This is a genomic window from Pontibacter sp. FD36 (assembly GCF_015686655.1).
Lineage (GTDB): Bacteria > Bacteroidota > Bacteroidia > Cytophagales > Hymenobacteraceae > Pontibacter.
Genome location: NZ_JADPMP010000007.1, coordinates 1 through 57,671, shown reverse-complemented (window position 1 = coordinate 57,671; position 57,671 = coordinate 1). Strand labels below are relative to the sequence as shown.

The 57,671-nt window shown below is 50.9% G+C and carries 45 protein-coding genes (1 of these 45 running past the window's edge); 29 read left to right on the top strand and 16 right to left on the bottom strand.

What is annotated here, in order from left to right; genetic code table 11:
* Positions 1-680: the 5' portion of a glycoside hydrolase family 97 protein gene (locus tag I0P70_RS10915; RefSeq protein WP_196117652.1), read on the bottom strand. The gene continues 1,489 nt to the left of window position 1, outside the view; the window shows 680 of its 2,169 coding nt (coding positions 1-680); the start codon lies at positions 678-680; the stop codon falls past the left edge of the window.
* 172 nt (positions 681-852) lie between these two features.
* Here I0P70_RS10915 and I0P70_RS10910 point away from each other — a divergent pair, with 172 nt between their 5' ends.
* Entirely contained in the window at positions 853-1,131 is a 279-nt protein-coding gene (locus tag I0P70_RS10910; protein ID WP_196117650.1) for a GNAT family N-acetyltransferase, read from the top strand.
* 1 nt (position 1,132) lies between these two features.
* Here the strand turns inward: I0P70_RS10910 and I0P70_RS10905 are convergent, their stop codons facing one another.
* Positions 1,133-1,363: a hypothetical protein gene (locus I0P70_RS10905; RefSeq protein WP_196117648.1), complete on the bottom strand. Its 231-nt coding sequence runs from the start codon at positions 1,361-1,363 to the stop codon at positions 1,133-1,135.
* Positions 1,364-1,505: 142 nt separating this feature from the next.
* On the opposite strand from I0P70_RS10905, the gene I0P70_RS10900 reads away from it, so the two are divergent.
* From I0P70_RS10900 to I0P70_RS10865, 8 genes are all read left to right on the top strand, one after another.
* On the top strand, positions 1,506-3,125 hold the full coding sequence (locus I0P70_RS10900) for an alpha-amylase family glycosyl hydrolase (protein ID WP_196117646.1): 1,620 nt from the start codon (positions 1,506-1,508) through the stop codon (positions 3,123-3,125).
* Positions 3,126-3,191: 66 nt separating this feature from the next.
* Positions 3,192-3,641, top strand: coding sequence for a DinB family protein (locus tag I0P70_RS10895; RefSeq protein WP_196117644.1), 450 nt, complete (start codon positions 3,192-3,194; stop codon positions 3,639-3,641).
* A gap of 114 nt (positions 3,642-3,755) precedes the next feature.
* Positions 3,756-4,217: a GbsR/MarR family transcriptional regulator gene (locus tag I0P70_RS10890; protein ID WP_196117642.1), complete on the top strand. Its 462-nt coding sequence runs from the start codon at positions 3,756-3,758 to the stop codon at positions 4,215-4,217.
* 68 nt (positions 4,218-4,285) lie between these two features.
* Positions 4,286-5,638 (top strand): TolC family protein, encoded by a 1,353-nt coding sequence (locus tag I0P70_RS10885; protein WP_299986719.1) that lies wholly within the window; start codon positions 4,286-4,288, stop codon positions 5,636-5,638.
* A 17-nt stretch (positions 5,639-5,655) separates the two neighbouring features.
* Positions 5,656-6,711, top strand: coding sequence for an efflux RND transporter periplasmic adaptor subunit (locus tag I0P70_RS10880; protein WP_196117640.1), 1,056 nt, complete (start codon positions 5,656-5,658; stop codon positions 6,709-6,711).
* A gap of 144 nt (positions 6,712-6,855) precedes the next feature.
* A complete protein-coding gene (locus I0P70_RS10875) occupies positions 6,856-10,035 on the top strand; it encodes an efflux RND transporter permease subunit (protein WP_196117638.1) in 3,180 nt (1,059 codons plus the stop codon).
* Positions 10,036-10,119: 84 nt separating this feature from the next.
* Complete coding sequence (locus tag I0P70_RS10870; protein WP_007660653.1) at positions 10,120-10,362, top strand: acyl carrier protein; 243 nt, start codon at positions 10,120-10,122, stop codon at positions 10,360-10,362.
* A 545-nt stretch (positions 10,363-10,907) separates the two neighbouring features.
* Positions 10,908-11,378 carry a YbhB/YbcL family Raf kinase inhibitor-like protein gene (locus tag I0P70_RS10865; RefSeq protein WP_196117636.1) on the top strand — a complete coding sequence of 157 codons (471 nt, stop codon included), beginning with the start codon at positions 10,908-10,910 and terminating at the stop codon, positions 11,376-11,378.
* Here the strand turns inward: I0P70_RS10865 and I0P70_RS10860 are convergent.
* Positions 11,365-12,660, bottom strand: a complete 1,296-nt coding sequence (locus I0P70_RS10860) for a hypothetical protein (protein ID WP_196117634.1) — start codon at positions 12,658-12,660, stop codon at positions 11,365-11,367. The genes I0P70_RS10865 and I0P70_RS10860 overlap by 14 nt on opposite strands.
* A gap of 245 nt (positions 12,661-12,905) precedes the next feature.
* Between I0P70_RS10860 and I0P70_RS21595 the strand changes: the two genes are divergently transcribed.
* Both I0P70_RS21595 and I0P70_RS10850 read left to right on the top strand, forming a co-directional pair.
* Positions 12,906-18,029 carry a translocation/assembly module TamB domain-containing protein gene (locus I0P70_RS21595; RefSeq protein WP_370583208.1) on the top strand — a complete coding sequence of 1,708 codons (5,124 nt, stop codon included), beginning with the start codon at positions 12,906-12,908 and terminating at the stop codon, positions 18,027-18,029.
* Positions 18,030-18,042: 13 nt separating this feature from the next.
* Complete coding sequence (locus tag I0P70_RS10850; protein ID WP_196117622.1) at positions 18,043-20,421, top strand: BamA/TamA family outer membrane protein; 2,379 nt, start codon at positions 18,043-18,045, stop codon at positions 20,419-20,421.
* Positions 20,422-20,488: 67 nt separating this feature from the next.
* On the opposite strand, the gene arsC is transcribed toward I0P70_RS10850, so the two are convergent.
* A complete protein-coding gene (gene arsC, locus I0P70_RS10845; protein ID WP_196117621.1) occupies positions 20,489-20,830 on the bottom strand; it encodes an arsenate reductase (glutaredoxin) in 342 nt (113 codons plus the stop codon).
* Between the two features lie 170 nt (positions 20,831-21,000).
* Between arsC and I0P70_RS10840 the strand changes: the two genes are divergently transcribed.
* A complete protein-coding gene (locus tag I0P70_RS10840) occupies positions 21,001-21,642 on the top strand; it encodes a DUF3347 domain-containing protein (RefSeq protein ID WP_196117619.1) in 642 nt (213 codons plus the stop codon).
* A gap of 183 nt (positions 21,643-21,825) precedes the next feature.
* Here I0P70_RS10840 and I0P70_RS10835 read toward each other — a convergent pair whose 3' ends face one another.
* From I0P70_RS10835 to I0P70_RS10825, 3 genes are all read right to left on the bottom strand, one after another.
* Positions 21,826-22,140 (bottom strand): DUF6122 family protein, encoded by a 315-nt coding sequence (locus I0P70_RS10835; RefSeq protein WP_230392126.1) that lies wholly within the window; start codon positions 22,138-22,140, stop codon positions 21,826-21,828.
* 108 nt (positions 22,141-22,248) lie between these two features.
* Positions 22,249-22,518, bottom strand: a complete 270-nt coding sequence (locus I0P70_RS10830; RefSeq protein ID WP_196117617.1) for a hypothetical protein — start codon at positions 22,516-22,518, stop codon at positions 22,249-22,251.
* Positions 22,519-22,727: 209 nt separating this feature from the next.
* Positions 22,728-23,159 carry an STAS/SEC14 domain-containing protein gene (locus tag I0P70_RS10825; RefSeq protein WP_196117615.1) on the bottom strand — a complete coding sequence of 144 codons (432 nt, stop codon included), beginning with the start codon at positions 23,157-23,159 and terminating at the stop codon, positions 22,728-22,730.
* Positions 23,160-23,454: 295 nt separating this feature from the next.
* On the opposite strand from I0P70_RS10825, the gene I0P70_RS10820 reads away from it, so the two are divergent.
* The 4 genes from I0P70_RS10820 to I0P70_RS10805 all read left to right on the top strand — a co-directional run bounded on the left by I0P70_RS10820 (position 23,455) and on the right by I0P70_RS10805 (position 28,620).
* Positions 23,455-23,715: a hypothetical protein gene (locus I0P70_RS10820; protein WP_196117613.1), complete on the top strand. Its 261-nt coding sequence runs from the start codon at positions 23,455-23,457 to the stop codon at positions 23,713-23,715.
* Between the two features lie 336 nt (positions 23,716-24,051).
* Positions 24,052-26,487 (top strand): outer membrane beta-barrel family protein, encoded by a 2,436-nt coding sequence (locus I0P70_RS10815; protein WP_196117611.1) that lies wholly within the window; start codon positions 24,052-24,054, stop codon positions 26,485-26,487.
* 113 nt (positions 26,488-26,600) lie between these two features.
* Complete coding sequence (locus tag I0P70_RS10810; protein WP_196117609.1) at positions 26,601-27,722, top strand: serine hydrolase domain-containing protein; 1,122 nt, start codon at positions 26,601-26,603, stop codon at positions 27,720-27,722.
* A 148-nt stretch (positions 27,723-27,870) separates the two neighbouring features.
* On the top strand, positions 27,871-28,620 hold the full coding sequence (locus I0P70_RS10805) for a metallophosphoesterase (RefSeq protein ID WP_196117607.1): 750 nt from the start codon (positions 27,871-27,873) through the stop codon (positions 28,618-28,620).
* Positions 28,621-28,808: 188 nt separating this feature from the next.
* Here the strand turns inward: I0P70_RS10805 and gap are convergent, their stop codons facing one another.
* On the bottom strand, positions 28,809-29,801 hold the full coding sequence (gene gap / locus I0P70_RS10800) for a type I glyceraldehyde-3-phosphate dehydrogenase (RefSeq protein WP_196117605.1): 993 nt from the start codon (positions 29,799-29,801) through the stop codon (positions 28,809-28,811).
* A gap of 391 nt (positions 29,802-30,192) precedes the next feature.
* Here gap and I0P70_RS10795 point away from each other — a divergent pair, with 391 nt between their 5' ends.
* The 6 genes from I0P70_RS10795 to mscL all read left to right on the top strand — a co-directional run bounded on the left by I0P70_RS10795 (position 30,193) and on the right by mscL (position 36,481).
* Complete coding sequence (locus I0P70_RS10795) at positions 30,193-31,794, top strand: peptide chain release factor 3 (RefSeq protein WP_196117603.1); 1,602 nt, start codon at positions 30,193-30,195, stop codon at positions 31,792-31,794.
* Positions 31,795-31,950: 156 nt separating this feature from the next.
* Positions 31,951-32,496 carry a class I SAM-dependent methyltransferase gene (locus I0P70_RS10790; protein ID WP_196117601.1) on the top strand — a complete coding sequence of 182 codons (546 nt, stop codon included), beginning with the start codon at positions 31,951-31,953 and terminating at the stop codon, positions 32,494-32,496.
* 85 nt (positions 32,497-32,581) lie between these two features.
* Entirely contained in the window at positions 32,582-34,162 is a 1,581-nt protein-coding gene (locus tag I0P70_RS10785) for a SulP family inorganic anion transporter (RefSeq protein ID WP_196117599.1), read from the top strand.
* A 168-nt stretch (positions 34,163-34,330) separates the two neighbouring features.
* Positions 34,331-35,572 (top strand): DUF563 domain-containing protein, encoded by a 1,242-nt coding sequence (locus I0P70_RS10780; protein ID WP_196117598.1) that lies wholly within the window; start codon positions 34,331-34,333, stop codon positions 35,570-35,572.
* A 44-nt stretch (positions 35,573-35,616) separates the two neighbouring features.
* Entirely contained in the window at positions 35,617-35,805 is a 189-nt protein-coding gene (locus I0P70_RS10775) for a hypothetical protein (protein WP_196117596.1), read from the top strand.
* Between the two features lie 241 nt (positions 35,806-36,046).
* Positions 36,047-36,481 carry a large conductance mechanosensitive channel protein MscL gene (gene mscL / locus I0P70_RS10770; RefSeq protein ID WP_230392125.1) on the top strand — a complete coding sequence of 145 codons (435 nt, stop codon included), beginning with the start codon at positions 36,047-36,049 and terminating at the stop codon, positions 36,479-36,481.
* A gap of 122 nt (positions 36,482-36,603) precedes the next feature.
* Here mscL and I0P70_RS10765 read toward each other — a convergent pair whose 3' ends face one another.
* The 3 genes from I0P70_RS10765 to I0P70_RS10755 all read right to left on the bottom strand — a co-directional run bounded on the left by I0P70_RS10765 (position 36,604) and on the right by I0P70_RS10755 (position 38,247).
* Positions 36,604-37,371 carry a creatininase family protein gene (locus I0P70_RS10765; RefSeq protein ID WP_196117592.1) on the bottom strand — a complete coding sequence of 256 codons (768 nt, stop codon included), beginning with the start codon at positions 37,369-37,371 and terminating at the stop codon, positions 36,604-36,606.
* Positions 37,372-37,385: 14 nt separating this feature from the next.
* A complete protein-coding gene (locus I0P70_RS10760) occupies positions 37,386-37,781 on the bottom strand; it encodes a hypothetical protein (RefSeq protein ID WP_196117590.1) in 396 nt (131 codons plus the stop codon).
* A gap of 64 nt (positions 37,782-37,845) precedes the next feature.
* A complete protein-coding gene (locus tag I0P70_RS10755) occupies positions 37,846-38,247 on the bottom strand; it encodes a hypothetical protein (RefSeq protein ID WP_196117588.1) in 402 nt (133 codons plus the stop codon).
* 258 nt (positions 38,248-38,505) lie between these two features.
* On the opposite strand from I0P70_RS10755, the gene I0P70_RS10750 reads away from it, so the two are divergent.
* Entirely contained in the window at positions 38,506-38,913 is a 408-nt protein-coding gene (locus tag I0P70_RS10750; RefSeq protein ID WP_196117587.1) for a hypothetical protein, read from the top strand.
* A gap of 196 nt (positions 38,914-39,109) precedes the next feature.
* Here I0P70_RS10750 and I0P70_RS10745 read toward each other — a convergent pair whose 3' ends face one another.
* Together I0P70_RS10745 and I0P70_RS10740 are read right to left on the bottom strand one after the other, a co-directional pair.
* Positions 39,110-40,345, bottom strand: coding sequence for a HAMP domain-containing sensor histidine kinase (locus tag I0P70_RS10745; protein WP_196117585.1), 1,236 nt, complete (start codon positions 40,343-40,345; stop codon positions 39,110-39,112).
* Positions 40,346-40,446: 101 nt separating this feature from the next.
* A complete protein-coding gene (locus I0P70_RS10740; protein WP_196117583.1) occupies positions 40,447-44,346 on the bottom strand; it encodes a TaqI-like C-terminal specificity domain-containing protein in 3,900 nt (1,299 codons plus the stop codon).
* Positions 44,347-44,819: 473 nt separating this feature from the next.
* Between I0P70_RS10740 and I0P70_RS10735 the strand changes: the two genes are divergently transcribed.
* From I0P70_RS10735 to I0P70_RS10725, 3 genes are all read left to right on the top strand, one after another.
* A complete protein-coding gene (locus tag I0P70_RS10735) occupies positions 44,820-46,346 on the top strand; it encodes a S8 family serine peptidase (RefSeq protein WP_196117581.1) in 1,527 nt (508 codons plus the stop codon).
* Positions 46,347-46,649: 303 nt separating this feature from the next.
* Complete coding sequence (locus tag I0P70_RS10730; protein ID WP_196117579.1) at positions 46,650-48,887, top strand: PAS domain S-box protein; 2,238 nt, start codon at positions 46,650-46,652, stop codon at positions 48,885-48,887.
* Complete coding sequence (locus I0P70_RS10725) at positions 48,862-49,260, top strand: response regulator (protein ID WP_196117578.1); 399 nt, start codon at positions 48,862-48,864, stop codon at positions 49,258-49,260. The genes I0P70_RS10730 and I0P70_RS10725 overlap by 26 nt, the downstream gene beginning before the upstream one ends.
* On the opposite strand, the gene I0P70_RS10720 is transcribed toward I0P70_RS10725, so the two are convergent.
* Entirely contained in the window at positions 49,257-50,336 is a 1,080-nt protein-coding gene (locus I0P70_RS10720) for a PAS domain-containing sensor histidine kinase (protein ID WP_196117576.1), read from the bottom strand. The genes I0P70_RS10725 and I0P70_RS10720 overlap by 4 nt on opposite strands.
* 65 nt (positions 50,337-50,401) lie before the next feature.
* Between I0P70_RS10720 and I0P70_RS10715 the strand changes: the two genes are divergently transcribed.
* Entirely contained in the window at positions 50,402-51,172 is a 771-nt protein-coding gene (locus I0P70_RS10715) for a DUF2490 domain-containing protein (RefSeq protein ID WP_196117574.1), read from the top strand.
* Positions 51,173-51,195: 23 nt separating this feature from the next.
* On the opposite strand, the gene I0P70_RS10710 is transcribed toward I0P70_RS10715, so the two are convergent.
* Together I0P70_RS10710 and I0P70_RS10705 are read right to left on the bottom strand one after the other, a co-directional pair.
* Positions 51,196-51,678: a hypothetical protein gene (locus I0P70_RS10710; RefSeq protein WP_196117572.1), complete on the bottom strand. Its 483-nt coding sequence runs from the start codon at positions 51,676-51,678 to the stop codon at positions 51,196-51,198.
* 423 nt (positions 51,679-52,101) lie between these two features.
* Positions 52,102-54,033, bottom strand: a complete 1,932-nt coding sequence (locus I0P70_RS10705) for an ABC-F family ATP-binding cassette domain-containing protein (protein WP_196117570.1) — start codon at positions 54,031-54,033, stop codon at positions 52,102-52,104.
* Positions 54,034-54,252: 219 nt separating this feature from the next.
* On the opposite strand from I0P70_RS10705, the gene I0P70_RS10700 reads away from it, so the two are divergent.
* Positions 54,253-54,804, top strand: a complete 552-nt coding sequence (locus tag I0P70_RS10700) for a 2'-5' RNA ligase family protein (RefSeq protein WP_007661227.1) — start codon at positions 54,253-54,255, stop codon at positions 54,802-54,804.
* A gap of 253 nt (positions 54,805-55,057) precedes the next feature.
* Positions 55,058-57,253 carry a catalase gene (locus I0P70_RS10695; RefSeq protein ID WP_196117568.1) on the top strand — a complete coding sequence of 732 codons (2,196 nt, stop codon included), beginning with the start codon at positions 55,058-55,060 and terminating at the stop codon, positions 57,251-57,253.
* Positions 57,254-57,671: the final 418 nt, after the last annotated feature.

Below are 57,671 nucleotides of genomic sequence, written 5' to 3'. Positions count from 1 at the left end.
AGTCCGTCCGAAGATTTCATCATCGAAGGAGTCTGTACAGCTAAGGTTTTAATCGGATGCTGCGCATGCACGTCGATGGTAGCTTTCTCCATCAGGCCTGGTATCTGCGAGATCTGAGAAGTGGTATAAGCATACTCGTTCGTGTCGTAGTCGCCTGGTATCCAGAAGATCTTGTGATCGCCGGTTAAGTTGAACTCCGTATGCTCTTCTTTGATGATAAAGTACTTGAGCTCCGGCTGCTGCGGGAATTCGTAGCGGAAGCCCAGCCCGTCGTTGAACAGGCGGAAGCGGATGCGGATGTGGCGGTCCTTGTGCTCTTTCTGGTTGAGTGTCACCAACAACTCATTGTAGTTGTTGCGGATGGTTTTCTGTTCTCCCCATACCGGCTCCCAGGTGTCGTTCACACTATTCTGTTCTGTCTTGGCTACTGCAAAACCGTTCATCATAGAAGGCACGTCTTTCATCTCAAAGCCCATTTTGCTTTGCTTGATGACCGGCTTCTTTTTGTAAGTAAGCTGGTAGGTAGGCACTCCGTTGGCGGCCAGTTCAAAGGTCATGCTCAGGTTCTTGTCCGGAGAGGTGATCGTTTGCGCCTGTACCAGTACGGTGATCAGGAACAGGAAAAGGAAAAGTGACAGCCGCTGTGAGATGCGCCCTATCAGGTTAGCGTTTTGTTGCATAGTGTAGAAAATGAAACATGTTATGTAGAAACCGCTGATTGTACTCCCGCAGCCTCCTACAGGTTATGGATGATGCATGCAAATTACATTAAAAATCGCTTTATCGCGAGGCTGGCTTACTAACACCTTCTCCCACAAGCCGTATACCTGTTCCAAATACTACTATATTCCCATGGAAATCATTCACGACGAAGAAGACACCCGCTTTTATATTATCCTCGAAGGAGGTGAGGCTGAGCTTACTTATTCCATCACCGATCAGGGACATATGGACTTTGACCATACCTATGTGCCCGAAACCCATCGTGGGCAAGGTATAGCCGACAAGCTGGTAAAGGAAGGACTAGAACATGCCAGGGAGTGCAAATGCCAGATTGTACCCTCCTGCCCCGTTGTCGAAGCCTATGTGAAGCGACACAAAGAATACAACGACATTGTGTGTTGGGAGTAACTTATACCTGCTGCTCTTTATTTTGCGGCCGGAGCAACAACCAAACGATCAGCCCTATTGGCCAAACCATGAACAGGACCATCAGGGCCACCAACCAGGGTGATTTCCCTCTTCGGCGGGCATCGTTGTAAGACCAGATCACACTCCACACCACAAACACTAATAGCACGATACTGATCAGTATACCGATCAAACCCAAGCCTGTGAAGAATGATGAAAAACTGTACTCCATAATTGCCTACATCAAATCATTATAACGCAGGCTTTATCCTCTGGTTGAGGTACATCTATATCTCCCGGCGCATTCTCCCGTACATGAATCATTAATATAATATGACCGGCATCAGGCCGAATTGCAGAACAAACCTACAAGAATGAAAGACGAGAATCAGAAATACCTGTGGTGGCAGGAAGGCGTAATATATCAGATCTACCCACGCTCGTACCAGGACAGTGACGGCGATGGCGTAGGCGACTTGCAGGGCATCATCCAGCGACTGGACCACATCAAGTCACTGGGCATGACGGCCATCTGGATTTCTCCCATCTTCTCCTCCCCTATGGCTGACTTTGGCTACGACATTTCTGACTACTGTGGCATACATCCGCTGTTCGGGACCATGGAGGATTTTGACGAGCTGCTGCAGGCCGTACACGACCGGGGTATGAAGTTGATCCTCGACCTGGTGCCCAACCATACTTCCAACGAACACCCCTGGTTCAAGGAGTCCCGCTCCTCCAAAGACAATCCGAAGCGCGACTGGTACATTTGGGAGAACGCCAACGAAGACGGTTCTGAGCCGAACAACTGGCTCAGTGTGTTTGGTGGCAGTGCCTGGGAGTGGGACGAAAAGACGCAACAGTACTACTACCATGCCTTCCTGAAAGAGCAGCCCGACCTGAACTGGCGCAATCCGGAGGTGCAGGAGGCAATGATGGACGTGATGCGCTTCTGGCTCGACAAGGGAGTAGACGGCTTCCGGGTGGACGTAATGTGGCACATGATCAAAGATGACCAGCTACGCGACAACCCCACCAATCCGAACTACAAATCGCACCAGGCTACTTACGAAAAGCTCATTCCGGCCTACTCTACTGACCAGCCGGAAGTACACGACATTGTACACATGATGCGCAAAGTGCTCGACAGCTACGACGAACGCATGATGATCGGCGAAATCTACCTGCCCATCCACAAGCTCATGACCTATTACGGCACTGACAAAAACGGAGCGCACCTGCCCTTCAACTTTCTACTGCTTTCTACTGACTGGGATGCAGGAGAAATCGCCTCTAACATCAACCAGTACGAGGCTGCACTGCCGGAAGGCGGCTGGCCAAACTGGGTACTCGGCAACCACGACCAGTCACGCATCTCCAGCAGGGTTGGTCAGGACCAGGCACGGGTAGCGGCGATGCTCCTGCTCACGCTGCGCGGCACACCTACGATCTACTACGGAGATGAGATCGGCATGCGCGACGTACCTATACCCGAAGAGGAGGTGCAGGACCCACAGGGCCTCAACATGCCCGGGCTCAACCTGAGCCGAGACCCGCAGCGTACGCCCATGCAATGGGACGACAGCGAAAATGCCGGTTTCAGCTCATCTAAGCCTTGGTTGCCATTGCCAGCAAACCACCGTCGGGTGAATGTAAAGGCACAGGCCGACGACCACGACTCCATGTTAGCGCTGCACCAGCGATTGTTGAACCTCCGTCAGAAAGAAGACGCCCTGCGCATCGGACATTACAAGCCGATGGAGGCCCAGAAACCGCTGCTGGCCTATATGCGCTATACCTCCGACACCCGCTTTCTGATACTGCTGAACCTGAGCCACAAAACCTGTCATTTCCACCCGGAGCACTTCCAGTTCGAGGGATCCATCGAAATAGACACGCTGCCAGAAAGGGAAGGAACTGAGGTGAAAGACCGGGTAAGCCTGAGTGGCGACGAAGGGATGGTGATCAGGTTAAAGCATCGAAAAGACCAATAGCATCTGCCACATCTTAATTTGACAACGAGTAGTAACAGAAATACATTAATAGAATCGTTTCCAAAAATGCAGCATCTAGTAAGTGAGTTCAGCGCCGTATTACTGCGCGATCTGGATAAACTCGCAGCAGAGATCCGGTTATTCGAGCAGGAGGAGAACCTTTGGAAAACAAAAGGCCACACATCCAACTCAGCTGGAAATCTCTGTCTGCACCTGGTCGGCAACCTGAATACTTATATCGGAGCTATATTGGGCGGAAGCGGCTATGTGCGGGATAGGGACGCAGAATTCAGTCTACGGAATATACCCAAAGAAAAACTTCTGGAACAGATTGAAGAGGTGAAGCGCACCGTCGCTTCTACGTTGGAACGCCTCTCCGCAGATGATCTGCAAAAGCCATATCCACAGCAGGTGCTTGGCTACGAAATGACCGTCAGCTACTTTCTGATACACCTCTACGGGCATTTAAACTATCATCTCGGCCAGATTAACTACCTGCGACGCATTCTGGAATAGGCATGTACTGGAAGGGATAATAAATTCAGAAATTTTAGTTCTGTAAATTATGAACTAATGAAACTAAGTTATACCTTTGTACCGTTATAGCTAAAGAATAACAAAGGCAAAGATATGACTCTTAGCGAAAAACAGCGCGAACTGATCGAACAAATCGGGATTTATCACGAAAACAATGGCTTTCAACCGGCAGTTGCCCGGGTGGTAGGCCTGCTTTTAGTGTGCGATAAACCTGAACTTACTTTTGAGGAGATCAGCGAAGGGCTCAATATTAGCAAAAGCGCTACCAGCAATGCGCTTAATATGCTCCTGAACACCGGACATATTGAATATACTACTTTTTCAGGTGACCGGAAGCGTTATTTCCGCATCAAATCGTCCAATTGGCGTGAGTTGTTTGCTAAGAAGATGGAAGATCTAAGTCACCTCAACTCTCTTTTAAAACGGGTACTGGAAGTCAGAAAACGTGATAACCCAATTTATGACACGAAACTAAATGACTTCATCAGCTTTTTGGATTATATGAAAGCGCAAATGCCCCGCCTGATCGACGAGTGGGAAAAGAGTAGAGCATAATTTTTTTAGTTTTTAAGTTCATAATTTTCAGAACTAACTACTTATATCTAAACATAATAAACAGAAACGTGAAAATCAAATATTTAGTAGTCGGATTGGCCATGCTTTTCGTGAAGCCGGTTGTGGCGCAGGAGAAGCCTGATGTACAGACGCTGAGTCTGCAGGAGGCCATCACGTATGCGCTGGAGCATAACGAGGATATGCAAAAGGCGTCCTACGACCAGCTGAGCGCCAAATACATGGTGAAAGAGGCGAAGAGTAGTGGCCTGCCACAGTTAAATGCCACAGGTAACTTTAACATGTATCCGGCTATCCCGGTACAGGTAATCCCAAACGTGTTTGAAGGCAAGCCTAATGAAATGATTCCGGTGCAGTTTGGTACCAAATACAATGCATCGGCAGGTATACAGCTGTCGCAACTGCTGTTTAACCAGTCTTACTTTGTAGGACTGAAGGCAGCTAAGAGCAGCGAGGACCTGTACCGTCTGCGCAAGGCCATGACAGAAGAGGAAGTAATGTATAACGTGAGCTCTTCTTACTTCCAGATCCTGCAGACAAAAGAGCAGTTCCAGATCATCAATGCCAACCTGGCCCGACTGGATCAGCTGGGCAAGATCCTGCAGCTACAGTACGAAAACGACCTGGCCCGCAAAGTGGATGTGAACCGCATCAAGGTGAACAAAACCAACCTGGAGACACAGCTGCAAACGCTGACCAGTGCGCTTGACCAGCAAATGAATATCCTGAAGTTCTTCATGGGTATGCCGCTGGAAGAAGGCATCGCTCTGACTGATGCCGCGATTGCACTTGATACCGGAGCCGCGGCCTTCAACAGCAGCAAAGACCTGGTGCAGGGACAGACGCAGCTGCAGTTGCTCAACAAGCAGACCGAACTAACGGAACTTCAAAAGCAGAACATCAGGGCGGGCTACTACCCTACCCTCTCTGCTACAGGTACATTTCAGTACAATGCCATGCGCAAGGAGTTTAACTTCTTCGACTCAAGTCAGCCTTGGTTCAGCACTGGCATTGTTGGCTTGCAGCTCAACATCCCGATCTTCGATGGTATGCGCAAGCACTCCCAGATCAAGCAGACGGAGTATACGCTGAAGTCGCTGGAAGCTGACCGCCAGAAACTGACCAAGAACCTGGAAGTGGCGCTTGAGAACTCTATCAGTCAGTTGCAGAACAGCTCCGCCTCCATCGCGGCACAGGAGCAGAATGTAGCGCTGGCACAGGAGGTATACGACACCACCAATGATCTCTATAAAGAAGGCATCTCCCCGCTGACCGACCTGCTCGAAGCTGAGGTAAGTCTGCGCGAAGCCAAAACAAATCTGAACAACGAAATGCTGAAGTACCAGCTGGCCCAACTTGGCTACCTGAAAGCTACCGGCGACCTAAACACATTAATTAAATAAGCATCACAAAGAACAAAATGAAAAAGCTGATTTATATCGTAGTCGTTATCGTGATTTTGGGCGCCATTGGCTTTAAGCTGATGAGCAACAAAGAGCAAATGGCCGCAAACGCCGCCGTAGCCTCCATCAAAAGCGAAGCCATACCTGTTACCATTACCGAAGTAGCTTCTGCTAAACTAGACAAGTCCTTTACGGCACAGGGTAATTTCGCCCCGATCCAGAGTCTGACATTGCTGTCTGAAACACAAGGCCAGATCAAGAGCGTGCTTAAGCGCAAAGGCGACAAAGTAAAAGCTGGCGAACTGCTGGCACAGGTTGAGAGCAATACCATGGCTGCCGACCTGGCCACTGCCCAGACAAACGCTGAAAAGGCCAAGCGTGACCTGGAGCGTTTCGAAAACCTGGCTGCCGGTGATGCCATCACAAAGCGTCAGTTGGAAGATGCCCGTCTGAATGCCAAGTCAACGGAAGCGCAACTGGTAGCTGCCCGTCAGCGCCTGACCAAGACGCGCATCACCGCCCCCATCGGTGGCGAGATTAACGAGATTCATGTGGAAGTTGGATCATACCTGAACCCAGGTACAAAACTGTACGACATCGTGAATGTGGACAAGCTGAAACTGAAAGTAAAAGCCTCTGAAAGCGAAGTCCTTCTGATCAACAAAGGTGACAAGGTAAAAGTGAAAGCTGATGCCGGTTCAGGCCAGGAATATGAAGGTACTGTGACGGCGATCGCTGCCCAGGCTGATGCAACCTTGAAATTCGACGTGGAAGTGGAAGTGAAAAATGCTGCTAACAACAACCTGCGTGCCGGTATGTATGGTACTGCTTTCTTTGACGTAGCAGACCAGCGCGACGCCATGCTGTTGCCGCGTGAGGCGATCGTAGGTAGCATCCAGAACCCACTGGTGTATGTGGTGAAGGATGGCCAGGCCAGTCAGCGTCCGGTACGTGTAGGCGTGGTAACGCAAGACCAGGTAGAGATCCTGGAAGGTGTGCAGCCTGGCGAGCAGATCGTTCGCAGCGGACAGATCAACCTGCGTGAAGGCATGAAAGTAACGGTGCTGAAGTAATGAAATATGGCGCGGGCGTCTTCGCTCGTGACTAACTATAGTGGGGCCTCTGGCCCAGCCGATAGTTACAAGCGGCCAAAGGCCGCACGATACCAAAAACGAGCGAAGACGCTCGCGCTATTAAAGCATTAAGAACATTTAGAAATGAACATAACCAAAATATCTATACAGCGCTCAACCTTGGTGGTAGTGGTCTTCACGGTCCTCACACTACTGGGTGTTGCGAGTTATAGCGCACTAAACTATGAGCTTCTTCCGAAGTTCAACCCGCCGGTGCTGACCATCTCTACCATCTACCCGGGTGCCTCGCCTAACGAGGTAGAGAACTCAGTGACAAAAGAGATTGAGGAAGCCTTGTCGGCACTTGAGAACGTGAAAACGATGCGTGGCACCTCCCTGGAGAGTTTCTCCATTATTGTGGTGGAGCTGAACCAGGGAACCAATGTGGACCTGGCCCTGCAGGACGCGCAGCGAAAGATCAACACCATCCTGGCCAACCTGCCGGATGATGCGGAGTCGCCAACGCTGAACAAGTTTGACCTCGATGACCTCCCGATCATTAAGATGGGTGCCACGGCCAACATGTCACCGACCGAGTTCTACGACCTGATCGACAAGAAGATCAAGCCGGAGCTGTCGCGCATACCAGGTATGGCTGCCATCAAAATTCTGGGTGGCCAGGAGCGTGAGATCAAAGTAAACATCGACGCGAACAAACTGGAGGCTTATAATCTCTCTATCCTACAGGTACAGCAGAAGATCCGCAACTCCAACCTTGACTTCCCTACAGGTAAGATCAAGCAGGAAAGCGGTCAGACACAGATCCGTTTGGCTGGTAAGTTTGCGTCGCTGGACCAACTGCGCAACCTGATTGTGCGTGAAGATGCAAACGGCATTGTGCGCCTTGCTGACGTAGCCGAAGTACAGGACACGCAGAAAGACATTGAAGTACTGACCCGCGTAAACAGCAGCCCGTCTGTGGGTATCACCATTCAGAAGCAGTCAGATGCGAACGCCGTAGAGGTAAGCCGTCTGACGAAGGAAGCCCTGGCTCAGTTGGAAACGGACTATGCCGACGTTGGATTGAACTTCAACATCGCCAACGACTCCTCTGACTTTACACTGGAGGCAGCCGACTCGGTACTTCATGACTTGATGATTGCCGTAATCCTGGTGGCCGTGGTGATGTTGCTGTTCCTGCACTCGTTCCGAAATGCGGTGATTGTAATGATCTCTATACCTGCCTCTTTGGTGGCAACCTTCATCTTCATGTATCTGTTTGGTTACTCGCTTAACCTGATGTCCCTGCTGGCACTCTCGCTCGTGGTGGGTATTCTGGTGGATGATGCCATCGTGGTAATTGAGAACATTCACCGCCACATGGAGATGGGCAAAAAGCCGGCGCAGGCCGCTTACGACGGTATCCGTGAGATCATGGCGACGGTTACGTCCATCACACTGGTAATTTCGGTGGTGTTTATACCTATCGCCCTTTCATCAGGCCTGGTATCGGACATTCTGCGTCAGTTCGCCGTGGTAGTGGCTGTTTCAACGATGATCTCGCTTTTCGTAGCCTTCACGTTGATTCCACTATTAGCGAGCCGTTTCTCACGCTTGGAGCACATTTCGGATAAGAACATCTTCGGACGCTTCATCCTGGCATTCGAGCGCGTACTGGACCGCATCATCGATGGTTTTACAGCCGCTTTGAAGTGGGCCTTTAACCACAAGCTGATCACGCTGGGCGTGACCATGATCTTGCTGGTAGCCTCTTTTGCACTGGTGCCACTCGGCTTTATCGGTTCAGCATTTATACCTGCCGGTGACCGTGGTGAAGTAAGCTTGCAGCTGGAGTTGCCAAAGAACGCGACGGTAGAGCAGACCAACTTTGCTACACGCCAGGTTGAACAGTACCTGGAGGGCTTCCCGGAGGTATCGAAAGTATTTACCACGGTAGGTACTACTTCTTCGGCACAGCAGGGTCAGAACACGGCCTACAAATCCGAAGTATCGGTAACGCTGGTAGACGTGAAAGAGCGTACCTTCAGCACCGACCAGTTTAGCCGTCAGGCCAAAGCTGACATTGAGAGCAAACTGCCAAACGTGGAGGTGACGCCAGTGCCGGTAGGTCTGGTGGGTAACTCACAGGCCCCTATCCAGCTGATCATCTCAGGATCGAACCTGGACAGCGTGATGGCTTTCTCGCAGCGCGTAATGGGTGTGGTAGAAAGTGTATCTGGTACAGCCGACGTGGAAATGTCAGTGGAAGGCGGTAACCCGGAGATTGAAGTAGTGGTGGACCGCGACAAGATGGCCAACGTAGGCCTGTCGCTGGAGAACGTGGGTGCAAGCATGCAGCTGGCCTTCAGCGGTAACTCTGACGTAACTTTCCGCTCCGGTACTGAAGACTACGACATCAACATCCGCCTCGACGAGTTTGATCGCCGCAGCGTAACCGACATCGCCAACCTGTCATTCGTGAACAACCAGGGACAGCTGGTGCGCCTGGGTCAGTTTGCCGACATCCGCCAGTCTACTGGTCCGTCGCAGTTGGAGCGCTACAACCGCGTGACCTCCGTGAACGTGAACTCGCAGGTAATTGGTCGTCCGTCTGGTTCGATCGGTGCAGAGATTCAGGAGAAACTGGCTGAGGTAGAAGCGCCGAAAGGTGTTAGCTACGAGTTTGGCGGTGACATGAAAAACCAGAGCGAAGGTTTCGGTACGCTGGGCGTAGCCTTGCTGGCCTCGATCATCTTCGTGTACCTGATCATGGTGGCCCTGTACGACTCTTATGTGTACCCGCTAGTAGTACTGTTCTCTATACCTTTGGCGATCATTGGTGCCTTGCTGGCCCTTGCGCTGGCACAACAGGCACTGAGTATCTTCTCGATCCTGGGTATCATTATGATGATTGGTCTGGTAGCCAAGAACGCCATTATGGTAGTCGACTTTACCAACAAGCTGAAAGATGAAGGCGTGGCCGTGAAAGAAGCCCTGATCGAAGCGGTTAGAATCCGTTTCCGTCCGATCCTGATGACGACCCTGGCAATGGTGATTGGTATGTTGCCGATCGCCTTGGCAGGTGGTTCGGTAGCCGCGACCAAAAATGGTCTGGCATGGGCTTTGATCGGTGGTTTGAGTTCTTCCATGTTCCTGACCCTGATTGTGGTGCCGATCATCTACTATGGCTTCGACCGCATCCTGGCTAAGCTTGGTATGGACAAGAAGACGGTAATCCATCTGGAAGAGAAGTCACTGGAAGAGCTGGAGCACGAAACCAAAGAGCTCGAAGAAAGAAAGATGGCGCACGAGTTTGCGCACTAAGATATTCCCCCTCCTCCTGCCCGATATAAGGCAGGAGGAGCCTGGTGGAAAGCGTGAAATAAATTACCCTTTATTTATAAACATATGGCAGATCCTAGAACTACCTTATACAAAGAGGTAATCAATCTGGTAAGCAGATTAAAAGCAATCGCCCCACATAAACTTTCCGGCCCCAAAGGACTTTGGGAAAATGGAATGGATATAGTTGACGTGGTAGATATTATACTGGCAGTAGAGAAAAAGTTTGATGTCGTGATCCCGGATGAAGTACCGGTGTATTCGATTGATGATCTGGTGAACTACCTGCAGCTAAGAAGAGCGAGTTAGTTAAAAGAATTTCCCATTTGATACATGCCAAAAAGGTGCAGGACTTTATCCTGCACCTTTTTTTATGCTGTAACAGTTCCGCACAAAACCCTCAACTGAAAACAAAAACAGTAATTTATTTATAGCTGGTAGCGATCATACTTCCGGGTTTTTCGGTCTTCCTTGCCATACATGTAGTACAACAAATACCCCACTGCATAAATCGCCAGTACTGTTAAGATGATGAATTTCTCCATAACCGCATGCTTTTTTTATCCGAGTTGCCTTATATACGAAAGTTAATAGGTTCTGGCTAATTCTCAATAGTTTAAAGAAAAATCCTGGTAAAATTTATCTAACCACCCTTGTTTAGCCTTATTCAGGTAACAATTATGCCTATTTAAGAAGATTATTAGTAAAACTATACTTTTATTTATTTAAAAACTCAACCTTTATAAAAAAACTAAGTTACAATATAAATATAAATACCGATTATACGCTCCTGCCATGTTCACCCTGCCTCCCGGACAGCAATCTCATTCATACTATACAGTAACTGAAACTTTATGCAGTCGAGAACCCAAGGAAAGCTATACCTCACAAGTCCTGCCTTTTCGCAGGGGGAGCGAATACCGATCCGCTATACCTGCGACGGTGAGAACATCAGTCCGCCGCTCGAGATCAGGAACTTGCCAAAGTACACGGAAAGCCTGGTAATCATCGTGGAGGACCCCGACGCACCACGGGGCATCTGGACACACTGGCTGGTATGGAATGTGCCTCCTACAAACCTGATCGAGGAAGGGGTTGTGCCTGGTATACAGGGGACCAACGATTTTGGGAAGCTGCATTATGGCGGTCCCTGCCCGCCACAGGGACTGCACCACTACTATTACAGAATTTACGCCCTGGATGTGATGCTGAACATCAAAGAAGGCACCGGCAGGCAGGCACTACTCCGTGTGATAGGTCCGCATGTACTCGCTTTGGGCGAACTGATGGGGGTGTATAGCCGCTACAATGTTATGATGGCATAACTGGATGCCACTGCGCCATGTGCCGGGCATGGGTGTGCAGGTAGGCGCCGGGTTGATAGAACTTGTCATAAAAAGCCAGATCCAGGTGATGCGCCTGTAGGTAGGTGCAGATAAACATAGAAGGCACCGTACCCGGAAACTTGCCGAAGGTGTCGAACACATACTGTGCCTGCAGCGCCACGCACTCCCGGAATGACTCATCGTGTACCTGGGCCGCTCCCCTAACCTTAGCACTCTCCCGCCAGGGTCCAGGTGTTGCCGGATCAAAAGGTCCCTCCCTTCCAAATTTTCGCTCACACACGGCCTCCACGGCAGCCCGCATATCCGGATAGTGAGGCGGACAATAGCCTTCCATTATACCTGACAGCCCGGTCGGATTGGGGTATGGCCAGCGTTCATCTGTATCGTAGCGAAAGCCGAGCCCTTCCACACCGGCCACACCGCTTGCCCCCAGCACACTTAAGGGGTCTATGCCATCATACATCCAGCCACCCAGCCCCATAGCTTGCAGCAGCAACGTCCCTGCATAGCAGGAAGTAGCCATTTCCGCGCATACCTCGGCAAGTGATAGCTGCTCTACAAAAGTGATGGGCCACACATTGTTCACATTCACCAGGTTTTTGAATTGCGCTATACCTGGTACTGCCTGCTTGTGGATGTCATCGTAAAGTACGAGTCCGTTTTGCAGCATATAGCAGATTGCTAGCAGCACGTGCTGGGCCAGGTCGGCTACGGGTATCACCAGGAGCGTACCGGGCTTATTGGTGACCCAGGTGTTATGCGCTTCCACAAAAGGCACTTCGGAGGGCAGTTTCAGGCGGCTATTCTGCAGCTTTTTGATGCGACTTCGCAGTGCCTGCACCACTTCATCCAGATCCAGGGATCCGTCCGCCGCCCTGTCTGCTGAGGCCGGCGCATCCCGGTTGTCTACGACATACACACCGGAGTCGTCAGTGAAGAAAGTCATGGAGGTATGGAAGCCGGCAGCTGAGGGAAAAGTACGCCCTCCTGCTGCAGCCGCATAGTTGGAGAGATGCGGCGCATAACGCTGCGCCCGGTAGATCATGTTGTGCCAACCCGTGTTGCCGGCACAGGCCGTCACCACGAGCAGTTTCTCCAGTTCAGAGAGGGGCATCGGCTCCTTTTCCGATTTGTAGGCAAACACGCCATCAGGGATTTCCGCCCCCATAAAAAAACGACGGGAGCGACGGCCCAGTAAAGCCTCTACCAACCCAAAACCCAACATATCCTTAAAACCCGGAGGTATAGCAGACTCATCCATGGCCATACACAAAAAAACCAACGTTTTATTGTACTCAAACCTCATTCAGTTAGTTGATTTTTAACTACTTACATCACACCACTTACTAAATATACCTACCTTCTTCCTGCCAAGGGCCAAAACAATAGCTGCCGCATTCTTGTAACCCTACTATGGCGTACCAAGGCATGTGCCATAGTCATTAGTAAAAAATTCTATCCTTGTTAGCAATCTTTCGTAAAGTCAAACAGTAAAACTAACTCCATATCGCATCAGCTAAACATATCGGAAAAACCATTGCCAAGGTGATACTCTGGTTCCTTGCCATTGTAGTGGGCCTGCTATTGCTCATCATCATCGCTTTGCAAATCCCGAAAGTGCAGAATTTCGCAGCTCAGAAAGGGGCCTCATACCTGGCCGGCATGCTGGACACCCGCGTAGAAATCGGGCGTTTTAAAACAGACTGGCGCAATGCCGTTGTGCTGGAGGATGTATACCTGGAAGACCAGCAGCAGGACACGCTCTGGTACAGCCAGCGCCTTGGGGTGGACATCAAACTTTGGTCACTGCTGAGCGGTGAGCTGAATATCAGCAAAATAGACCTGCAGCAGGCTACCCTCAACCTGCACATCCGGCCCGACTCAACTTCCAATTTCGATTTTCTGGCGGAGGCCTTCGCGACCGACACCACCGCAGCTCAACCCGCCGACACAACTGGAGGAATGCAAATAGACCTGGGTCTGATTAACCTGGAGAATGTATATGTCAATTTCAACGACGAGGCAGGCGGCAATCACATCAGGGCCAGAGTAGGCCAGCTCACCACCACTATGGAAGAGCTCAAGCTGGAAGAGGAGATCTACCGTCTCGATAATATTGAGTTGCGAAACACAGGTATAAATTATGTGCAAACCAAGCTTCCGCCTGACGAACCCTCAGAGCCCATCACCTTTGACTTTGGTCTGAACGGTGTGGAAGTTGAGAACTTTGCGCTGAACTATGCAAGTATACCCGCCGACCAACGCATTGAGCTCAAGCTGGGAAAATCAGAACTGGCAGTAGACAATATTGACCTGCCCAATGCCCGCATTGACCTGCGCAGCTTCGACCTGCACGACTCAAAGGTGCTCTATGTGCAGGAAAAGTTGAAGCCAACTGACTCACTGGCGGTGAACCCGGCAGAAACAGTGCGTAAACTGGACGAGTCGGTAGAGAAAACACAGGGACAGCCCGTGAATTGGGTGGTGAACCTGGGCAAGCTGAACGTAAGCGGCCTGGAGGCAGGTATGGACAATGCCGATGCGCCACGACAGGCCCGTGGTATGGACTACAACCACCTGCGCTTCTCCAACATCGAAATGGATGCGGAGGAGATCAGGTATAGCCTGAACCAGATGGGCATGCAGCTCAACCAGCTCAAGCTTGAAGAACAGAGCGGCTTCCGGGTCAATAATTTCCAATCGGATATCACGCTCGACTCCACTCATGCCCGGCTGGCCAACCTGGACCTGCAGACCGGACACAGCCGCATCAGCAAGGACCTGGCCCTGCGCTATACCTCATGGGACGATCTGACCGATAACCTGGACGCTGTTCGACTGGATTTGGACATCGACAACTCACGCATCGGTATGCAGGATGCCCTGTACTTTGCACCTGACCTTGCCGATAACCCATCGTTCCGCAAAATTGCGAATACTACGATACGCCTTGACGGTCGTGCGCAAGGGCGTCTGGACAACATCAACATACAGCAGCTGCAGGTGGCGGGTCTGCAGGGCACTGCCGTAAATGTGAGCGGCAATGTGCGCAATGCGATGGACCCGGACCGGCTGGCCATGGACCTCGACATCAACCGCATGGCGACTACCCGCACCGACATCCTGGCCCTCGCTCCTCCGGGCACGATTCCGCCTGAGATCAGAATCCCGAACAACCTGAGCATGACGGGCAGGTATAGCGGCACCCTCACCAACTTTGATCTGAATGCAGCCATCAACAGCTCTTTTGGCAACCTGAACGCCGTGGTGGACATGGACCAGGGACCGGCCGGAGCTGAGCCATTCCGGGCGACGGTCAGAACGTCAGGTTTTGACCTGGGGCAGCTCTTTACGGAAGACTACGGCGTGGGGCGTGTGGCTTTTGAGGCTACCGCGAGAGGAACTGGATTAACTCCAGAAACCATGCGCGCCGATGTACAGGCCCGCATCAAAGAAGCAAACTACAACAACTACGCCTACAACAATGTGGATGTGGATGCCCGCATCGACCGCAACCTGTACCATGTCGCAGCCCGCGCCCGAGACGAAAACCTGAACTTTGACCTGAAAGGCGACTTTAACCTGCGCAATGAAGAGCGGGGTGAGTATGTCTTTGACCTGGACCTGAAAGGCGTAGACCTGAAAGCCCTCAATTTTTATGAAGATGACCTGGGCATCAGGGGCCAGCTGCGCGGTCGCTTTGCCGGTAACGATGCCAGTGACATCAGCGGCACATTGGAAGGCGATAACGTGCGGGTGCGCCTGGAGGGTGTCTCCTACCCAATCGATTCGCTCCAATTAACCCTGCAGCAGAATATGCCAGGTACAGCCATTGCACTTAACTCCAGCATAGCGGATGCCGATATGCGCTTTACCAACGATCTGGCTGAGCTGCCCACTGCACTCGCCAAGCACTTTTCTGCCTACTTTGATCTCCAACCCGACCCGCCTTTCCCTGCTAACCTGAACCTGGGCGACTTTGAGGCTGAAGTACAATTGCGCCGTCCGGATATCATTGCCTCTTTTGTACCTGACCTGGAGCAATTGCAGGTCGATGGTCCAATCACAGCCTCCTACAACGGGGAAACGCAGGAATTCGCTATGGATGCCAACGTTGGACAGGTAGTCTATACCGACTACAACATACACGATATAGCCCTGCAGGTACGGGGTAACCGGGAGCAGATGGGCTACAGCCTCGGCGTGCGCGAGATCCGGTCGCCTTCGCTGCTGATCAACAATGTCAGCCTGGACGGAGCTGCCCGCGACAATGACATGACCCTGCGACTGGCCATGGCTGACCTCGACAGCGTGGAGCAGTTTGTGATCGGCGGTGTGCTCAACAGCCTGGGCCCGGGCTACCGTTTTGCCATTAACCCGGAGCAACTGGTGATCAATGGGGACCCCTGGTCTGTACCGCAGGACAATTACCTGCAGTTCGACACCGATCTGCTTTACGCCCAAAACGTTCGGCTGGAGCGCAACGGCAATTACGTGCTCCTCAATAGCACGGGTCCTGTTGGTCCGAATGCCCCTTTGCAGGTGGAGTTTGGCAATTTTGAGATCGGCTATATCATGGAGTCTTTCCAACAGCAGGACAGCGTGATGACCGGTGTGCTGAACGGTACCGCCACCGTCACTGATCTGATGGCCGGCAACCCGGGCTTCACGGCCGACATGACCCTGTCCAACTTCGCCTATACAGGTATACCGGTAGGAGATATTGCCCTGAAAGCAAACACGGCCGGAGAAAACCGCTACAACCTGGACATAGCACTTACCGGCAACGGCAACCAGGTGTTGGTGACTGGCTTCTATGAGATGCAGCCCGATGCTAGCCTGCTCAACCTGGATGCCAATGTGGCCAATCTGAACCTGGCCTCGTTCGGGGGCTTCACGCAAGGTATGGTAGACGATCTGGACGGCAGTGCCTCCGGCAAAATGCGCATTACCGGTACATTGGAGCAACCAAACATTCGCGGGGCGCTCGACTTTAACCAGGCACAGTTCAACCTGACGATGCTCAACACGCCCTATACCCTTCAAAACGAGCGACTGGAGTTTACGGAGCAGGGCATCAGCATGCGTGACTTTACCCTCACCGATTCGCTGGGCAACACCCTCGACATCAACGGCCGCATCCTGACGCAGAACTATACTGACTATACCTTCGACCTGCGTGCGCAGACAGATCGCTTCCTGGCCATGAATTCCACCGCCAATGACAACGACCTGTTCTATGGCAATGTGCAAATGGCTTTGAAGGCCAATATCACCGGCAGCATGATGGAGCCGAATATCGAGGTATTTGTCACAGTACTGGACAACTCTACTTTTACCACCGTAATACCCGCCGATGATGTGGCCGCAGCGGAGCGGGAGGGTGTAGTAGAGTTTGTTGCTCTGAACGATTCCCTTACCGCCATACTTAGCCGTGAAGAAGAGGATAATACCACCAGTGCGGGTTTTGTGGGTGCCAACGTCGATGCGCAGATCACGGTGACAGATGCCACGACCATCACGATTGTGATAGACCCGACCACGGGCGACAACCTGGTCGTGCGTGGCAGTGCCTCCCCGCTCTACATCGGCATTACGCCAAGCGGACAGATCAGCATGAGCGGCCGCTACGAGATCACAGAGGGCAGGTATAGCATGGACTTCTATGACCTGGTATCCCGGCAACTGGACATTACCCAAGGCAGTTACATCAACTGGACCGGCGACCCGATGATGGCCGACATGCAGATCACGGCGATCTACCGGGTGCAGACTGCCCCCATGGAGCTTCTTGCAGCCCAGACAGGAAGTATGGAGCAGGCAGATAGCCGCTTCCGAAACCAGTTGCCTTTTGAGGTGTATGTGAACCTGACAGGTGAGATGCTGCAGCCGGAAATCGGCTTTGACATTCAGCTGGAAGAAGAAGAACGCGGCGCCATGGACGGCAGCGTAGAAAGTATGCTCGGCACGCTGCGCCAGGATGAGTCGGAGATGAATAAGCAGGTGTTTGCGCTGTTGGTGCTGGGGCGCTTCCTGGCCCCTGATCCATTGGCCAGCTCTGGCGGCGGCCTGGCAGCGACTGCCCGCAACTCCCTGAGCCAGGTGATGTCGGATCAGCTGAACCAGCTTACCAACCGCTATGCCGGCGGTCTTGGTCTGGAGCTGGGCGTGAGCTCGTATGAAGACTATTCGTCCGGCTCTGCCGAAGGACGCACCGACCTGAATGTGGCTATGCGCCAGCAGTTCCTCGACGACCGCCTGACCGTGCGCGTAGGTACCGACATAGGACTGGAGGGACAGCGTGAGCCACAGCAGCGCAACATGAGCGGCTTCGGTGGCGACGTGTCCGTAGAGTACTCCATCACCAAAGACGGCAGGCTGCGGGTGCGCGGCTTCCAGCGCAACCAGTACGAGGGCTTTTTGGAAGGCGATGTGCGGGCAACCGGTCTGGCGCTGATCTTTGTGCGCGACTACGACAACTTCTCCGACCTGTTCCGCAGCCTGGAGAGTCGCGAAGCCCGCAAAGAGGAGCGCCGTATGGAGGAAGCCATCAAGTTCAATGAGCGGGAGAAGCGCAAGGAAGAGCAGGAAGCCGAAGAAAAAGTAGAAGAAGTCATCAAAGAAGAATAGAAACAAACCCTATATGACAGCAGCTTTACGCTATACCCTGTTTGCTTTATGTCTGGCGTTGAGCTGGGTATTGCCCGGTTGTAGCAGCACGAAGACAGTACCAGACGGAGACGCCCTATTTGCAGGTTTTGATGTTAAGATAAATGATGAGCAGGATAGCAGTAACCGCAGCGGCGAACTGGAGACTGAACTGAGTGCCACGGTACGCCCGCAGCCCAATGCTTCTATACTTGGCATGCGTCCTAAACTGTGGATCTACAATGCCTTCTATACCGAGAAAGAGAAGGGCCTGAAAAACTGGATCCAGAACAAGATCGGCGAACCGCCTGTGCTGCTTTCGGAGGTGGACACCTCCAGCATCAATGATGTGATGCAGGCCCGCCTGCACAACCGGGGCTATTTCCACAACTCCGTACAGAGCGACACCACCATCAAAAAGAAAAAAGCCTCCATCACCTGGACCGCCACCGTGCACGAGCCTTACCGCATCCGCAACATTTCGTATACCGCCAGCGACTCGCTGCCCATACATGCTGAGATCAGGCGGATGCAGGAAAACTCCGTGCTCAAAAAAGGAGAGCCTTACGACCTGGATAAAATGATAGCGGAGCGTGCCCGCATCGACCAGGCCCTGAAGAACAGGGGCTACTACTTCTTCGCCCCCAATATGCTCATCTTCAGTGCCGACACCACGGTAGGCAACAAGGAGGTGGATGTGCTCCTGCGCCTGAAGCAGGATAGCCCTTCCCAGGCGCTTCGTCCATACCGGATCGATGACATTTTCATCAACTCCAACTTTACCATCAACGACAGCCTGTCGGTGAGCGATACCCTCCGTTTCGACGCCTACAATTACATCCCGAACGAAAACTATGTGCGGGCGAAGCATGTGGTGCCGGGCCTGTTTCTGGAGAAGGACAGTGTATACAGCCGACGCAACCACCTGCTTACAGTCAGCAGACTCTCTGGCCTGAGTGCCTATAAGTTTGTCAACCTGCGGTACGAGCTCGACACGCTGAAAGAAGACCGCCTGGATGCATTTGTTTTCATGACGCCGGCACTTAAAAAGTCGCTGCGGGCAGAGGCGCAAATGGTCAGCAAATCCAACAACCTGGCCGGACCGGGCGTCACGGTCTCTTTCCGCAACCGGAATGCGTTCAGAGGGTCTGAGACACTCACGCTGGACCTGACAGGCCGCTTTGAAAACCAGGTAGGCGGCCGGCGGGTGGTCAGCGGTTCCGAAGAAAACCCTGAGAATCCGGCCGGATTGAACTCTTACGAACTTGGGGCGCAGGCCTCCCTTACCTTCCCACGGCTGGTGGCGCCTTTCAACCTGCCCAACCTGCGATCAGCCTTTGTGCCCAAGACGCGCATTACGCTGGGCTACAATTTCCTGAACCGGGTGCAGTTTTTCCAGATGAACTCCTTCAACGCCTCCTACGGGTATAACTGGCGTCCGAAGCAGACGATCACACACGACTTCACCCCGATCAATCTGCAGTATGTGCGCCTGGGAAAACAAACACCTGAGTTTGACTCATTGCTTACTCGAAATCCTTTTCTGCGCAGCAGCTTTGAGGAGCAGTTCATCATCGGCTCCATTTACCAGCATACCTTTAGCACCCTGGCCCTTGAGCGGAAAACGCACCAGTTCTTCAATGCCACTACGCTGGATGTATCGGGCAACCTGGTAAGTGGGGTGCAGTCGCTGCTGGGCAATGAGAAACGCGACGACGAGGCAGACCCGCCGGTGCCTCCCCGCACTATTTTTAACCAGCCTTACTCGCAGTACACCCGCATCGACAACGACTTCCGCTACTACCTCAACTTTAGCGAGCAGAGTCAGCTGGCCACCCGACTGATTGCCGGTGTGGGCTACCCCTACGGCAACTCCCGTACCATGCCCTATGTAAAGCAGTTCTCGATCGGTGGGCCGAACAGCATCAGGGCCTTCCGGGCACGCAGCATCGGGCCGGGCACTTACAACGTACCGGACGAGCAGGCCTTCTCCTTTTTTGATCAGGTGGGGGATATTAAGCTGGAAGCCAATGCTGAGTACCGCTTTCCGATCTTCGGCTTTTTCAGAGGGGCTGTGTTTGTGGACGCCGGTAATATCTGGCTGATCAACGAGACCTACGACCAGGATGGGAATCTGGACAAGCCCAAGTTCCAGGCAGGCAATCTTATCCAGGAGCTGGCGGTGGGCACCGGCTTCGGCCTGCGAATTGACATCGAGTTCTTTGTGATCCGCTTTGACCTGGGTATACCGGTACGCGTGCCCTACCTGCCGCAGGGTGAACGTTTCGTCCTCGATGATTTCAAGTTCGGTTTCAACCCCGGCCCCGGCGAACACGGCGTCGTGCTGAACATCGCCATCGGCTATCCGTTCTAAGGCAGGTAGCAGGTATAGCAACAGGTATGAGGTATAGCCGCTATACCTTATACCTGTCAACTAGCTCTTACAGAATCTCAAGCACCTTTTCTGGTGGACGCCCGATAGCTGCTTTGTCACCTTTCACCACGATAGGGCGCTCGATCAGGATCGGATTTTCGGCCATGATCTGCAGCCACTCCTCGTCGGTATAACTCTTACCAGCGTACTGCTCCTTGTATACCTGTTCGCCTTTGCGCAGCACTTGTTCTGGCTTCAGACCCAGCTTCTGCAGCACTGCTTTCAGTTCCTGTGCGGGAGGTGTGTCCTTCAGGTATTCCACCACCTGGAGCTCCTCTCCTTTTTCGCGCAGCAGCTCCAGCGTCTGGCGGCTCTTGCTGCATCTGTTGTTATGATAGATCGTAACCATCTCTAAAACTTGATTTGTTCAAAGATACGTAAAAGCAACTACAAGGCTAAAGCAGCCCCTTTACCTTCATTTCGCCAAAAAGCTTAACTTTGCAAAAAAAGAGAGCCCGGCCGGGGCATCCGTTTTATTTCACTTTAGTAACCAACCTTTCTATTTCCTAATAAACCATTATGAAAAAGACAACATTCTTCGCAGCGCTGGTAGCTATGTTTGCCTTCGCTTCCTGTTCATCGGACAACAACCAGCAGCAGGCTGATGCTACAGAAGAGCATGACCACGAGCACCATGATGGCATGGCGCACGGCGATAACATGCCTGCCACAGGTACAGTGGTAGTAGAAACACCTACTTTTGATTCAGTAGCCGAGCCTATGACACGTAATCTGTCACAAATGCTGGACGAATACATCGTGCTGAAAGACGCCATGGTAGAGTCTGACCCGGAGGCGGCCAAAGAAGCTGCCAATGCCGTGCTGACCTCAGCGAACGCCATGCCTGTAGCGACACTGCAGGTACCTGAGCAGAAAGAATTTGCTGAAGAGCAGATTGAAAAAGTACGCAATGCCGCCGCTGCCATTGCCGGCACCAACGACCTGGGCGAGCAGCGCAACCAACTGGAAGACCTGTCAGAAGCTGTGTTCTCACTGACCAAAGCCTTTGGCGCCACCGACCAGAAAGTATACTACCAGCATTGCCCGATGGTAAACAACAACCAGGGTGCCTACTGGGTGAGCACCAAACCAGAAATCCGCAACCCATACTTCGGCAGCAGCATGCTCAAGTGCGGCAGCAACGAGGAAGTGTTTAATTAGTAAATGAATGCAGGGTTGTGTGAGTGGAGGATTGCGTGACTGAAAACTGCAGGAAACGCGCAGGCAGAATGCATTCTAAACTCCAAGAGCACTTACCATAATCCCACATACTTCAAAAGGGCTGATCAGGAATTGATCAGCCCTTTTGCTTTTCTAAATTTCTCCATCCATAAAATCACTCCATCACATATAACAATCTATCCAATCGAGGAAGATGTGGATGACAAGTCCGAGCCCGATCAGCCGGGTTTTGGGTATAAGGGCCAGGACTACATAAAGAGGTATAAGCCAGTATTGATGCAATAAATGGAAGCCCACGCTGCAGCGCCAGGGGTCGAGAATTGGTCTGACAAGCAGATGGTCAGCGTCAATGGCCAGACCTGCCAGCATGATCAGAGAAGCCCTGGTGAACTGCTCTCTGTAAAATAAAGCTGCAAATGCCAGCGGCACAGCCAGATGCAGGAACATGTGAATGACAAAGGAAAGGGATAAGGTCATACAGCACAGTACTACATGAGCACTGTATAAGTTACCTTTATCAAGGCGCATAAAAAAGCCCCTTGCCAGCGTCTAGCAAAGGGCCTTTTCTATAGCTATGGGAATTAACTATTTCAGAGTATCTAAAAGCATCCTGGATTTCACACGCAGCGCAAACCACTCGTAGGTGTTTTTGAGACGCTCAAAATGGAAGCCCTCCACGATACCGTTCAGACTTGCTTCCTGCAGGGCTGTCGCCAGTACGTTGTTCTCAATCTGGAAATTGTCGTAAACCAGTCCTTCCTTTATAAAAGAACACTCTACCTTCTTTTCACGGTCTTTCAGTACAAGGGTGTTGCTGTGCCGTAGTGCCTTTTGGATTCTCTCAAGCTCTTTCATAGTAATGTATGTGCAAAGGATTATAAGTTAATAGCAATTTCATTACATGAACTCTTCTTAAAAAGTTCATGAATATTTCATGATAATCCTCAATTTTTTCAATTTAATTCAGAAATTTTACCTGTAATCTCCCTTTTACCCAGTAAATTCTTCCTCACACCCTGCGGTGCGGTGTATTTACCATTATTTCAGGTGATCAGCAGATTTAGCTAGGAAGCATAACGGAAGAGGCCCTCACACGGATCGCCTGAGGCTACCAGCCACTGTTGAGCTGTGTGCGGGTCGGTAAAGTGGCCTATCTGTACTTTGTTATTAGACATGCTCATCAAACCGTAGCTTACTTTCTCTACCACAACCTCTAGGAAAAGATCGTCAGGGAGCACAAGTGCCAGTTTGCGGAGTTTGGTGTGGGGTAAACTGTGACTTAGCAGTTCTATGGTCCAGTTCTGATCGCGCATAGTAGGGCTTGTCATACGGCTGAAGTCCACCAGCCAGGCCAGGGCATTAGATTTATACAGCTGCTGACAGATGTTTACCAGCGCCTGCCGGTACTCGGCACTGTCTACAACCCGCAGCCAATGGCTCGAAATCAAGCTCTGTTCCGGATCATAATGTACTTGAAGGTAAGGTGGTGATTTCATATCTATATAACAGTCTATTATTTACTGCTATATTCATATAACGTGAAAATACTTAGGCTGTTGTTACTATTGTGTAAAATTGACAATTCTGTTATCTAACCCACTATTTTTGAAGGTAAACGGAACCCATTGTGCCTGTTATGCCTTTCAACAGTAGCATCTACAATTCCATAATCCATTGGTTATTAAAGTGATAAATGTCATTTTATCTCTGCACATCAACTGGTAGCTTTGAGCTTTAAACATGAGAATATGCAGTAAATAATAGCATAATTATAATATAGAGGCGTTAAAAATGGACAATTTGAGAAGAGCCCTGGTCGAAGTTACGGGTACAGAAGTACAGCAAAAAAGCGTGCGAAAGTGCTTTTTTAAAGTCTATAGTTACCTCCTCTACCAGGATACTGCCAGTCTGCTGGAAACGCTGGACTACCGAAAATCACTTGGCCAGGAGGAGCGTAAGCGGGAAAACTATTTCGTATTCCGCTATATGCTGCGCCTGATCAAGAGAAAGCACCCGAAACAATATGATCGCCTTTGCCCGCTAGCGAATTAGCGTAAAGTACAGTTACACATTCATTTGCCCGGTTAACATCACCTGGCTATCCGTAAGGGTAACCAGGTATTTTTTTGCTTTGTCAAAAAAATGTGGTGCTCCAGAGCAACCCCTGCCCTCCAATAAGCCTCTATTAGCAAAATCATCAGGCGGACCAGCCCCTCCCCGCCTTCATCGAAATTTCCCGGATTTGAATTTCGTTCGTCGGAATTTTTGAGCTGTTAACGGATAATTTCAGGTGATTCATATAATATATCAAACAGTACCTTGCATAACAAAGTACTATATACTAGCTTTGCATCATCCTATTACCATACACGCTAACAAAATACTACTATGAAAAAGTCATTACAATTTTTCTTCCTGCTTATCCTCATAGCATTGGCGCACAGTGCATTAGCTCAGAACGAAGGCTGGTTAACAGGTACCGTGCTGGACGAGAAAGGCGAAGGCCTGGGATTCGTGAACGTCGCTGTGCTCTCTTCTTCTACTGATGCAGTCGTGACTGGTGCCATCGCAGAAATGGATGGCAGCTTCCGTATCAAAACACCTGCAAAGGGAAGCTACAAGCTGAAATTGAGCGGCCTGGGCTATCTGCCCCTGACTACCGAGGTGTTTGAAGTAACAGGGCCTGACTTCAGCCGTGACTTCGGCAAACTGCAGGTGAAGCCTGATGTGAAGACGCTGAAGGAAGTAACGATCCAGACCATGCGCCCTACCATTACTAACGACGCCGAGAAGATGGTAGTGAGCGTAGAGGGTACTGCGCTGGCACAGGGCAGTACAGCCTATGAGGTACTTGAGAAGTCTCCCGGCGTATGGGTAGACCAGGATGGCAACATCACATTGAACGGCAAGCCCGGCGTGCAGGTCATGATCAATGGCAAGCAGTCCTACCTGTCTGGCAAGCAACTACAGAACCTGCTGCAGGGTATGTCGGCGGAAAACCTGAAGGATGTAGAGATCATCACCAACCCTTCATCCCGCTACGATGCGGAAGGTGCCTCCGGCATCATCAACATCAACCTGAAGAAAAACGAGTCTTTTGGCATGAACGGCAACGTGTATGCCGGCTACCAGTACAACCGCCTGCACTCGTACAACACAGGTTTTGACCTGAGCCACAAAGCAGGTAAGTGGAACACCACAGCCGGACTGGACTTTGCCCGCCGTATGAACTACCGCGACATGGAGATGGAGCGCATCTTCAACGACCCTGCCGGCAACAGCTTTTTTGACCAGGAAGGCTACGAAGAGCGCGAGCGCATCGCACCTACCCTGCGCCTCGGCACTGACTACGATATCAACGATCGCCACAGTGTGGGTTTCATGAGCAACCTGTTCTACAATAGCAACGAGGGTATCTTTAACACAGAGTCTATCCTGCGCCGCCCAATCGCTGCCAATAGCCGCCAAATATCTGCTACAAACGAGCATGCCAGCACCTACCGCAACGGTACTTTCAATCTGCACTACAATGGCAAGCTCGACACCCTGGGCACCACGCTGTCAGCCGACATCGACTATGCCCGCATCACCGACGAGACAGACTTCGTGTTCAAGAACACACAGCGCACCCTGGACGGCAATGAGCTGGTAAGCCAGGAACACCTGACCAGCTATAACCCAACCGGCTACGATATCCTGTCAGGAAAAGTAGACTTCGGCAAAAAACTGGGCAAGGACGGTAAGCTGGAGCTTGGTGTCAAAGCCAGCCATGTGGTATCAGACAATGAACTGCTGTTTTATGAAATAACTGACGGTCGCCAGGTGCTGGACACTCGCCGCACCAGCCACTTTGTCTATACTGAGAACATTTTTGCAGGCTATGCCAACTACTCTGGCAAACTGAGCGAAAACTGGAAGATCATGGCAGGCCTTCGTGCTGAGCAGACTGTTTCTGAAGGCAACTCCATCACACTGAACGATGTCACCAAGCGCGACTACCTCGACCTGTTCCCGAGCCTGTTCCTGCAGCAGAAAGTGAGTGACGACTACCAGGTGAGCTACAAGTACAGCCGCCGCATCAACCGTCCGTACTATGGCCAGCTTAACCCCTTCATTTTCTACCTCGACCCTTATACCTGGTCGCAGGGCTACCCGAACCTGAAGCCGCAGTATACCAACTCGTTTGAGGTGACCCAGACACTGAAGCAGCGCTACAACCTGATGCTTGGCTACTCGGTTACAACTGACTTTATCGGTGAGATTCCAACCTACAACAGCGAAGACAACACCACCGTGTTTGGGCAGCGTAATATTGAGAATTATAAGAACGTGTATGGTACGCTGGTAGCGCCGGTGCAGCTATCCGGCAAGTGGGAGATGAACAACACCGCTACACTGGCCTACCAGCGCTATACCAAAGACGTGAATGCACAAAACGTTGTAAATGACCAGGTGCTGTTCTTCCTGCAGTCCAACCAGAACATCCAGCTGCCGAAGAATCTGCGCATGGAGCTGAACGCCGGCTTCCAGGGTCCTGCGGTGTACGGTCTGTACGAGATCAAGAGCCAGTGGTGGTTGGATGCCGGTCTGAAGCGCACCTTCATGGACGATCGCCTGACACTGTCTGTTAACGCCACTGACATCTTCAGAACGCGTGAGCTGCGCGTAAAAACCCTGCTCGACGGCAATCTGAATGCCATTGACCAGTACCAGGGTGCCCAGAGCATCCGCGTGAACCTGCGCTACAACTTTGCCAAGGGAAAGGCATTCGAAGCGAAGAAACGCAACATAAATCTGGATGAGATCAACCGCACTGGGAATTAAGACTTCTCATATATGATATACTTCTTGAAAATATTTTTAAGAAGTATATCATTAACAGGCAACAATCAAAAAACATTTGCAGCTAATAAATAGCAACCAAACAGACCCAATAAGTGAAAATTCAAACAGTATTACTCATTTACCTTCTTGCATTTATAGGGTGTAGAAGTCCTGAAGAAAAAACGGAAAATATAGCAGATGACCCAATTCAATTTTCGATGGACAGGAATGCAGATTCACTGCTTTTAGACTCTAAAATAAATTCTGTTTCAATCGGAATATATAAAGATGGCAAAAAATACACATCCCATTACGGCGAGTTAGATAAAGGAAAAGGCAATCGACCATCTGACAGTACAATTTATGAAATCGCATCTGTCAGCAAAACCTTTACTGGAATTCTCGTTGCAAACGCAGTGCTGGACAAAAAAATAAGTCTTGAAGACGATATCCGGGATTATCTGAATGAGGATTTCCCAAATTTCGAATATCAAAATGAGCCAATCAAAATTAAACATCTGCTGACTCACACCAGTAGGTTGCCACGATTTTTACCCGACAGTATTAGCGAGTTGCTTTCAGACTTTAATGAAAGTCTTCCATTCAGGTTTTACGAAATGCAGAAAGGGTACAGCAAAAAGGATTTCTTCAAAGACCTGCATAACGTGAAGTTGGATACTGTCCCAGGAGCAAAGTACCAGTACTCAAATGTGGGCACTGAACTTATGGCAAAGATATTAGAGAATGTCTACCAAAAAACTTTCGATGAAATTTTGAGAGTATATTTTGAGAAAGCAGCTGATATGGGAGACACACAAATAAGTCTTCCAAAGGATAAAGAAACAAACCTGGCTAATGGTTATGGAATGGCCAACAATCTTGTACCTCACGAAGTTGTTATGTTTGGAGCGGCAGGTGGAGTTAAAACAACAATGCCAGATTTGGTAAGTTATATGGCGCTACAATTAGATACTAATAATAGCACAGTAGCCGAATCCCATCGGGCGCTTTATGTGAGGGGAAGTCGAGAGATGGTTTACTATTGGCCAGTAAGAAACAGTGAAGAATATGGGAAGTATTTTAGTATCCATGGTGGAGCTTTTGGGAGCCAGAATTGGTTTTTCATTCTTCCAAAATACAATTTAGGAATTTCAGTCATCACGAATCAAAGTGACCTCGAAACGGCAGATAAGCTGATGAAAACAGTTAAGGGTTTAATTGAAGATCTGAAATAAAACCTTTTGCTTGTAGCTGGTAATCAGTTAAACCTCACAGCCCCTGCACATATAAGTGTGGGGGCTGTTTATTTTTCACCGGCTATACCGCTGCCCTATCCTGATGCCGCCCTTGCACGTAGTTATACAATCAATCAAAAAAGGGAACATGCAAGAAGAGAACACAGAACATAAAAAACTAAGAATAGCAGCTGTGGGAGACATACATGTGCAGGAGCAGGACGCTGGTAAATGGACGGATTTTTTCAGGCATGTATCGGAAGAGGCGGATGTGCTCCTGCTGTGCGGCGACCTCACTGACACCGGCCGCGAAAGCGAAGCCGAAGTACTGGCCGAGGAGCTGAAGGCCTGCTCTATACCTGTACTGGCCGTGTTGGGAAACCATGATTATGACCATGACCAGGTGAAGAAATTGCGAAAGGTATTTGCTCCGACCAACCTGAAACTGCTCGACGGCGACTTTACTGTAATCGGGCATGTGGGCTTTGCCGGTGTGAAAGGATTTGGTGGCGGATTCGACAGGTATATGCTTGGTATGTTCGGTGAGCAACTAAACAAAGACTTTGTGCAGGAGGCCGTAACGGAGGCCCTGAAGCTGGATGCCGCCCTGTCGCAGATCGACAGTGAGCATGGTGATCTGAAAAAGATTGCGCTGCTGCACTACTCTCCTATTCAGGCAACCATCGAAGGGGAGCCTGAGGCCATACATCCATTTCTGGGCTGCTCCCGCCTGGAAGAGCCGCTTAACCGTCGAAATGTGCTCGCCGCCTTTCATGGCCATGCGCACGTAGGTACCCTGGAAGGTGAAACGTCTACTGGTGTGAAGGTATTCAACGTGTCGAAGCCGGTGCTTCAGAAGTCGGATTATGAGAAGCCTTTCTTTCTGTTTGAGGTGTAGACCTGAAACTGTATGGAAACAAAAAGGAGGCCCAATAGCCTCCTTTTTGTTTGTAGCTATACCTATAATGCCCGCTTATCCGAAGGCAAGGGATAAGGCGTATCTTCCACAGTAGTGCATCCAAAAATTGATCGGCATTAGCAAACAAGCCGGTGCAAGTAGCTGAGTGCTTCCTGTACCGGAAAAAATTAACCGATTTTAGAGATCAGGTCGGCAGACCTATTGGAGTAACCTACTTCGTTGTCGTACCAGCCGACCACTTTCACGAGCGTACCATTTGCCGAGGTCATCTCACCGTCAAGGATGCAGGAATGTTTGTTGCCGACTATATCAATGGATACGATCGGGTCTTCCGTATACTCCAGAATTCCTCTCATTGAGCTTTCAGCCGCATTTTTCATGGCAGCGTTTACTTCCTCTTTGGTAGCAGGCTTTTGCAGCACACAGGTAAGATCGGTGAGAGAGCCGGCAGGTATAGGCACCCTGATGGCCACGCCATCCAGTTTGCCTTTGAGGTGCGGCATGACCAGACCAATCGCTTTGGCTGCCCCGGTTGTAGTAGGTATAATGGAGTAGGCTGCGGCTCGGGCTCTGCGCAGATCCTTGTGAGGAGCGTCCTGTAGGTTCTGGTCAGCCGTGTAAGCATGCACGGTGGTCATGTAGCCTTTCTCAATGCCAAAGGCGTCGTCGAGTACTTTCGCCATAGGTGCCAGGCAGTTGGAGGTGCAGGATGCGTTCGAGATGATTCTTTCGTCACCTGTCAGGATGTTTTCATTTACACCCAGTACCACCGTTGGTATGTTTCCCTTGGCTGGTGCCGAGATCACGACCTTCCTTGCACCGGCTTCCAGGTGCTGGGAGGCCCCCGCTTCGTCGACAAAGCGCCCGGTAGATTCGAGCACAATGTCTATACCTAACTTCTCCCAAGGCAGGTTTCTGGGCTCCCGTTCAGCTGTCACGCCAATTTCCTGTCCATCCACGATCAGACTTTTCTCAGTCGATTCTATGATACCATTAAAGCGGCCGTGCACAGAATCATACTTCAGCAGGTGAGCCAGTGTTTTGGTATCGGTCAGGTCGTTAATGGCCACCACCTCAACATTTTCCTTTCGGAGAAGGGCTCTGAAGGTGAGCCTGCCGATACGGCCAAAGCCATTGATTGCAACTTTTATCTTCGCCATAGTCTTTTAGATTAATTTATGAGTATGTATAAAATTTTTAATTGTCGGGTTGGCATATCCATATTATAGGTATACTCTAAAACCGCTGGGGGAGTCACCTACATGGGTGTAAGATTTTACAATACAAACTGCATTCACCCTTTGGCATTTAAGGACGTTTAGCTGACATGCAGCTTCTGGCAAACACCTCTGCTGCGATAGAATTTCTCAAGGGTTTGCGATTCAACGAAATAAGCACTACTTTTGCATCCTCAAATGTGCGCCTTACTTTTACATAGCGTCCCTACTCCCCCCTGATTTACATTTTGTCTGTCTTAGACAAAACAAGTATACTTATACCTTTTATTTCATAAATAGCTGATCCGCAAGGATTGGCCTTATTCTAAGCTTCATGGTTTCAGAAGAAATCCTGCGCAGACGTACGTTTGCCATTATCAGCCACCCCGATGCCGGTAAAACCACACTTACCGAAAAGTTGCTTTTGTTCGGCGGTGCCATCAATACGGCAGGCGCTGTCAAGAGCAACAAAATCACAAAATCCGCCACTTCTGACTTTCTGGAGATAGAGAAACAGCGTGGTATCTCCGTAGCCACTTCGGTGATGGGTTTCGACTATGCCGGTCATAAGATCAACATCTTGGACACACCCGGTCACAAGGACTTCGCCGAGGACACTTACCGTACGCTCTCGGCCGTGGATAGTGTGATCCTGGTGGTGGACTGCGTGAAAGGTGTGGAGGAACAGACCCGCAACCTGATGCAGGTATGCCGCATGCGCAACACGCCTGTGATCGTCTTCATCAACAAGATGGACCGCGAAGGCCGCGACCCTTATGAACTGCTCGACGAGCTGGAGCGGGAGCTCAACATCCACGTGCGGCCACTGAGCTGGCCCATCGGTATGGGCTCCACTTTCAAAGGCGTCTACAACCTGTTCGACAAGGACCTCCGTCTTTTCACGGCCAACAAACAACAACTCACCAAGGATGTTATCGCGATCGAGGACATCAAAAGTTCGGAACTGGACGAGATCATCGGAAAGCAATCGGCTGACACGCTCCGGTCCGACACTGATTTCCTGAACGAGTTTTACGAAAACTTCGACCTCGACCTGTACAAGGAGGGATATCTGGCTCCTGTGTTTTTCGGTAGCGCTATTTTTAACTTTGGCGTGGGCGAATTGCTGGATACCTTTGTCAAGATCGCTCCATCTCCACAAGCAGTGCAGGCCTCACAGCGGGAGGTGCGGCCAGAGGAAAATGCCTTCACCGGCTTTATCTTCAAGATACACGCCAACCTCGACCCGAACCACCGCGACCGTATTGCCTTTTGCAGGATCTGCTCCGGCAAGTTTGAGCGCAACAAGCTCTACTACCATACCCGCCTCGACAAGCGCATCCGCTTCTCCAGCCCCACCAGCTTTATGGCCAACGAAAAGAGTCTGCTCGAAGAAGCCTGGCCAGGCGATGTAGTGGGTCTGTATGACACGGGCTCTTTCAAGATTGGCGACACGCTCACGGAAGGCGAACTGCTGCAATACAAAGGTATACCGAGCTTCTCCCCGGAAATCTTCAAGGAAGTAGTCAACAAGGACCCTTTCAAGACAAAGCAACTGGAGAAAGGTATACGCCAGCTCACGGACGAGGGTGTAGCACAGCTGTTCATGCAACAGCCGGGTAGTCGCAAGATCGTCGGGACGGTAGGTGAACTGCAGTTCGACGTGATCAAGTTCCGCCTGAAGCAAGAGTACGGTGCCACCTGCGACCTGTACCCTCTCAACTATTACAAAGCTTGCTGGATCACGTCGGATGACAAAGAAGCGCTGGCCCGATTTATCGCCATCAAAGGCAGTCACATTGCCTATGACAAAGACGATAACCCCGTGTTCTTTGCCGATACGTCGTGGGTGCTGCGCTCGGTGCAGGAGCATTATCCGAAACTGAACTTCCACTTTACTTCCGACTTCAAGTTTGAGGCGGCAAGGCAGGGATAAAAAATCTGCGATATGCTCAGGAGCTCAGGAAATAGAAGCGAACCGATTTGTCCCTTGTGTGCCGACTGGCAACTACCAGAAAAGTTACAAGGCCCAAAGGATCGCACGCTATTCCTGTGTCCGCAATGCCAGCTTATATTTTCTGCCAGAAAAGATTTGCCTTCAGCAGAACTTGAAAAAGCCCATTACCTGCTACACGAGAATAAAATCGGCAACAAAGGCTATGTGGAGTTTTTAAACAAAGCCATCCTGCCAACCCTCCCCTATCTGCGTGCAGGTATGCGCGGGTTGGACTTTGGCTGCGGTCCCGGTCCCACGCTTTCGGTGCTGTTGCGGAACAGAGGCTTTGTCATGGATGATTATGATCCGTTCTTTTTCCCGGAGCTGAAGACAGCGCAGGCTTACGATTTCGTATTCGCGACGGAATGTTTTGAGCATTTTTTTGCACCTGCCACAGAAGTGCATCGAATCAGGCAACTGCTCAAACCGAATGGTACCCTGACCGTGATGACAGCGCATTGGCAGGAGCCCAGCGACCTGCCAGCCTGGTACTATGCCAGAGATCCGACGCATGTGGCCTTTTACCACCGCCATACCTTCGACTGGATAGCCAGGCATTATGGTTTTGAAATAGTTTATACAGACAATAACAGAGTGATCATATTAAGAAAACATCAACCTGAAAATAAGAGCAAGCTATGAAAGATTGAATTTTACGAAGCACAGCAACCATTAGCAGAATACCAGCTCATACACCTTATCCTATTTCATTACAAAAAACACATTTATGAATCAACATTCATTACCCGATCAGAAACGAATCAACGACGGGTTTTTCTCTCATGTCAAAACTGACCTGCCTGCCGGTCTTGTCGTATTCCTGATTGCGCTTCCGCTTTGCCTTGGTATATCGCTTGCCTCCGGTGCGCCCCTTTTCTCGGGCATCATTGCCGGTATAGTGGGCGGTATCGTGGTGGGCTTTCTGAGTGGCTCCAAGGTAAACGTTAGTGGACCGGCTGCTTCGGTGGCGCTGGTGGTACTGATGGCCATTCAGTCGCTGGGCTCGTTTCAGGCGGTGCTGGCGGCCACAATAATAGCAGGTGTGCTGCAGATCATCCTGGGTTTCCTGCGGGCGGGCACCATTGCCTACTTTTTCCCAAGCTCCATGATTAAGGGTATCCTGGCTTCTATCGGCCTTATCCTCATCATTAACCAGATTCCGCACGCCTTTGGGTATGCAGGCAAGGAGCTATTCGGCAGCATGGAAGACGGCCTCAGCGCCAACCTGTTTGCCGGAGTGCTGGACCAGATCAGCCTGGGCGCCACCATCATCACGGTGCTCTCGCTCATCATCATTTTTGCCTGGGACCAGCCAGCGCTCAAGCGCTATACCTTCTTTAAGTTTGTGCCCTCTGCCCTAATCGCAGTAGTGGTTAGCGTACTCGTAAACCAGCTTTTTGTGGCTTATTTTCCGCAGTTGGCCCTTAGCGGAAACCGACTGGTGGAGCTACCGGCAGCGGATGGCATCGGTGAGTTTTTCTCATTCTTCACTTTCCCGGATTTCTCCCAACTCACTAACCCGGAGCTCTATACCGTGGCCCTGAGCATTGCCTTTATCGCATCGCTGGAGTCGCTGCTGAGCACCGAAGCAGGCGATAAGCTGGACCCATACAAGCGCAAGTCCTCCACCAACCGCGAACTCAAAGCACAGGGTATAGGTAACATGGTGTCAGGCTTTATCGGCGGTCTGCCGGTGACGGCCGTGATCGTGCGTACCTCTGCCAACGTGTCGTCAGGTGGACGCACGCCGCTCTCCACGATCACCCACGGTACCGTGATGCTGATCTGCGTGATGGTCATACCCCGCATCCTCAACATGATTCCGCTGGCGTCGCTTTCGGCGGTGCTCTTTGTGGTGGGTTATAAGCTGACTTCAGTTGCCCTGTTCCGCCGCATGTGGAAAGCTGGCAAGCGCCAGTTCGTGCCATTCTTTGTGACCATCGTGGCCGTGATGCTGACCGACCTGATCACAGGTATCATGATCGGTGGTGCTGTGTCGGTATTCATGATCCTGCGCGACAACTACCGCACGCCGTTCTTCATCGACAAGAAAGCGCACTACGAAGGCGAACGTGTGGAACTGGTTCTTTCAGAGGAGGTTACTTTCCTGAACAAGGCGAGTGTCATGCTCACGCTGGACCACGTAGCGCCTAATTCCACGGTGGTGATCGATGCTTCCCGTTCTGTAAACATAGACGACGACGTGCTCGAGATCATCGAAGAATTTAAAGCCACGGCAGCTTATAAGAACATCAAAATAGAACAAATAGGCCTTGACAAGTTCTTTGCTCAGCGTAAACTAGCTTAAATTAGGACAATTTAGTAAGAACAATCCCATAAGTTAATCAGTATATAGAATCAGATTGATTTTAATTACTGATGATAGATTACGCCCGACTTAACACTACTCCTACTCCCCCATGAATAGCAGCCTTTGTTGTCTCCTATAAACCAATGCTGCCTACCCTGGAATACCATGAAATTACTTTATAAAAAGATCATAAACCGGCTTAAAAAGATTACAGGACGCTTTGTGTCGCACAACATCCGCTACAGGCCGCAAAGTATATTCCGCCTGCATGCCGACGATGCGCAAGCACAGCGCGAAGCAAGGCTATACCCTGTATATCCGGCCCTGCGCACCACCCTGGACATCCCGGAGGCACTTTATGAAGCCTGCTCAGCCTACTGGAAGCCGCAGCGGGAAGTCACCACCGACTATGAGGTGGTAGAAGCCCCCAATGGCCGCATCTACACCGACAACGACAGCACCGTAGCGATCATCAGCAAATACAACCGCCTGATCGAGAACGTGTCCCTGAGCATGAAAGAGGGGAAAGTGACGGAGAACGGGTATAACAATATTTTTGAACAGCGCTATTTTTCGACGCCTACCAGGTTTGAGGGCACGGTCTTTTCTCTACTGACCGGCGGCGCGGGGCTCAACAACATCAGCCACTGGTTTGTGGATGTGCTGCCACGCCTGCACCTGCTCAAAGAAAGCGGGTTGTACGACAAAGTGGACTGGTTCCTGGTGCCAAGCCTGCGATATGGCTTCCAGCTCGAAACACTGCGACTGCTGGGTATACCAGACGCAAAACTGATTGCCGGTGACGAGCACCCGCACATCATGGCCGACTGCATCATCGCCTCCACTGCGCCCCGTGGCAATCACACGCTGGTACCGCAATGGCTCTGCCAATACATACAGGGCGCATTTGTGCCCCTTGCCACCCAGGAAACCGAAGCAGACCAGCAGGACGTAAAACTATACATCAGCCGCAGCGACTCCAAACTGCGACAGGTCGAGAACGAAGCGGAGCTGGTGGAGGCTCTGAAACCCTACGGCTACCGCTCCGTTGTGCTGAGCCAATTGTCCGTGCTGGAGCGGATCAAGCTGTTCTCAAGGGCCAGCTCGGTGGTGTCGGCTACGGGAGCGGGTTTGGTCAGCATGATGTTCTGCAAACCGGGCACGCAGGTGATTGAGCTGTTTCATGAGGGTTTTGTCGTAGAACCTTTCTATGACATCGCCACCAAAATGGGCATGGACTACAGCTACATCATCTGCAAGAGCAACAGCCTGGTGAAAGACGCCGGACAAGGCCAGCACGAGAACCTGAAAGTAGAGCTTCCGGAGCTTGTGGAACTGATCCGGGCCGGGAAGAAAAATAAACGACAGGCGCAGCCAAACCAACAAACCAACCTGAAGTATAGCTGATATAGGGATGGCGGCATGGTGCAACTGAACTTAAACTGAAAACAATGGAAGAAGATAAAAAGAAGTACCTCGATGCTTTGCGTAAAAACAACGGAAAGCTCGATGAAAGAGCCCTGGGCGAGAGCCTTGGCTTCAGCAAGGAGTACACAGACGAGCTCATTGAAGGGCTCATGTCTGAGGAGAAAATAGAATACAGCGCAGGTCAGAACTGTAGCTACAAAGTGAAGGAATAATTAGCCGATCGGGCAAACAGCCCTGATTTGCATGGTTTTTTTGTGCCGCAGGCACTACATTTTGTTGGAAGAGTGAGCAGCCCTGTGCTATACCTGTTCGAGGTATAGCACAGGGCTGTGTCGTTAAGGCGGGCTATCCGCTTTAATACCTAGGTATAGGTTGCTTGCTTTATACTTTCAAATGAATATATTTACATATCATAAAAATCAAAAATCTTCTCACCTTCAAAAATCAAAGCATATGGGTATGATGAAAGAGTTTAAAGAGTTTGCCATGCGCGGCAACGTGATGGACCTGGCCATTGGTATCATCATTGGCGCCGCTTTCAGTGGCTTGGTTAATTCCGTTGTCAACGACCTCATCATGCCGCTGGTCGGTAAGGCGATCGGTGATATGGACTTCTCCAACCTGTATGTACCACTTTCTGATGCCGTACCGCAGGGTCTGGCGCTGGAAGAAGCCCGTAAACTGGGCGCTGTATTTGCCTGGGGTAATTTTATTACAGTATTGATCAACTTCCTGATCCTGGCCTTCATCATCTTTATGATCGTGAAAGGTATGAACCGCATGATGCGTAAAAAAGCCGCCGCTCCGGCAGTGCCGCCTGCTCCTACCAAAGAAGAAGTGCTGCTCACCGAAATGCGCGACGCCCTGCGCACCATCGCAGCGAAGTAAGCGCTACCCATACCTAAAAAGCCCTGCTGCACTTAAGCGAATACGCCAGTGCAGCAGGGCTTTTTTTCTAATAATTGTCCGGATCAGGATTTAAACTCTCAAACTCCCAAACCCTATAATTCCTAAACTCTGCTATACCTGTCCTTTGGGTTCACCTGGCTGAGTTCGATCAGCAGCTGGGCTATGTTTTGGGTAGTAGCTTCGAAGAAGGCCTTGCCTTTGGCGGGTGTGGCAGCGGCCGGGTTGCCGATGCCGGTGTCGTCGCTTACCTGCGACCACAGGCGCTCTGACCAGGCCCAGCCTTCGCGTATACCTGTGAGGCGGGACTTGTACTCTTTGCCCTCCCCTGCTTCGTTGAGCGGCAGCACCAGGTCGGGGCGCAGGTGCTGCATGATGCTGGTCTCCATCTCGTCGGCATGGTCACCGGGGCTGTCGAAGAAGGCCTTTCGGTCAGCGGCCAGGAACCAGTTGCAGGTGAGCAGGAACATGTCCGGAAACTGCAGGCCCAGCTCGCGCAAGATTGGTTTGAAATCGTTGCCGCCGTGGCTGTTGAGCAGCAGCAGCTTCTGTATACCCTGTCGGTTGAGCACCGTGACGATGTCGCGCAGTATAGCCAGTTGGGTACTCGGGTTCAGGTTGATGTCGAGCGTGATGTCGGCCTGACCGGTGTTTACGCCAAAAGGCATCACCGGCAGCACCATCACCTTCGCCCCTGCTTCCCAAGCCAGACGGGCAGCCTCAGCCGCCACAGCCTCCGCTTCGTAGTTATCAGTCCCGTAGGGCATGTGATAGTTGTGGGCCTCTGTGGCACCCCAGGGCAGTATGGCTACTTCAACCTGCTGGTCTTTGATCGCTTTCCAGTTCGTTTCGGCAAGTATGTAAGGACGCATAGGGAGTTTGGGGTTTAAATTTCAACAAGCCATTCGATCGCTTCTTCCATGCTTTCGAAGCTGCGATACGTGATGGATCCGACAACCAAGGCTGCGGCGTTGCTGGAAATGGTTTCGCGGTCAGGGTCAGCGGTCTTGAGCTTGGCAAACTTTTGCAGCCGCGTAGTGGCCAACTGTAGGGCCAGGTTGTTTATGATCCCGGCATACTCCTCCATCGGCACTGTCACCTTCGACTGGCGCGTATCGGTGAGGATACGCTTGATATCGTAGCTGCGTACTGTTTCTACCACCTCGTTGATGATATACGTTACCTCCGGTAAGGTATAGTTGTGCATATTCGGCCACTCCACCAACAGGATATCTTTGGTGGGGTTATAGTCCAGCTTCAGGAATTTATTTGGAATGATCATGTAAGTTTTTTGGACGTAGCGCTACTTATACGCTTCACAGGGCAAAAGTAATGCATTTGGATGATCATCCAAGTATCCAGTTTCGGGCCTCTCCGTACTGCTCAAATTCTCTGAAGCTGTAAGGCAGCGTACTATTGTCCACTGTCTTGAACATGTTTTCGCAACTGATCCGTGCTGAAATGTCATTAGAGCGGACACGGGCCATCTTCTCCAACTGCTGCACGTGCGGGTAAAAGAGCGGCGCCCACTCCTCCTTCGTCCACTTCTGGTCTGACAGACGCACCACACGGGACAGGCGGTAGTCATCAAGCCAGCGCTTCACTTCGTAGTTCTTGAGTATATGAATGTACTGTAGCATCGCGTCCCGGTACTCTGCGCTGGCCGCGTAAGCCGACCAGGTAATCTCCAGTAATTGCTCCGCCTCGTAATAGGCAATGCTTATATAGTTTTTTTTGTATATTATCATTGCAATACAGTCTGTATAACTGATAGGGACATAGAGCGCTGTAAAACAATCGTTTCCGTGTTTACATCATCAGTGTACTCCTATCCATATATTTCGACAAGGGTTTGCAATAAACAGTTTCCAGTTTTAAAATCAAAACCACTGCATAATTTTAGTATAAATTATTGACCTTTCTCTAGTTTAACTTGACCGTTCAGGGGTTGCTTTGTATCTTGGGCCGATTCATCTCTGAACTATCTTTAGTATTCAGCACGCCCCATGATTCTTTTACAAAACAGCATACTGCGACTGGAGTACAACCCGGCCACTGACATACTGCAGGTGCGCTACCCCGACCTGCAGCGCTATCATTTGTCAGAGATCAGGCACAGCCTGCAGATCATGGTGGAGACGATCCGGAACTACGATGTGCGCAAGCTCCTGCTCGACGCCCGCACCACGGCTATAGAAATTGAGGAGGACGAGAACCGCCAGCTGACGGTAGAACTGGCAGGTATGCTGTCGAAGACGCGCCTGACCAAAGTAGCCCGGGTACAGCCTGCTGACCCTGAAAAGGAAGCCCGCGCACAGCGCAACATTGAGGCCGCCCGCAAAGCAGGTATACTAAATTATGAAGTAGCTACTTTTACCACACCGGAAGAGGCCCTGATCTGGCTCAAAGCCTAAGGTATAGACATAAAAAAAAGCGGCCCCGGTCGTTCACCCCCGGAGCCGCTTCTATCATTCACAAAATGAGCTTTCGCTAAGCTGCCTATATATACGGCTGCCTATATTAGAAAGTTGTTATCTTTTTTAAATTATTTTTCGGGTAGTAGGAGGTCATGTTATCAGCAGCTTTGCGGGTGCCTGGTCTTTGCCACGCTTAGGGCAACTCTATAAAGACGGAGGTGCCTGCATCTGCCTGGCTTTCAATCCATACCCTGCCCTTGTGCTCCTCTATTATCTGCTTGACAATGTATAGCCCCAGCCCTGTAGTGGGCTCCCCTTTTGTCCCTTGCCTCCTCGCTTTGGTGAATTTCTGGAATACGGTGGCATGCAGCTCAGCGGGAATACCGATTCCGTTATCCTGCACCTGCAGTACCTTTTTGTCACCTTCCTCTTTCAGTGTGAGGCTTATCTGACCATTTTCCTGGCTAAATTTTACGGCATTGGAAAGCAGGTTCTCCAGCACCCACCTGAACTTGCTCCTATCAATGGCAGCAAAAACAGGTTTTCCGGAATGATGGAACAGCAGGCTAATACCTTTTCTTTCCGCGTCCACTCGCAGGCTGTTCAGGTGGAATTGAATATAGTCTTTTAGGTCTGTTTGTTCCAGGGTAGCATACCTGGACTCGATCTCTCCTATGAGGAGCAGCTCACTGATCAGATGGAGTGCACTATCTGAAGTTTCCGAAATAAGGTTGACGTATGAAAAGATTTGCTCGTCCTTTTCCTGCTTTTTTGTCTCAGGCTCTTCCAGGGTCTCCTTCAGCAAGCGGGCAGCCAGCATAATATTGTTAAGCGGAGATTTCAGATCGTGCGCGACCATGTGCATGATCGTTTCCTGGTTATCGTATAGCTTCTTGAGCTTCAGTTCAAGGAGTTTCCGCTTATCTATGTTTTCTACTATCGTAAAGCCCAGCGTAGCGTCCTGGTCCTGAAAAAGAATCGAGGTCACCTGACACCAGAAACTGGTGCCGTCCTTTTTGAGAAGGCAGGTCTCTATTTGAAAAGAAGGGATCTGCTCTTCCCAGAGCTTTTTCTGCAGGGCTTGCCAGTCCCGGACAAAATCAGGGTGGGCAAACTCGGTAATGCGGGTACCGACCAGCTCGGCTTTGCTGTAACCCATCATCTGCTGCAAGGACTCGTTCACCTGCATAATTCTCAGGTCCGGGGCAATGATCTTCTGCCCCAGTACAGACTGGTAAAATATAGCTTCGAAACGGCTTTGGCTCTCTCCGAAGTTTTTATGAATGGCTTCCTGTACATTAAGTCTGTCAAAAGCTGCCGCCTTCTCCAAACGCAATTGTTCTATTTCTTTTCGCAAAGCCAGGATTTCGGCTTCAGAAGAGGTGGTGTTCGCCTGGGAGGTTTTTAGGGTTGATTTTGAGTTAGGCATATAGTGTAAATACGGCATTAATCGGCGGTTATCCGATTATATTTTTCATTTGGCTAATGAATCAATCATAATAAACACACAGTTGGGCGTTAAAATGGTTGTTATACCTTCGCACTGATAATATGCTGCATTTCGTAGGCTTCACGCGGCATGGCAAAGCCCGGCTCCACGAGCAGCACTTCGTCGTAGGTGAGGTTATAAAGCCGGTATACCTGCAGGTCGATCTCCGCTTCCAGCGCCGAGGTGTCCGCCCCCGCATCGGCTTGCTTCGCCGCTAATATTTGCTCCACCAAGGCCCGTATACCTGCTTTCGTTTCTTCGTCTGCTTGGGCGATGGGTATGGTTTGGGTATAGATACTTTGCATAGCCAATGCACCGCCTTGAAGTTTTGAAACTGTCTGGTTCAAAAACCACCAAGTAGTTTTTGAATTAAGTATCCCAAGTACATAATAATCAGCATTAGGTATAATGTATGTTTTGTTGTTAGAATAGCTGCCACTTTTATCATATGCAAATGCCTGAAAAGTAGCAATCTCTTGAAACATTATTTTATCCCTATCAAATTCTTCAAAATAAGTTGCTGCACATCTTTGAAGCGCGTACCACTCATACCTAATTCCTGTCTCTGCTTTGTTCCGTTGTAGTAATCCTTCTTTGTAACTCAACAAGTGATTATAAATGCTTGGATAATGAATCATAAAAGCTTCTTCAGCTTCTATCGAAGCACCAGAAATTGAGGAGTCTTTATGTAAAGGAAAATGCCAAGGTATAAATAATAGGTATTGGTTTGTTTTCGGCATATCATACCGTTTTAAATTACGCCCAAGTATAAACGGTTTTATCACCTCGGCACTTCTCGGATCTTCTGCAATCAGTCTGTCTTTCGTCGCTTCATCAATCACAAATGCTTCGTTATATCCAGTCAGAACTCCTCTATACATTCTTCCCTCCACATACTCTCCCAATGGTATACCTGTGTTTTTCAGTTTTTCAAGGAGTTGCTGCGAAGTACTGTCAGAGAGCGACCAACCCGAATCAGGCAGTAGATTCGCCTGCACCCAATAGCCGTTGTTCTGCAGATATTCTGACAAGCCCCGCTCATAATCGAGGGTGTCTATACCTGCGGCCTGCAAGGTATAGTCCTCTTCCTGCGGTGCCGTTTTGGTGACTGACACAATCAGCGGGTAGGTCGTGGCTTCTTCAAACACCGGCAAGTCGCCGAAGTCGAGCAACTGTTGCAAGGTATAGGTCTGCACCCAGCCCCGGAGCGCCTGTCCATACCCGGCCCGCATCCATTTGTTGGGTACTATGTAGCTGAACTGACCACCTTCGCGCAGCAGGTCTATACCTCGTTCCACAAAGTATACATACAGGTCGGCGGTGCCGGCGTAGGTCGCAAAGTGCTTTTTCAGGTATAGCTTAAAGTTACCGAGCTCTTCCTGCCGGATGTAGGGCGGGTTGCCGATCACCACATCAAAACCGAGGTAGTTGCCTGCCTCGTCCAGCACTTCCGGAAACTCGAAACGCCACTCAAAAGCGCCCTCGTATACCTTGTTCGATTCTATTTGTTCCCGCTCGGCCTCCAGCTTCTGGAGTTCCTTTTTCATGGCGGCGAGTTTGGCCTTGTCTACCTTCACGGCTCCGAACAGGTCGGGGTCCTGCACAGCGGCAATGGTGCCCCGCAGCTTCGCCATACGCTGGCGCAGCGGGTCGTTGTTGGCCAGTGTAGTCCGGAAGCCCTGCCTGATCTCCTCCAGAAAATGCACCAGCTGCTTCTTCGTTTCCTTGGAGTTGGTGTGCTTGTACTCCAGCACCGCCTCGCGGTAAGCTTGCAGGCTGTGGCCCTTCTTACCAAAGGCATCCTGCAGGTCGGCGGTGAGCGGGTAGCGGCTCAGCAGCGAGTTGCCCTGCTTGATGTTGATGTCGATGTTGGGCAGCGTTTGCAGCTCGGTATAGCCAGCCCCCTCCTGTTGCAGATAGTAGGCACTTTTGAGCAGCTCGATCCAGAGGCGCAGGCGGCAGATCTTGACCGAATTCGGGTTGATGTCCACGCCGAACAGGCAGTTCTCGATGATGGTCTGCTTTTCGTGGAAGAGCGTTTCCTGCAGTTCCTGTACCTGTGGGTTGATGCTGTGATGCCCGTCCGGGTGCTGGTGCACGGTATAGCTGAAGAGCTCGCCGTAGTAATCAGTCACGATCAGCTCGTCGTTCTGCACCTCGATGCTGCCATAGTGCAGCGGCTTGCCCTGCCGGTTGAGCAAAATGCGCAGCTCCGATTTGATGACGATCAGCTCGTTGAGCGCACTCACCAGGTAGTGTCCCGAGCCCACCGCCGGGTCGCAGATGCGGAGGCTGTTGATGAGCTGGTTTGCCTCCAGCGCCGCCTGAAGCGTATGATTGGCCATCAGCCGGAAACGCAGCGCGTCGAAGTCGGCCAGTTCCCAGGTATAGAATTCGTTGAACCGCTGCACCACAGCACGGCGTATAGCTTCGCGGCTCATGTACATCGTAATGAAGCCGGGCGTATAGAAAGAGCCGTCGCGGTAGCCGTTTATCTTCTCAAAGATCAGGCCCAGCACCGAGGCCGTGATCAGGGTTTTGTTTTCTTCCTGTATCGCCTCCTTGCCCTCAGCCCCGAAGTCATAACTGCCCAAAAAGCGCAGCATATACTCCATCGTGCGCATGTCGGCCTGCGACTTGCTCAGCACCTTGCCCGCCCCGTCGCGCAGCACCGTGCGCGGGTATAGCGCCAGGCGGCTGTTGTCTTTCAGGTTCGAGATGCGCAGGGTGCGTTTTTCCAGCGCCGTGGTCTCAAACAGCGAAGAGTTCAGGTATGGGATATGCCGGAACTTGTCGCGCACGTTGGCGCTGCGATGCTGCGGTCGCTCGGCCAGCACATCAAAGAACAGCTCGTTCAGGTCATCAAACTCGCGCAGCTGCTCCGGGTTCATGAAGGCGTATACCTTGTCGTCCTGGTGGTAACTGGCCAGCTGGGCTTCCAGCAGCTTCAGGAACAGGATGCGGTTCATCCAGGTGATGCACAGCTCCAGCGCCACATTGAACAGTTGCTCCTCGCGGGTATTGCCGTAGGTATAAGGGTTGTCGAGTCCCGATACCAGGTCCTCTGATTTGAGCTTCTGGTAGGCGGCCTCCAGCAGCGAGCCTGCATCGGGTTTGGCTTTGCGGCGGATCAGCTTGCGGCCTCCCTCCTTCACTTCCTCCAGCCCGATGATGTGCAGCAGCTCCAGGTAAAAGCCTGGGTCCAGCGAGTTGGCGTCGTTGGCAAAAGGCTCCTTGAGCAGATGCGCCGGTGAGAGCAGCTTGTAGAGGGCCACCAGTTTCACATCGTCTTTGAGGTCCTTGTTTTTGAGTGGCTTCTCAAATTCTTTGAGGTTTACATAGGTATAGGTGATGCTTTCGGACAGCCCGGCGATAAAGGGCGCCACGATCTCCTTGTAGAAAAAGTCGGTGCTGTTGCCGGATTTCTTGCCCTGGCTCCACTCCACAAAGTCTTTTTTGAGTTGTCCGTTGCGGTAAAACAGGCGGTCAAACTCCAGGGCGTCGAACACAAACCACTCATGCACATTGGTGATGATGAGCTGCTTGAGGTCATGGTTCTTGTGCTCCACCCGCTCCCGCAGGTAGTAGAGCACCAGCTCATGCATGGCCTTATAGTTCAGGTTGTCGCCCGTTGGCATATCAGCCTTGTTGGTGGGCCGCTTCACTTCCAGCAGCACGCCCGCCTGGCTTTTGGTATCCGGACCGATGTGGATCACCAGGTCCGTCTTGCCCTTGGTGTTCACGCCATACTTATCATAAAAAGCACACTTCAAAAAGTCACGCAGGTGGTTCTTCACATGCTCTTCGCTCTCACTCAGGTTGATGCTTTCGAGTAGCGTGCGCAGAGCCGCTTTGAAAGCCTCCATGTCAGAGCGGGAGGTCTTGAGCCGGAGATACGCTTTGTTCAGGGCCTGGCGGGGGCGTAGGATGTTTTGCTGCATAAGTGAAGTGTGCTATGGCTAAGCAAGATAAGCAATAGCGGGGTAAGTTTACATTAAAACTTCTGAATATAGTGCCATTCATGCAGCATGGGCACATTCTGAAGTTGCGCTGCCTGTATCAGTAGGTCATCCAAAAGACACCTCTCAAAAAAAATAATAAATAAATATTAAATAGTATTTTAAAAATAACTTAATTATTTATAACTTATTATTTAAATACAACGTAACCGAATACTCACATATCTATAACACCATCTATACAATGGTCTTAGGTATACTCACCATCTTACTGGTACAGTATACCTTCTGTTAAGCTCCGATTACCTCTTATTCTCTAACTGTCTTTGGACAGGCCCGGAGAGACAAAAACTATTGAAAATTACACTGGCAGCTATGCTACAGGTATAGTTATGCCTCGTTTTAAACATGTTTTGTCTAATTTATTTTTATAAATCACTTTAAACAAACTACAAATGCTTAACAAAACCTTTACCAGTAAGAAGTTAATCTTCCCAGCCATGCTGGCGTTTATGGCCCTGGTTGGCTGTAACCCTGAACAAGACATGGACCCGGCAACTGAGATGAGTGCAGAAGCCTCTCTTATGGCGCAGGGCGTTCATGCAAAATCAAATGTGAAGCTACGCAAAAACCATTATGTGGTATTGTCGAGCAGCGAAACACTTCCGGCAGGTATAGCCTCTGAGCTTAATGCTGCCAATGGCGAGGTAACAAGTCTGATGGAGCAGGCAGGAGTAGCTACCGTATATTCCGAAGACCCGAAGTTCGCCGCCAAAGCCTCTAAAATTAAAGGTGTGCGCTCTGTTGTGCGCGACCTGGAAGTGCAGTGGTACAACCCGGACGACATGAAGATTGTGGAACTGGCTGACGTGGGCACACCGCCGGCAAGCGGCGACGATGATCGCTACTTTGATCTGCAGTGGGGGCATGCCGCCATCAAGGCACCGCAAGCCTGGAATGCAGGCCACCGTGGAAGCGGCGTGCGTGTAGCTGTATTGGATAGCGGCTTTGACTTGGACCACCCGGACCTGGCCCCTAACATCGATTTAGCTGCGAGCAGGAACTTTGTACCGGGCGAACGATTGGATTACGCACTACCGGGTGTAGGTAGCCATGGCACCCACACAGCCGGCACCATTGCCGCTGCTGACAATGGCATTGGCATTATTGGTGTAGCTCCTGAGGCAGAACTTATCCTGGTAAAGGTGCTCCGCGACTCAGGCTCCGGCTCTTTTAGCTGGATGATCGACGGTATTATACATGCGACTCAACAGGGCGCCAATGTGATCAACATGAGCCTTGGAGCTGCACTGCCGCGCAATGGCAAGTTCCTGAACGACAATGGCACACCAGAAGATCCGTCTGACGACTTTATTGAAAGCGATACTAAAGCTGTGCAGGAGTTGCTAATCGCCATTAACCGCGCCACCAGCTATGCCACCAAAAATGGTGTAACCGTTATTGCCTCTGCTGGCAATGACGCCAACAACGGAAACGCAGACAAGTCGCTGGTACACATACCTTCTTCTTCTACCGGTGTTATTTCTATCTCAGCGACGGCTCCGCGCGGTTGGGCACTTAATCCTTTCGGCACTTTTATGGATGACTTCGCCTCTTACTCTAACTACGGCACCCCGGATGTACACTTCGCAGCCCCAGGCGGTGACTATATGTATCCAGGTAATGAGATCGCTACCATTGCAGGTGTGACACAATACGCTTATGTATTGGATTATGTGTTCAGCACAGGCAGCAACCTTAATCCAGGGACAGCATCCTACTACTGGTCAGTTGGCACGAGTATGGCAGGCCCTCACGCAGCGGGCGTAGCAGCGCTTCTTATCGGCCGTAACGGTGGCAGTATGGAGCCGGCTCATGTACTGGCCAAACTACGCGCCACTTCTGACGATCTTGGCAAACCTGGTCGTGACCCTTACTATGGTTATGGCCGCGTAAACGCTTTCCGTGCCGTGACCGAATAAGCACGACAAACCCTCATAACAAAAGCCGGACTGCTGAAGCAGTCCGGCTTTTTTATTACCTTGAATTCTATTTTAATCCAATTTTAACACAGCGATTTATACCTATTGTCCTATTTGCTTGCTTAACAAAACCTAACTATCAGCAGCAGAATAAGTAACTTATTACGTATCATAAAATCATGTTTTGGATATTAGAAAGCCTTTTTTCAACATTTAGAACATTTTCATAAATTTCGGCATACAATTGAACCCATATTGCCTAATTACAATTACATTCAGGAAGTTTTAAGCCACTGCACCTTTATGAAGGTAAATTTTACGCCACCTGAAGAGCTGGTCCTTACACCAGATTTCTATAGTTCTATTGTACGTCACGCATCTGAGCTCATCACGGTACTCAACTGTGAGGGGATCTATCAATACATTTCGGATTCGATAGCCACTGAACTTGGCTATACCCCGGAAGACCTGCTGGGCACCTATGTGTTTGACCTGATACATCTGGATGACGTACCTTCTCTTGAGCAGGCGCTCTATAACCTGACCACTGGCAGCATCAAACAAGTAAACCTTCCTCCTGTTCGCTTCAAAGCCAAAAATGACAGCTGGCGCTGGCTCAGCTGTGTCGCTACCAACATGCTGGACAACCCTCATGTGCAGGGTATCGTGACCAATTCGCGTGATATTACCACGCAGATGGAGGCCTCGAGACAGCGCAAAGAAAGCCAGGCTTATTACAAAGCGCTTTTCTTCAACAACCCCGACCTGGTATTTACGATGAGCACGAGCGGGGAAGTGCAGGCCTGCAACGATGCCGTGGTGAAGCTGTCTGGCTATACGCGTGAAGAATTTCCGAAAAGCCATTTTGCCGAATTCGTGTTGCCGGATAACCGTGAAGAAACATTCAAGGCCTTCTCCACAGCGCTTACAGGCCAGCCCTGCAACTTTGAGACCTGCATCCGTCACCGCGATGGCAGCAAGCGCTATTTGTCGGCCGCACTCGTACCCGTGGTGCTGGAGGGCCGGGTGCTCGCCATACAATGCATCGCCAAAGACAGCACCAGCGAAAAAGAGGCCAACCTGCTTGTAAATGCACAGGCAAAGAAGCTGCACAAAATTTTGGAAGGGATGTCGGAAGGCTTTTTTGCCCTGGACAAAGAGTGGCGCTACAGCTTCGGCAACACTGTCTTCGCAAATTTCCTCAACCGGGATCTCGATGACTTAATGGATCTCTGCATCTGGGAGGAATACCCGATCCTGGAGGGCACCCTTTTCAAACAGAAATGCCTTGAGGTGGCCGAAACAAAAAAGGCAGTACAGTTTAAGGAGCAATTCTGCGATCTGAGTGCTTTTCTGCAGTTCACCATCAGCCCCTTCGAAGGCGGTATCCTCATTGCGTTTTCCAACATCACAGCACAGGTCATTGCGCAGGAAGAGCTGCGGAAGCTTTCGCTGGTGGCCAGTAAAACGACAAACGGCGTGATCATCACCAACGGCCAGCTGGAGATAGAGTGGGTCAATGAGGCTTTCTGCAACGTGACCGGCTATACCATGGAGGAAGTAGCCGGCATGCGCCCGAGCGACATCCTGACTTCTGCCGATACGGACCCGCGCGAGATCATGTGGGTGAGAGAACAACTGGCAAAGGGCATCCCGATGCGCAAGGAACTGCGCAGCTACAAGAAAAACGGCGACCTGATCTGGGCTGATGTCACCATCTCCCCTATTTCCAATGAGCAAGGCCAGGTCATAAAGCATATCTACATCCACACCGATATTACTGAACGCAAGCTCGATCAGGAGCAGTTACTCAAAACGACCGAGCACCTGTACCATCAGAATCAGGACCTGCAGCAGTTCAACTACATTGTATCACACAACCTGCGTGCGCCTGTCGCTAACCTGGTCGGTCTGTCGTCTGTGCTACAGAAGCTTGACCGCAACAGCAGCCGCTTTGCCAAGGGCCTGAAAAATCTGGAAATCTCCGCCCGCCGGCTTGATGATGTGATCAGTGACCTGAACAAAATACTGGCTGTGCGTTCCTCTGACCTGCAGGCAGCCCATGAGATCGTCCTGTTAAGTGAGGTAGCGACAGAAGTGGTGCAGAGCCTGCAGCATCTGCTGACCCAGGCCAATGGTCGCATCATGCTGGACCTGAAGGAGGATGATCTGCTCTGGGCCAACCGGGCTTTCGTCTACAGCATACTGCACAACCTGATTTCAAACGCGATTAAGTACAAATCTTCGCACCGGGACTTACTTATACAGGTAAATAGCGTAAGGAAAGATAACAGCCTGCAATTAAGCGTAATAGACAATGGCAGCGGAATGGACCTGGACCTGGTGCGGCCGCATCTGTTCCAGCTCTATAAGCGCTTCCATACAGGACCTGATGGAAAAGGCATCGGGCTATACCTGGTAAAAATGCAAATGAACGCTATTGGAGGCAAGATAGAGGTAGAAAGTAAGCCAGAAGCAGGCACCACTTTCACATTACAGTTTGAGCTCCCAGCCTATGGCCCGCAAGGTTTACATAATTGATGATGATGACATCAGCATATACCTGACCTCCCTGGTACTGGAGGACGCAGGCTTTGCCGACGAGATTTATACCTATAGCTCTGCAGATGATGCCCTGGCTGATCTGTCCTTTACTGACACCGCTCCCCTGCCGGATGTGATCCTGCTCGATCTGAACATGCCAGTCAAAAGCGGCTGGGATTTTCTGGAGGTGCTGCGCCCCTACGAAGATAAACTCAAAGGAAGATTGGATGTGTTCATCCTCACCTCTTCCATCGCTGCCAGCGACAAGGATCTTTCCCGCAACTACCCGCTTGTGCGCGGCTTCCTGCACAAGCCGCTCGACGAAGAAAGTCTGAACTATATGAAGCAGACACGCAACAGCCGTGCCTAATCGGCATAGAGCGGCAGCCTGATCACAAAGCGGGCGCCCTCATGCTCACGGCTGTGCACACTGATGTGGCCACCATGCAGCCGCACCAGCTCATATACAATGGAAAGTCCCAGCCCCCGCGACTTCTCCCCGTTCAGTCCCGGCCTTCCGACTTTTGCCTTTCGCTCAAATATATTCGCATGCAGGTTCTCAGGTATACCGATGCCTGTATCGCTGTGCTCGATCACGACTTCATCCCCCTCCTGGTAGGCACGGATCGTGATGTTGCCCGTGCTCGGGGTAAACTTGATGGAATTAGAGATCAGGTTGTTCAGCACCTGGGATATTTTGATCTGGTCCAGGTCCAGCACGAGCGGCTCCTGCGGCAGATCCAGCTCCAGCGCCTGCTGTACAATCTGCCCTTTCTGGTAGAACTCGGCCATGCTTCTGATCATCTTATTCAGGTCGACGCGTGTTCTGGTCACTGAGATTTCGGGCGACGCCAGATGCTCCTCGCTGAGCAGGTCCCGAATTAGATCTGTGCACTGAATGCAGGCGTTTTCGATAATGGAGGTGTATTGCGCCACTTCCTCCAGCCGGTTATCCTGCGTGTCTTTGCGCAGCAGGGCAGCTACACTCTGTACAATTGCCAATGGCCCGTGCAGGTCATGCAGTACCATTTCGAGTGCACTGTTCTTGCGGTGCCCGAACTCGGCGAGGTAGTTGACAAACTCCTGCTGACGACTATTATCCTCGGCCATACCTGCCACTGCCACTATATTCTGCGCTGCATCACGAATGGGGTAAACGCTGCAGCGCATGTGGCGCAGCCTGCCATTCCGCATCATGCGTATGGTTTTCTCAACGGGTTCGCCCCGCAGCAATTTGTGCCAGCAGTCTACCACGACGGCGCGGTCTTCTTCCGGCACGGTATCGAGCAGAAGTTGGGGCTGCCGCTGGAGATGCTCATGCTCCGGTTCCCATAAATCACGAAAAGCACTTGAAAGGAAACTGAATTTATTCTGTGCCAGATCAAACTGAAACAAAATTTTATTGCTCTGTCGGCTGATCTGGTCAATTGTATTGAGTTTGTCCATTGTGTAAGGCGGTAAGTAGCGTCGCTATTCATACGGTGTGTCTCTTTACACGTTATATTCGTACCATGCAACGTCAGCACACAGGCACCACGCCACAAAAAAGGATGCGCTACTCCCTGGTTTATCTGTTTATGCTCCTGCCGCTACTCTGCTGCCCGGCAAAGCTGGCTGCGCAGCAGAAGGAGGTGCAGCAAAACGAGCAGCTCTGGTTTGGCTACATGACCTCAAGCCGTGTTTCAGAGCGGTTTTCCATTTGGAATGACTTTCATTATATACCGGAGGGTTTTGGAGTGGTGCGCACTGGCGTGACCACACACTTTCCAAACCGCATTGATGTAACCGCAGGTTATGCGCACGTGTGGCTTCCGGTGGGCGGAGAGCTCAGGCGACGGGAGCACCGCCCCTGGGCGCAGGTCGTCATCCCGACCCCACTTGGCGGCAATTTTGCCCTGCAGCACCGGCTACGCTGGGACTTGCGCTACCGCCAGCGTCTGGCGGCCGGTGAACTGGCGGAAGGCTATACCTTTAACCACCGCGCCCGCCTTCAAACCGTGCTGCGGCGCAACTTCCCCGCCCTTACGTTTGGGGGTGTATTGCCCAGCCTGGTTGTATCCAACGAACTGCTGATGAACCTGGGAGAGGAAGCCACCGCCCCGTTTGACCAGAACCGCATCTCCCTGATGGCTGCCGCCCGGTACCAAGGGCTGATGCTGCAGGCCGGCTACATGAACCGCTACGTGCAGGCAGCCACACCGGGCCGCTTTACCAGTAACCATACCCTGGTAGTATGGCTGTTTCATACCATAGACTGGCGCAGACAAGAAGCACAACCTTAAAGTGTTTAGACGGCTGTTACTGATCAGAAGGTAAAGATTAGAGTAGCCCGGTTAAAGGCATAGCCAAGGCGGATGTCTGGCTGGGGTTTGCTGGCATAGCGTAGGCCTTCGTTGTATACATAGATTGCCCGGTGCTCCCGCTTCATTCGGGCACCGGCAAAAGGTATACTGAAGGTCAGCAGACTTGCTCCCGCACCGGAGATCAGCCAGTTTGGCTGGCTGCCGGCCAGCTGCTTGCTCATAGGGTAGGTGATCAGGATACCACCTGCATAGGAAAGCAAAGAAGCCGGAAGTGAGTTGCGGTTGCCTTTCTGAAGCTCCTGCCTTGCCTCCGGGTGTTGATCCAAAATGTGCAAAAGCTGTTTTTTACTGATTTGCCTGCCATGCTGGTAGTAAGCAAATCCAAGGCCTTTTTTCTGTACAATTATTTCACCGTCGCCCTGCGCCAAAGAGCGATTGTACATACTGCTCAAAATAAGCAGTACCATTAGTAAATAAGTTTTCATAGGTATAAGGTGAGATTCAGGAACAAAATAGCAAAATGTCACTTTATCTCAAAGTACAATTTTTATATACGCATATTTTTGCATTAAAGTATAGATTCACCACACTTCACACCCACTGACTCTCAATACAATACACCTGAAACAACACAAAAAAAGCAGCAAACCCATGGTTGCTGCTTCAATTTTAAATCACATCAAAAGACCCTGATCAGACGTTTCTATTTCCCACTTAATACTTATAAGTAAAAGAACAGCATTAATTTACCCTGTTTTATCATCCTGAAAAGATCTTGATGAAGAGGGCCACTTCCCCCGCAAGCTGCATCTGCTTAACTTCCCGGGGGTAGGGGCTCTCTTTTTCTACTGGGTTTTTTCCAGCATGATAACTCTCTTTTATATAATACTGTCTTGGTGCTTACCCTTCTAATTCCCCAGCTGCGCTTCCAGCTCTTCGGCTTCCAGCATCAGGCTCTCCCACTTCTGATTTACAGCATCCAATTCTTTCTGCACCGTTTCAAACTTCTGGGAAGTCTCCTGGAGTACGTTCGGGTTACCGTATACCTTTGGGTCAGCCAGCTCGGTTTCGTATTTGGCTAGCTCCTGCTCCAGCACCTGCACCTGTTTTTCAACCTCGCTGATCTGGCGGTTTACCTGCTTCAGTTGGTTGTTTAGGGCATTGAATTCGTTGTTGTCGCGCTTCTGCTTTGGCTCGTCTTTTTTAGGAGCCGGCGCTGCAGCTGCATCGCGTTTTGTTTCTTTCTCGCGCTTCTCCTGGAAGGCCTCATACTCGTGGTACGTGCCCGGATACTCTTTCAGCTGGTAGTCTTCGATGTACCAGATCTTGGTCGCGACGTTCTCCACAAAGTAGCGGTCGTGTGAGATCACGATAAAGGTACCCTCGTACTGTTCCAGCGCCTGGATCAGGATATTCACCGACATCATGTCCAGGTGGTTGGTTGGTTCGTCGAGCATCAGGAAGTTGGCTTCCGAGATCAGCGTTTTGGCCAGTGCCACGCGGCTCTTCTCTCCTCCCGACAGCACCTTGATCTTCTTAAACACATCGTCGCCTGTAAAAAGGAAGGACCCCAGTAGCGTGCGCAGTTCTACCTCTGTTTTGCCGGAGCCGGCCTGTTGCAGTTCCTGCAGTATTTCGTTTTCCACGTTCAGGGCTTCCAGCTGGTGCTGTGCATAGAAGGACATGATCACATTGTGCCCCATTTCGCGCTTGCCCTGGATCGGCTCCGTGCCGGCAATGATGCGCAGCAGCGTGGACTTCCCTTTTCCGTTGGCACCGATGAGCGCAATCTTGTCGCCCCGCTCAATGTGGACGTTGGTGTCCCGGAAAATCATCTTGCTGCCGAAGCTCTTGCTCATGTGCTCGAGGCGGAAGATATGACGGCCTGGCTGCACGTTGAAGCGGAAGCTGAAGTTCACCTTCGCAGCCTCTGGCGCTACCTCCTCGATGCGCTCCATACGCTCGAGTTGCTTCATGCGGCTCTGTGCCTGCTTGGCTTTGGTCGCTTTGGCCTTGAATCGCTCGATGAAACGCTCTGTCTGCCGGATCTGGGCCTGCTGGTTTTCGTAGGCGCCTTTCTGAATCTCGTTTCGCAGGGCTTTCTCTTCCACGTAGAAGCTGTAATTGCCCGGGTACAGGTTCAGCTTCGCCCCCGACACCTCCACTGTGATGTTAGTGGTTTTGTCCAGGAACTCCCTGTCGTGCGACACAATCACGACGGCCCCCTCAAAGCGGTCCAGGTAGGATTCCAGCCACTTGATAGAAGGTAAGTCGAGGTGGTTGGTCGGTTCGTCGAGCAGCAGCAGCGATGGTTTCTGCAACAGGATCTTGGCCAGCATCACGCGCATGCGCCAGCCACCCGAGAAAGAGGCCAATGGTTGCTTCAGCTCCTCCGTTGTAAAGCCAAGCCCCTCCAGGATCGACTCGGCCTCCGCCTGCATGGTATAGCCGCCAAGCGCCTCAAAGCGCTCCTGCAGCGAAGCCAGCTTATCGACCAGCTTGTCATGAAAGTTGTTCTCAAACTCCACCAGTATCTGATCGATCTCCTGCTGTAGCGAGATTGCCTCCTCAAAAGCCTGCATGGCCACCGACAGGATGCTCTCGTGCGTTTCGTAGCTGAGCAGGTCCTGGTTCAGGAAACCGATGGTGGTCTCCTTGCTCATCTGTATGCTGCCTCCGTCAGGCTTGTACTCGCCCACGATGATGCGCAGCAGGGTAGATTTGCCGGTACCGTTGAGCCCGATCAGGCCGATCTTGTCTTTGGGTTTGATGTGCAGGCTGGCATCCTCGTACATGGGGCGGCTGCCAAAATGAAAGCTAAGGTTATTTATAGAGATCATAGATTCAGAAAGCTGAGCTACAAAGGTACTTATTTTGGGAAACATCCCCAGTGCAAAGGTCCACAGACCAAAAGTCACCTCATACGTAGAAATAAAAGATGCCTGCTGCAAAAAGCCCCGGCCAGGTAAACATTATCACATGCACCTCGTTCTATAGCTTTATGCTTTTGAAAAATGTGTGTGCGATACGTTGAGAACAGCAATAAAATATAGCCTTTTATGATCGCAGTAACATCCCTGCTCGACCCCTCTCATTCTGCGCGTGTATCTGAACTGACCGAGCTTCTTGATGAGAAATTTGGGCTCAATGAGGTGAAGATGACGCCATACCCGCACCTGACCCTGCTCACAGCCGAAATACCGGACATGGAAGAGATCCAGCAATACCTGGCGGAAACCAGCCGTGAAACGGAACCCTTCACCATCCGCACCACTGGTCTGGGCGTGTTCCCGGGCGAGAAACCGGTGATCTACATCCCGGTGCTGCGCACAGCGCCGCTCAACCAGCTGCATGCCCGCCTGCACCGCGACATATCCGAGATGAGCAGCGAAATGGGCATTTACTACAACCCTAACATGTGGCTCCCTCACATTTCCCTGGCCCTCGGCGACACCTCTCCCGAAGTACTGGGACCGGTACTCACATTTCTGTTCAATTATAATTTCAACTGGGAAATCAGGATCGACAACCTGACCATACTGCAAAAGTGCGGTGATTATTACCTGAAGGAAGACGAGTATACCTTCGGGCGTAAGGAGCTGACGCTATAGGTTTGCTCCTCTTTACGCAGCCGCTCTATCCCAGAATTTTCCAAGCATAGTCCTTTCTCAAACCTGCCTGTGGATTTACCACAGCTGATACCCCCTTGGCTGTCATAAGGAAAGTATTATTTTAATTTAATTTTAATCACGTTTAGTTTCACTTTTTCTTAACCCCTTAAAATTCATCCCCGTATTCTTGAATTGATTTAACCACACAAAGTCAAAAGCATATCCTATACACATCTCAAAAACAAACATGACTATGGAAGAGAAAGACAATAAGCAGCCTAAGCCTACCCAGGTGAACGAAGACAGCAAAAACAAGCAGTTGGAGCAATTCCGGGAAGATGGCCAGGGCGAGTACATGACCACCGACCAGGGGGTCCGGATCAACCACACCGATGACTCCCTGAAAGCCGGACAGCGTGGCCCTACCCTGATAGAGGACTTTCACTTCCGTGAAAAAATGACGCACTTTGACCATGAGTCTATACCTGAGCGGGTAGTGCATGCCCGCGGCTCAGGGGTTCATGGTTACTTTCAGCCTTATGATGACTCACTCAAGAAATATACGAAAGCCAGATTTCTGACAGAACCCGGCACGCGGACACCTGTATTTGTGCGCTTTTCCACAGTGGTGGGGTCGCGCGGCTCAGCAGACACTGTGCGGGACGTACGCGGCTTTGCCACCAAGTTCTACACAGCAGAAGGCAATTACGACCTGGTAGGAAACAACATGCCTCCTTTCTTTATACAGGATGGCAATAAGTTCCCGGACCTGGTGCACGCCATCAAGCCGATGCCGGACAACGAGATGCCACAGGCATCTGCCGCACACGACACCTTCTGGGACTTTGCATCGCTCATGCCTGAGTCAACGCACATGCTCATGTGGGTACTTTCTGACCGGGCAATCCCACGAAGCTTCCGTATGATGCAGGGCTTTGGCGTACATACTTTCCGGTTCATTAATGAAGAAGGCAAGGCCACTTTTGTGAAGTTTCACTGGCGACCTACACTGGGTACGCACTCCCTGGTATGGGACGAGGCACAGAAACTGGCCGGTAAAGACGCGGACTGGCTGCGCCGCGACCTGTGGGATGCCATAGAAATGGGTGATTACCCGGAGTTTGAGTTGGCGGTGCAGTTGGTGCCGGAGGAAGACGAGTTTAAGTATGACTTCGATTTGCTAGATGCCACCAAACTGATTCCGGAAGAATTAGTACCCCTGAGACCGGTAGGTAAAATGGTGCTGAACCGCAACCCAGACAATTTCTTCTCCGAAACAGAGCAGGTGGCTTTCCATCCGGGCAACCTGGTGCCAGGTATAGACGTGACAAATGACCCGCTGCTGCAAGGCCGTCTCTTCTCATACCTGGATACGCAGCTCAACCGCTTTAATAGCACCAATTTTACGGAAGTGCCGATTAACAGACCGGTGGCTCCGGTGCACAACCACCATGGCGCGGGCTTTATGCGCATGACCATCGGCAAGGGCAAGGCAAACTACTGGCCAAACTCGATTGGCAATGGGTGTCCGATGATGGCCCCCGAGAATATGGGTGGCTATGTACACTACATGGAGAAAGTGGATGGACACAAAATCAGGGCACGCAGTGAAAGCTTTAACGACCACTACAGCCAGGCCACCCTGTTCTGGAACTCACTGACTGAACCTGAGAAGGAGCACCTCGTTTCGGCGGCGCACTTCGAACTGGGCAAGGTAGAACGCAAAGAGATTCGCAGACGACAGGTAGCCAACTTCTACAAAGTAGACCCACAGTTCGCTGCCCTGGTAGCAGCTGGCATCGGCATTGAGATGCCTGTTGACCAGGACTCAGAGCCTACAGGCAATTTTGTGAAGGACGATGCCTCTGAGAAGATCAAAAAAGGCAAGTCTGTGAAAGAGTCTCCGGCCATCAGCATGGAGAAGAACAAGATCGAGACAGCCAAGTCCAGGAGAGTGGCAATCCTGATCGAAGACGGCTTTGACTACAACGAAGTGATGCAGGTAAAGGAGGCCCTGGAGGCAGCCGGAGCGCATCCGAAGATCATCTCCAAACTGCTCGGAAAACGCGTTTCCAGCACCGGCCAGGAAATAGAAGTGGACAAGCACCATGTGTCAGCCGACTCCGTTATGTTCGACGCAGTATACATTCCGGACGGCGAAAAGAGCGTGCGCAAAATGATGGGTTTGGGTGATGCGCTGCACTTTGTGGCCGAGGCCTTTAAACACTGCAAGCCGATCGCTACCTCTGGCTTCGGCATTAATATGCTCGAGAAGGCCTTTGTGGTTGGCGTTAATTTCGCCGAGAAAGATTCAGGTAAGGTCATGTCACATTCTGGCGTAGTTACTGCCGGCTCCGACGCCGACGCCGGTGATTTCGCCGATAAGTTTATTGAGGCCATCAAAAAGCACCGCCACTGGGACCGCGAGAAATCGATGACCCCAGCCTAGCATTTAATGTTTGTTATTGATTGTTTGTTTGGAGCAAAGGCCGCGAATTTCGCGGCTTTTGCTTTTTAGAAGCAGTGCTTTGTGAACTGGTGAAGTCAGCAGAGCGCACTACAGGGTTTATTGGCAATTTAGGTATAGCTTGTCTGAATCAGGATTTTCAGGATTAAAAGATTGACAAGATTGTTACCTTCCTCTAAGCCCATCCTTTTGTCTGAATCAGGATTACGGGGATTATAAATGATCCACAGAATTTCTATGCACGATTTACATACCCCTGCCCCTTTTAAGAGAGGTTTTTGTTGCTACCAGTTCACAAGTATGGTTTCATCTTTTTTAATTTGCTATACCTTGTCGAACCACCCCTTCCCCTCCCGAGAGGGGATTGTTGCCGCTACCAATTCACGGGTATAAGCTTTGT

What these genes read in the sequence shown, in the direction of transcription:
- I0P70_RS10910 (WP_196117650.1), top strand. Translation starts at nt 853, where the DNA reads ATGGAAATCATTCACGACGAAGAAGACACCCGCTTTTATATTATCCTC.
- I0P70_RS10905 (WP_196117648.1), bottom strand. Translation starts at nt 1,363, where the DNA reads ATGGAGTACAGTTTTTCATCATTCTTCACAGGCTTGGGTTTGATCGGT.
- I0P70_RS10900 (WP_196117646.1), top strand. Translation starts at nt 1,506, where the DNA reads ATGAAAGACGAGAATCAGAAATACCTGTGGTGGCAGGAAGGCGTAATA.
- I0P70_RS10895 (WP_196117644.1), top strand. Translation starts at nt 3,192, where the DNA reads ATGCAGCATCTAGTAAGTGAGTTCAGCGCCGTATTACTGCGCGATCTG.
- I0P70_RS10890 (WP_196117642.1), top strand. Translation starts at nt 3,756, where the DNA reads ATGACTCTTAGCGAAAAACAGCGCGAACTGATCGAACAAATCGGGATT.
- I0P70_RS10880 (WP_196117640.1), top strand. Translation starts at nt 5,656, where the DNA reads ATGAAAAAGCTGATTTATATCGTAGTCGTTATCGTGATTTTGGGCGCC.
- I0P70_RS10875 (WP_196117638.1), top strand. Translation starts at nt 6,856, where the DNA reads ATGAACATAACCAAAATATCTATACAGCGCTCAACCTTGGTGGTAGTG.
- I0P70_RS10870 (WP_007660653.1), top strand. Translation starts at nt 10,120, where the DNA reads ATGGCAGATCCTAGAACTACCTTATACAAAGAGGTAATCAATCTGGTA.
- I0P70_RS10865 (WP_196117636.1), top strand. Translation starts at nt 10,908, where the DNA reads ATGCAGTCGAGAACCCAAGGAAAGCTATACCTCACAAGTCCTGCCTTT.
- I0P70_RS10860 (WP_196117634.1), bottom strand. Translation starts at nt 12,660, where the DNA reads ATGGATGAGTCTGCTATACCTCCGGGTTTTAAGGATATGTTGGGTTTT.
- I0P70_RS10850 (WP_196117622.1), top strand. Translation starts at nt 18,043, where the DNA reads ATGACAGCAGCTTTACGCTATACCCTGTTTGCTTTATGTCTGGCGTTG.
- arsC (WP_196117621.1), bottom strand. Translation starts at nt 20,830, where the DNA reads ATGGTTACGATCTATCATAACAACAGATGCAGCAAGAGCCGCCAGACG.
- I0P70_RS10840 (WP_196117619.1), top strand. Translation starts at nt 21,001, where the DNA reads ATGAAAAAGACAACATTCTTCGCAGCGCTGGTAGCTATGTTTGCCTTC.
- I0P70_RS10835 (WP_230392126.1), bottom strand. Translation starts at nt 22,140, where the DNA reads ATGACCTTATCCCTTTCCTTTGTCATTCACATGTTCCTGCATCTGGCT.
- I0P70_RS10830 (WP_196117617.1), bottom strand. Translation starts at nt 22,518, where the DNA reads ATGAAAGAGCTTGAGAGAATCCAAAAGGCACTACGGCACAGCAACACC.
- I0P70_RS10825 (WP_196117615.1), bottom strand. Translation starts at nt 23,159, where the DNA reads ATGAAATCACCACCTTACCTTCAAGTACATTATGATCCGGAACAGAGC.
- I0P70_RS10820 (WP_196117613.1), top strand. Translation starts at nt 23,455, where the DNA reads ATGGACAATTTGAGAAGAGCCCTGGTCGAAGTTACGGGTACAGAAGTA.
- I0P70_RS10815 (WP_196117611.1), top strand. Translation starts at nt 24,052, where the DNA reads ATGAAAAAGTCATTACAATTTTTCTTCCTGCTTATCCTCATAGCATTG.
- I0P70_RS10805 (WP_196117607.1), top strand. Translation starts at nt 27,871, where the DNA reads ATGCAAGAAGAGAACACAGAACATAAAAAACTAAGAATAGCAGCTGTG.
- gap (WP_196117605.1), bottom strand. Translation starts at nt 29,801, where the DNA reads ATGGCGAAGATAAAAGTTGCAATCAATGGCTTTGGCCGTATCGGCAGG.
- I0P70_RS10795 (WP_196117603.1), top strand. Translation starts at nt 30,193, where the DNA reads ATGGTTTCAGAAGAAATCCTGCGCAGACGTACGTTTGCCATTATCAGC.
- I0P70_RS10785 (WP_196117599.1), top strand. Translation starts at nt 32,582, where the DNA reads ATGAATCAACATTCATTACCCGATCAGAAACGAATCAACGACGGGTTT.
- I0P70_RS10780 (WP_196117598.1), top strand. Translation starts at nt 34,331, where the DNA reads ATGAAATTACTTTATAAAAAGATCATAAACCGGCTTAAAAAGATTACA.
- I0P70_RS10775 (WP_196117596.1), top strand. Translation starts at nt 35,617, where the DNA reads ATGGAAGAAGATAAAAAGAAGTACCTCGATGCTTTGCGTAAAAACAAC.
- mscL (WP_230392125.1), top strand. Translation starts at nt 36,047, where the DNA reads ATGGGTATGATGAAAGAGTTTAAAGAGTTTGCCATGCGCGGCAACGTG.
- I0P70_RS10765 (WP_196117592.1), bottom strand. Translation starts at nt 37,371, where the DNA reads ATGCGTCCTTACATACTTGCCGAAACGAACTGGAAAGCGATCAAAGAC.
- I0P70_RS10760 (WP_196117590.1), bottom strand. Translation starts at nt 37,781, where the DNA reads ATGATCATTCCAAATAAATTCCTGAAGCTGGACTATAACCCCACCAAA.
- I0P70_RS10755 (WP_196117588.1), bottom strand. Translation starts at nt 38,247, where the DNA reads ATGATAATATACAAAAAAAACTATATAAGCATTGCCTATTACGAGGCG.
- I0P70_RS10750 (WP_196117587.1), top strand. Translation starts at nt 38,506, where the DNA reads ATGATTCTTTTACAAAACAGCATACTGCGACTGGAGTACAACCCGGCC.
- I0P70_RS10745 (WP_196117585.1), bottom strand. Translation starts at nt 40,345, where the DNA reads ATGCCTAACTCAAAATCAACCCTAAAAACCTCCCAGGCGAACACCACC.
- I0P70_RS10740 (WP_196117583.1), bottom strand. Translation starts at nt 44,346, where the DNA reads ATGCAGCAAAACATCCTACGCCCCCGCCAGGCCCTGAACAAAGCGTAT.
- I0P70_RS10735 (WP_196117581.1), top strand. Translation starts at nt 44,820, where the DNA reads ATGCTTAACAAAACCTTTACCAGTAAGAAGTTAATCTTCCCAGCCATG.
- I0P70_RS10730 (WP_196117579.1), top strand. Translation starts at nt 46,650, where the DNA reads ATGAAGGTAAATTTTACGCCACCTGAAGAGCTGGTCCTTACACCAGAT.
- I0P70_RS10725 (WP_196117578.1), top strand. Translation starts at nt 48,862, where the DNA reads ATGGCCCGCAAGGTTTACATAATTGATGATGATGACATCAGCATATAC.
- I0P70_RS10720 (WP_196117576.1), bottom strand. Translation starts at nt 50,336, where the DNA reads ATGGACAAACTCAATACAATTGACCAGATCAGCCGACAGAGCAATAAA.
- I0P70_RS10715 (WP_196117574.1), top strand. Translation starts at nt 50,402, where the DNA reads ATGCAACGTCAGCACACAGGCACCACGCCACAAAAAAGGATGCGCTAC.
- I0P70_RS10710 (WP_196117572.1), bottom strand. Translation starts at nt 51,678, where the DNA reads ATGAAAACTTATTTACTAATGGTACTGCTTATTTTGAGCAGTATGTAC.
- I0P70_RS10705 (WP_196117570.1), bottom strand. Translation starts at nt 54,033, where the DNA reads ATGATCTCTATAAATAACCTTAGCTTTCATTTTGGCAGCCGCCCCATG.
- I0P70_RS10700 (WP_007661227.1), top strand. Translation starts at nt 54,253, where the DNA reads ATGATCGCAGTAACATCCCTGCTCGACCCCTCTCATTCTGCGCGTGTA.
- I0P70_RS10695 (WP_196117568.1), top strand. Translation starts at nt 55,058, where the DNA reads ATGGAAGAGAAAGACAATAAGCAGCCTAAGCCTACCCAGGTGAACGAA.